Here is a 57,671-nt window from a genome sequence, read left to right as displayed (position 1 = left end):
AATCCATTTTCCGATAAAATGCTGCGAAATCTTGTGGCCATGGTTGACATCCAAGCATCACACATTCCTCCCTATTGATCTATTAAGCTTTCTTTTTTAACTCCCATCGCCTGGAGCATCGTCTGGAGCTTAGCAGATGTCTCTGCCAATTCATCCTCCGCTTTCGATCCAGCTACAACGCCTGCACCTGCATAAAGACGAAGTGAACGCGCTTTAACCTCTGCGCAACGAATCGTAACAATCCATTCACCATCCCCATTCGCATCGCACCATCCAACCATTCCAGTAAAAAATCCGCGATCAAATGGTTCAATTTTATATATTTCCTCTCTTGCCAATGCTGTCGGATGTCCACACACGGCCGGTGTCGGATGCAATGCAATAGCAAGTTCCAGTGAAGAGGTTGCAACATCCCTGAGCTTCCCCTTAATTTCTGTAGAGAGGTGCCACATTGCCTCCGTTTTAACAAGGGATGGTTGCTCCGGTACCTCGATTCCATCACAGAATGGTGCCAGTCCCTCCTTCACCATATCTACTACAACTGCATGTTCATGCAGATCTTTGGCAGAATCCAGTAGTTCCAATGCTCGTCTTTGATCTTCAGCTGCGTCATCACTTCGCGGACGAGAACCTGCGAGTGGGTTTGCTAGTAAAGTATCCCCTGATTTGGATACAAGCAATTCAGGACTTGCGCCCACCAATGTGCGCTTTTCCGGAACTTCGCTTCGTCCCTTCGTTTCTTCAGGTAAATCAACAGCGAAAGTGTAACCTTGTGTATTGTGCAGTGCTAGATTTTTTAACAGCTGCTGAACATCCACTTTTTCCCTTGCTGTAATGTCCAATGATCTGGATAACACAATCTTGCTGATCGGGCCTTCCTTGATCGTTTTCAATCCTTGATTAACGCCATTAATAAACTCCTCTGGCTGTGGAATAGATTCCATTTCATACGATGACATCGATGACAGCGCCGCTTGGTCATCAGGGTCCATATGTATGCGTCCAGATATACTGACATCCGCAGGTATAACAAGTTGTGAAGGTTCAAAGTGATCAAAAGGAACTGCCCCTACAGCGACAGGATTTACTTGCCCAGCTAGTTTCGCCCGGTTAAGCGCCACCTTGACACGTTCTGGCAAATTTTCTAATTGGTTTGCTTGTCCCTCCTCCTCCTCTACTTTGGAATAAATGCCTTTTCCAATTAATGCTTGATTTGGCGAAGACAAGAAAAAATCACCCGTTTGATAGTCATCTAACAACACTTTTTGTTTAGATGCACTCGTCTCACTCATTTTTATTTCCTCCTATTTTTTACCATTCCTCTATATCAAATGCTTTAAAATACTTAAACTCCTAAAGTAGCTCCACCGTCCACACACACATCCTGCATCGTGATATGTGCAGCCTGATCAGAAGCAAAAAAAAGTACTGCTTCAGCAACATCCGTTGGTTTAGCGATTTTTTGTAATGGGATTCCAACCCGGTACGTGTTAGATAAACCTTCTATCGTCTCCCGCTCACCATGCTCATCCTTCCAAAGCATTTTCAGCATTTCCGTTTCCGTTGAACCCGGGGAAACGATATTACAACGTATGTTATATTGTGCAAGCTCCAGTCCCATGCATTTCGTAAACATGGTTGCTGCCGCTTTTGAAGCTGCATAAGCAGCCATCGACATTCTTGGTATATTGGCGGCATTCGAACTTACTGTAACGATCGTTCCTTTTCTACGCGGGATCATTCGTCCACTCACTGATTGTGAGACATGGAACACGCCCGTCGTGTTAACGGCAAACGTGGCATCCCAATCCGCTTTTTTAAGCGATTCAACTGAATCTAAGTGCAGCACACCTGCTACATTAATTAAAATCTCTATTGGCCCAATATCGCGTTCAATAGCAGCTATGATCTCATCAACTGCAACATGATCACTTATATCTACAGGAAAAGCCGAAGCCTGAAGTCCTTTTTCATTCATTGTATTTACGAATCGCGCTAAGGCAACAGCATCCTTATCAACTGCTGCAACGATCACACCGTTTTCTGCCAGTTTCTCTACAACAGTTTGACCAATCCCACCAGCTGCACCTGTTACAACAGCGACTTTATCTTTCATTTTATTTATGTCCATACCATCATTCCCTTCCATACATCAAATAACTACATAATTGAGAACGATTATCATTATCAACTTGTGTCCAAAATGATAACCATTCTCAATTAAAAAAGCAAGGGCTTTCCTGTTTTCTTCAAAAATTGGTATTTAATGCCTGAATATAAAGCATTACTATTGATTGAGAAATGATTACAAATAACCAAAATGAAGCACCCTTCTATCTAATACAAAAATAATAGATCATTCCCACGCAAATGAAAGAAAAAAGACGTTTCAACATTCGAATATGGAATGTAAAACGTCTTTTGTTACATGTTTTGTAGTTTAGAAACTTTATTTATATCATTTTTAATAGGGACAGACCCCCTATGGGGACTGTCCCTACAATCATATCTCATTCGTTTCAATCAGTTCATAAACCATATACACATCATCGACTTTTTTCACAATAACTTTTGTTTTAAATTCTTTGTCTGATGAGGAATCTGATTTATAAATGGTGAACGACTCAATCACAGTGACTTCCCATGTGTTATCTCCAGTTTCTTCAACAGATTGAATCTCTAAATCTAGCAAGTCCTCCGTAATATCTTTGGACTCAAGGTAATCAATATAATCTTTTGCTTCACTCCATCTCGGACTATCTGGGACAATATGATCCTCAACATAAGAAAAGTCACTATAATTGATTGCATTGACACTATCCTGTGTATAGGCCTCCATGAAATAGGTAATATCTTCTTTCACTGCATCACTTTTCGCCTTAGCAACAGCCTCTTTACCTGGACTATAAAGTTCCTTAGAACCTTCTGCCGTATCTGTTGCGACAAAATCTCCCCAGTAGTCTGACTCTCCTACAGACAGTATTTTCCATGCTTTCTTATCTTCGTCATAAGAAAGATCTAAAGACAAACGTGGAACCTCTTCATAAAAGTCTGGATCCGCGTCAAGATCATGATACGCCTCGTTGAACGTATACGCTGTTAATATTTCAATCTGCGGTTGCTTTGCACTGTTGTCCACTTGAACGGAATTACGGTCAATTTCCACTTTTTCAAACTTTCCAGAGTAATAATAATCTTCGTCCATCATTTCCTCTACCACCGTTTTCACGTCATCTGTGACTGCTTTAAGTGGTTTCGTACTTTTACTCGCCATGGATTCAACATATTGTTCTCCAAAGTTCTTTAAAGTTTCCTCCAATCCCGTAAATTGCTTCTTAGACAACAGATCCGCATGAAGTGTCATTTCCGACCCATCAATATCAATTGGCTTGGATTCCACCTCACCCCATGGCATCGTAACAACGGTCTGCACCTGCTCTGAACCATCAAGTATGAATGGTCCAATCGATTTCGTTTTTCCCTCTTTATCAATCGAAACTTTCTCATCACCCAATTTGATAAACGACTTTTTCGCATCAAATTCATCATGATTATCAACATGAAAAACAACCTTTGATACATTCACGTCCATATCAAGCCACGTTTCATCTCCATATGAATCGAAAAGCGCTATCGTACCTTCTTTCTTTGTCTTTCCATATTCGCCTTCAAATACCGCTTCTACCTGATAGTCGCCCGGAACAAGTGGACCATAGACAACTTCTCCTTTGTCCGCATGATATTCTGGTATGGCTTTACCGTTAAATAAAAAGGATAATCCTTCCACAGAACCTTCATATGCAGCAAACTGGTCAACTGCTTCCACTTTATGTGCAGTGAAAAGGAAAATAAATTTTCCATGAACATCTACAGAAAACAAATCATCCACAACCGATGTTCCTTCTTCATCCACTAGCGTTAGAAGTGCTGTCACTTCTCCTTTTGTAACGGAGGAACCATCTTCATGCACCAATAGTGTTTGCACTTTCGAGGCATCTTTTTCCGAAATAGCCTTTGCAAACCGTTTCTGTACAGCATCCGGAGACTGATAAGACTGTGCCCACATTGAAAACGCAATGACAAGTACCACAACAGCTCCAATTACACTAAAAAGAATCTTCTTTTTCTTTGGCATCGGTGGACCTTTTTTGACCTTTTTATTTTCCAATACTTTTTCTTCGATATCCTCACTAGGTAACATGGTTCCACAATGAATACACACCTTGTTACCTGGGTTAGCTTCTTTACCACACGCTGTACAAAATCGTTTCATCCCGATTCACCTCAATAATAACCAATCTGGTCCAGTATTCGACCGAATGTTGAATCTACCAAAATAAGTGCAAATATGATAAATGCAATTGCTGTTAACACGATATAAATCAAATAACCATATAAAGGATCAATGTTTCTCGTACGACGTGATAATAAACTACTAATCAAGTAAAGTGGAAACAGCCAGACTACAAGACCAAATCCAGTGAACAGCAAATAACTGCCAAATGTATTAGATTTTAGTAAAATAAGAATAAATGCAACGCCTGTTACAGTAATAGCCGGAACAAGGTGTGCGCCATATACACTGCTCATTTCTTTAAATGTGTATGCTGTACCGAAAAATTGATTCACCACATATATCAAAAAAACAATGATAGCCATACAGATAACTAAAAAGACCAAAGCATAACCAAACATGGCGAAGAAAGAAGGCCCAACGTTATAAGAGGAATCGGAAAACATCCCACCAAATCCTTCATACGGTTGCATGAAGTTGCGAATGAGTAAAGCAACTGATAATGCCATTAAAATCACTATAATCGCCATGCTGATCAAACCATGTTTAAAATCTACTTTCTCGGAAAAAATCCGCGAAGGGCGCTTCAAATACTTAACATAATAGGTACCATATGTTTTCGTAACTTGTTTCACCTTATCTAGCACTTCATTATCTTTCACATCACTAACCGGTGCACTTTGCGATGCTTCTGCTCCAGCCGCTTGTTCACCGTGACCCTGACTAGTGCTTTCATTTGTTGCATCGACCTTTACAGCTTCTTGATCTCCCACAGAAAGCGGTGCCCCACATTGACCGCAAAATTTCCCTTCTTGCTGTTCAAACCCACAATTTGTACACTTCACATAAACGCCCCCAATATGTTATTTATAAGTAAATTTTACCAAAATAGGTAATTTGACTTATAGAATTATAGCATAACAACCAAAGAAATAGGTGAATTTTAGGAAAACTTGTAGCAATATTATTTATAAGTGATGAAACTGTATTTGTAATTGAAAATACAATAATGCGTTCCTTTATATACACTAAGTTCAAAAATAGGCTTTAAATCATAGGAATTATTACAGCATAATTTTTTAATTATAGAATAAAGATGGTGTTGCGTAACGAGGGACGAGAGGATTAAAGCTTGAGAGGGTGATATACGGTGGAAAAAGAGAGGGAATAACTGCTGTTTGGGAAGAGAAAATCCATGTGGTAATAGATACCCCCTTTTTTCGTCCCTAAATATTCTATTCAATAAGGACTATAATCAATTTTCCCCATACAAAAACAGCGATTTCTCAATAAAAAACCGCTGTTTTAAATCATATTTTAGTCCCCTGAACATAGGAACTAATGATCGATTGTGTTATGATGTTACTATCAATAGATCGGCTTCACATGAGGGATAAGGCACACGTTTCACTCGTACGGGACATGTTCCGTGGAGGGAGGTGTTGCCTATGGATATAGTAGATGTATTAATGCTGATGATTTCTTTCGGTATGTTAATCGCATTTGTTATGTCCAACATGAATGAAAAATAACCCCTCATGTGCTGTCCAGGCCTTTTGAGGGGTAATTCCTTAAACTGTGCCTTACCCTTTTGATGGGGCTGGTCTGTTGTAAACCGTTCCATGTTGTAGCATGTTGCGGTTTTTATATTGTATTTCACTCTAGTTTTATTATACCATGAATTGCGACTTTGTACACTACATCCTCCTATTTAAACTGAGAAGGTATTTCATATAAATCAATACCCCACACAACTGGCAGGTAGAAATACACCGCTAAAACGATCAGAATGATGCCAATTATATTTAACCAAAAACCATTTTTGACCATTTCCATGATTGTAATTTTTCCTGTACCAAATATAATGGCATTCGGTGGTGTTCCTACAGGAAGCATAAATGCACAGTTTGCCGCAATCGCACACGGAACCATGAGCGCATAGGGATGCACATTTAAAGCAATAGCAAGCGATGCTACAACAGGTAAAATCATCGTGGCTGTCGCTGTATTTGACGTAATTTCAGTCAAAAGGAGTACAACAGCAGTTGATACCGTTATAATAATGATTAAATTCATGCCATCCAGGAATGTCAATTGCTCCCCAATCCAGTTGGAAAGCCCAGTCTCCGTAAAGCCTGTAGCGATGGCAAGCCCTCCTCCAAATAAGATCAAAATACCCCATGGAATATCTTTGGAATCTTCCCAGTTCATTAACTTTGATTCCCCCTCTTTTTTTGAAGGAATCAAGAAAAGAATAATAACCGCCATCATTGCGATCATACCGTCACTAATATTGGGAATCTGAAGCATATCTTCCCAAATAAATGTCCTTGTAATCCACATAAATGCAGCGAATACAAAAACAACTGAAACAGCTTTTTCTTCATAAGACATGCTGCCAAGTGCTTTTCTTTGTTGATTAATTTGGTCTTTCCCGCCAGGTAGTTCGGTAAAACTCACTTTATAAACTACTTTGGTCAGATAAAGCCACAAGATAGGAATAAAGACAACGATAAGGGGCACGCCAAACGCCATCCATCCACCAAAGGATATGGATGTGCCAAATAATTTACCGACAGTAGCCGCAAGTATACTAAGTGGAGGCGTTCCAATCAAGGTTCCAAGTCCACCAATTGTTGCTGCATAACCGATACTAAATATGATTGCCTTTTCAAACTTTGGTAATTCTGAAGCGTATTTTCCACCCTTTAGAGAAATCGCTGCCTGATGCACAATCGCTAAACCCATTGGGATCAACATCATTGTGGCCGCTGTGTTTGACACCCACATGGATAGGAAAGCTGTTGCTACCATAAATCCTAATACAATTTGTTGTGGACTTGTTCCTATTAAAGCAATAATCGACAATGCTATCCGTTGATGAAGATTCCATTTTTCCATTGCCATCGCGATAAAAAAACCACCTAGAAATAGAAAAATAATATCATCGCCATAAGAAGAAACAACCGCATTTCCATCCAATGCTCCCGTAATCGGCAGTAAAATAATCGGTAAGAGCGATGTGATCGGTATTGGGATTGCCTCTGTAATCCACCATGTGGCAATCCACAGTGTTGCAGCAAGCACCGCCTTTGCTTCCGGATTCAAGCCTTCTGGATTAAAAAATAATAGCGTTAGTAGAAATAGTAAAGGACCTAAGATCAATCCAACCAGCTTTACAGTTGTATATGCTGGCTTTTTATCGTTCCCAGGAGAATTTCTTGTTGCTGACGAATGATTACCTTTATCTTTTTTTGAATCAGTTGATTTTCCCGCATTCCTAATATGTGCGAATGTTAACAACTGCTTTGTTTCGGTATGTGATGCCCAAAGGCCCCTCCATAAAGTTGCGATCGATCTATGTTCCATTTTAATGCCTCCCCTTGCTGTTAGCGCTTTCAGATTAGTTTAGAGGATAAGCATATTCTTGAATACCTTATGTAACTATTCAAACCCTTTTGTAAGTAAAATAAGTAAGTGGCGAAGCATTTAATGATCTTCCTCCGCCACCAATGTTTGAATCATATTAATGTTTTCTGGTCTTAACTGATAACGATGTAATGGCCTTCCTGTTCCTTGATAATTTGCTTCAACCTTCAAAACATCCAGACCTACCAAGTATTTTAAATACTTACTGATCGATACACGTGATATACCAGTCTCATCAGCTATTTCAGCAGCAGAAAACGTATCCTTTTCCCAATTGATAATTTGCTTGGCAATGCGTGCCAACGTTAGTGTCGTAAGCCCCTTTGGAAGGTCGAGTGGATTTAAATCGGAACGACGTTTATCCAACAGAAAGGCATCCAATTCCTTCTGCTGAATACGCATTCCATCACGCATTACGTCAAACCTTTGTTGATACTTCACAAGTGCTTCTTTAAACCGCCCAAAATCAAACGGTTTAATTAAATAATCAATTGCGCCATGATGTAAAGCCCTTTGTATCGATGGTTGATCATTCGCAGCTGTAATGACAATAGCATCCACTGCCAGACCGGCATTCCTTATCTCTACAAGTAAATCAAGACCATTTGTATTTGCCATATAAATATCTAGTAAAATAAGATCGACATCATTGTTTTTTAAAAAGGTGAGAGCCGCGGAAGTATCATGAACCACACTCACAACAGTAAAGCCTGCGATCTTTTCCAGATAAATACGGTTAAATTTTGCCACCATTGGATCATCTTCCACAATTAATACATGTATCATACGTTATCACTGCCTTCATCAGGAATAATTACATCAAAAACAGTTCCTTCCCCTTTTTCCGATGTAACTTCCAGCACTCCGCCTAGTTCATCCAATATTTTTTTAGTCAAAAATAGTCCGAAACCTCGGTTGTTTCCCTTTGTAGAAGTCCCTTTTTGAAACATGGCTTCCTTTTCAGACGACGTTAAACCAGGCCCATTGTCTTGAATCGAAAAATGAATCTGTCCATCTATATAATTTATCGTAATAAGGACATATTTATCTGTTTGATCAGCTACCGCTTCCATCGCATTATCACTTAAGTTACCTATCATTGTAATCAATGATTCCAGTTTCTGGGTATGCTTTACTACCGGTAAAGGGTGTTCACCTCTCAGATCTATCGTTATACCATTGTTTCTAAATTGATTTAACTTGTTAAGAAGATAGCTGGCTAATACCGGATCTTCTACAAGGCGGGAAACAGACCCAATTTCCTTTTGATAGTTTTCAGAGATATAACCAATATACGTCTGAAGTTCCTCGTAGGATTCTGTATGCACCATTGCTGATATCACATGCAGTCTGTTCATAAATTCATGCGTTTGTTCCCGCAATGTATCGGCATACGTTTTCGCATTGGTCAATTGTTCCGCTAATGAAGTAAGTTCCGTTTTATCTCGAAAGGTTGCAATCGAGCCTACTGTTTGATAGTTGGATACAACTGGTGTGATATTGACAACAATATTAATGCCATGTAGCTGTTGTTCCTGATCATAATCTTCCGCTTGATTTAATAATGCCTGTTGTAGTGCTGACTTTGGTAAATAGGATGCTACATGCTGCCCAATAGGATGTTCGGAAAGCCCCGCCCTTCGAAACAGCTCTATCGCAGCATGATTCGCGATTACGATGATGCCCGCTTCATTGATGGCAATAATGCCTTCCCTCACGGAGGATAGCATCACGTCCCGCTCTTGAAATAATTGGGCAATCTCCCTTGGTTCCAGACCATATAATGTTTGTTTCACACGACGCGCTAGTAGAATAGCGCCAATTCCTCCAACGATAAGTCCTGCGGCAATACCTATATAAACAATGTACTGGCTGGAAGAAACCGCATCTTCCACTCTATCCAGTAAAATACCGACCGCGACTACCCCAACTTGTTTATCCCCATTCCAAATAGGGACGAACGCACGCATAGAATCACCCAATGTACCTTCAGCGACTGAGGTATACTGTTCTCCTTCAAACGCCTTATCCTCATCATTACCAACAAAGTATTGACCAATATTCTCCTCTACAGGATGTGATCGGCGAATGTGGTCATTATCCATGACGACAATATAATCAACATTCGTATCTTCCTGGACCATTTCTGTATATGTTTGAATTTTATTCGATTCAACGTCTCTAGTCACTCCTTCAATAACCACTTGGGAGCGACTAACTGCACGTGCAATATCCTGCGTTTTCTCTGCCTGATTTTCCCGAGCTTTTTTAGCTGTTTCATTAACGATTAACATGCCAGTTACAGCTAATGCGATAATTAATACAAGCAATACAAGTAACATCATCCATGTTTGTAGCCGGATTGGCTTTCTTTTCTTTTGTTTCATCGGATGCTCCTGGACATAGGTGGATTTTTGGTGGATTTACTTATCATTACGCTTATACGAAGCAACTCCACACCTACCATAAGTATATCATAATGTGATTTCAGAAAATATAAGACTGATGTCGGTCTGCTGAGTCGTCTAATGAGGCAATATAGAACGTTTTTAATGTCGTATTATATCATTTATGATACTTTTCACACGGATGAGGCGTCAGATTAGATTGACTTACTATATTAACTATACTATACTAAAAAAAGCGAAAATTAAATACTGTTCTTATCAAGAGTGGCAGAGGGACTGGCCCTATGACGCCCGGCAACCATCTAATTCTTTAGAGGGTGCTAAATCCTACAAACAATAAAGTGTTTGATAGATAAGAGAAACGAAAATACGATTTCAATGATTAACTTTCTCTGTCCCAAACGACAGGGAATTTTTTTATTCAATTAGAGTAGTTATCTTGCTGGGAGGAAGAAAGTTATGATTCATTTTGAAAATATCACCAAAGTATTTGATGCGAAATCAAAGGAAACAAAGGCACTTGATGACGTCTCGCTTCATGTTAAAAAAGGAACTATTTTCGGTGTAATTGGTTATAGTGGCGCAGGTAAAAGTACATTAGTTCGTATGGCAAATTTATTAGAAAAGCCGACGACAGGTAAAGTTTATTTCAAAGGTACTGACCTTACCACGCTTTCCATGTCAAAATTGCAAGAGGCAAGAAGAAATATGGGAATGATTTTTCAATCTTTTAATCTCTTAAAAACTGGGACAGTCTATGAAAATATTGCAAACCCACTAAAATTAACCGGTGTTCCTAAAAAGGAAATTCAAGCAAGAGTAGCCAAATACTTGGAGATCGTAGGTTTGCAGGATAAAGCTAATGCCTATCCTGCAAAACTTTCTGGAGGACAAAAACAACGCGTGGCCATCGCCCGAGCACTTGCACATGAACCAGAAGTGTTGTTATGTGATGAAGCAACAAGTGCACTCGATCCAGATACAACAGATGCGATTTTATCGTTACTAGATCGAATTAATCAAGAATTAGGTATTACTATTTTATTAATTACGCATGAAATGAACGTTGTCCAAAATATTTGTCATGAAGTAGCGGTAATGGATAATGGCCGTATCATTGAACAAGGGAAAGTTATTGATGTATTCGCACAGCCGAAAACAAAAACAGCGAAACGCTTTGTTCAATCTTTATTCAACGATTCGGTTCCTGAACAATTAGTAAACAGTCTGGAAGGATCCGGCCAAATTGTCACATTATCATTTGTTGGCGAATCTTCAGGGAAACCTGCACTCGCAATGGTAACCAAACAATTTGATGTTTATCCTTCTATTTTAAGCGGTAATATTGCACAGCTAAAAGACCAACCATTTGGACGCTTAGTTGTCCATTTACAAGGCAATGCAACAGAGACGCAGAAGGCGATTAGCTATCTGATAGAACTGGGTGTCATTGTGGAAGGGTATAAAAAAGGAGGTAAACAACATGTCAGCTAGTATATCGGATTTTTTTGAAAACTGGGGACCAGATATATGGGAAGCCTTAATTCAAACATTTCAGATGGTAGGGATCGCTTTAGCAATATCCATACTTATTGGTCTTCCACTTGGGGTTTTATTAACCCTTAGCGGTTCCGGAAAAGCACTTGAAAATAAATTTTTACATCAAATTCTTAATCTAGTCATTAATATGATTCGTTCGATCCCGTTTATTATTTTGTTATTCTTTATTTTACCTTTCACCAAATTTATTGCTGGAACAACGATTGGTGTCAGCGGCGTGATTGCCCCCCTTGTTATCTATACGGCACCATATATCGCCAGATTAATGGAATCAAGTCTTTTAGAAGTTGACCGTGGTGTAATCGAAGCATATGAAGCTATGGGAATTAAAACGCGACATATCATTTGGCATGTACTAATCCGTGAATCCAGATCGTCCATTATCCTTGGTTTAACGATTGCAACAATTGGGCTGATTGGGGCTACAGCAATGGCTGGATTAGTAGGTGCTGGTGGGCTTGGCGATCTTGCCTATCGTTTTGGTCATTTACGCTATCAAGCAGACGTGATGTATGTAACAGTGTTCATTTTAATTATTCTCGTACAAGGTATCCAGACATTCGGTAATCTTATTTCAGCAAAATTGAAAAAAGACTAAGGAGATGAATCAACGTGAGTAAAGTTGAAGTAAATGAACATACCAGATCAATCCCGATCCGTTTTAAAGATTTAGAATATCAGGCTAAGCAGCTTTTAGAGGAAAAGGTTTTTGTTTATGCGGAAAGTGGCGCTGGAAATGAAGAAACGCTAAATGATAATCGAAAGGCATTTAACCGCTGGAAAATTACACCGCGTTTTTTAAAAGACGTTTCAGAAGTTACCTTAAATACAATGATAAATGGGCAAGCTATTGCTGCACCCATCTTTCTCGCTCCCGTTGGCATGCAAGGCATTGCACATCCGGATGGGGAATTAGCCAGTGCCAAAGCAGCTGCTAGTCAGGGAATACCTTTTGTTTCAAGTACGGTATCCTCTTACAGCCTAGAGGATATTGCAAATGCAAGTGATAACGGTAATCGTTGGTTTCAACTTTATTATCCAAATGACGTAAAGTTAGCAACCAGTTTTGTTAAAAGGGCAGAAGCGGCGGGCTACGGGGCTATTGTGATAACGGTCGATATGCCTTTCATTGGAAATCGGGAGCGCGATCGTTCAAACGATTATTCCCCATTTTTACAAGGCAGTGGTATTGCAAATTATGCTGTTGATCCGGTATTCCAACAATATATGCAGGCTAAACAAAACCCAAATATTGTAGAAGAAATGCTTCCGTACTTCTATCGACCTGCTTTACAATGGGAAGATATCGATCATATAAGAAAAGCGGTAGACCTGCCTATTTATTTAAAAGGTATTTTACACCCGGACGATGCAGAGCAAGCAGTAAATCATGGCATTGATGGGATCGTTGTATCTAACCATGGTGGAAGGCAGTTAGATGGCTGTATTGCTTCACTGGATGCCCTTCCTTTCATCAAAGATAGAGTGAAGGACAAGCTTCCTATCCTTTTAGATAGTGGTGTCAGAAGCGGTCCCGATATAGTAAAAGCACTGGCACTTGGTGCTGATGCAATTCTATTAGGCAGACCATATCTTTATGGATTAACGATAGCTGGCGAGGCTGGCGTAGAACAGGTATTACATAATATTATCCATGATTTGAAAACAACACTTGCCCTATCGGGAATTACATCGATTCAAGAAGTTAATGGTTCTTTAGTCCAAAAGATAGATAAATAACACTTAAAATAAGAATGATGGAAGAGGGATAACAACATGAGAAACATGAAGAAATGGTTTATAATTAGTTTGTTTATTTTAGTTATAGGTACGCTTACAGCTTGCGGCAACGAGAAATCAAGTAATGAATCGGATGATCTATTAGAGGATGGCAAGTTAACAGTTGGTGTTACATCCGGACCTCACGAAGAACTTCTAGAAAAGATACAGGAATTGGGTAAAGAGCAAGGCCTAGATATTGAATTAAAGGTTTTTAACGACTATGTCATGCCAAATGTTGCTTTATCTGAAGGCGAAATTGATATGAACAGTTTCCAAACCGAACCCTTCTTTGATCAAGCGAATGAAGAGCGTCAACTAGGACTTGTTAAAGTAGCAGATACCATTACTTTTCCAATGGGAATTTATTCATTGGATATAGAAGATGTAAAAGAACTAAAAGATGGTGCTAAAATTGGGCTTCCAAGTGATCCAACAAATAGTGGACGGGCACTTGCACTATTTGAACAAGCTGGATTAATTAAGGTAAATGAAGGTGCTGGTATAGATGCAACAATAAAAGATATTGAAGTAAACAACAATAACTATGAATTTATTGAACTCGATCCTGCACAAATTGGTCGACAGCTTGATGAGCTTGACGCTGCAGCTATTAATACAAACTTTGCGATGGATGCTGGGTTTGTACCTTCTAAAGATGCTATATTTATAGAACCAAAAGATTCTCCGTTCGCAAATCTAATTGCTGTTAGAGAGGAGTCCAAAGATCAAGAAGCTGTGCAACAATTTATAGACCTTTATCATTCTGACGAAGTAAAAGCATTCGTTGATGAAAAATTCGATGGCTCTGTCATTCCCTCTTGGTAAGCGGAAATTGCAATTTGCCATGGACAGCTTGTCTTAAGCTAACTATACCGCCTGCTCGTTCGAGATTTAACCCTAAAGCATTCACGCATGATCGGCACACAAACCAAAACAGCGATCCCCGTCAAGAAGGGTCGCTGTTTTTATCATTCTACAAAACGCGATCAATCTCTTTCTTCATTTTCTCATCCGCTGATTTGGCGCCATATTTTTTGATAGTTATCTTATAAAATACGAAACCAAGTACAGCCCATACCCCAACAATAAGCCACTCATACGGCCAAATAAGTGCTGACGGCATGCCTGGCATATACAATACACCTATTCCAACAGACATGATAATGGCCGCCCAGCCAATCAGTTTTCCATTTCGCAAATAAAACGGCCGTTTCAAATCAGGTTCCTTCTTCCGTAACACAACAAACGAGACGGCTACCATTAACCATGCAACAACAAGTCCTAATCCGCCAGCATCCACCAACCATTCCAAAGCCGGCCGTCCTAATAATGGCGCAAGTGTGGAAATGACACCAATTAAAAGAATGGCTTTATGTGGTGTCTGATATTTCGGATGGAGTTCACCGAGAAACTTTGGTAGCATACCGCCTCTGGCAAGTGCGTAAATGGCACGACTTCCTCCAATAAAAAATCCAATCCAGCTGGTCAATATACCACCAATACCTCCCAGCACAAGTACATTACCCATCAGCTGACTGCCGCCAAAGGCTTTTGCCATGGCATCAGCTGTGACCAGGTTAGATCCCGCAATTTCTGAAGGATTCAACACACGAGAAACCCCGAATATAATCGCAACATACCAGACAACTGCCATCAATACGGATATAATCAACAATTGCCCGATTCTCCTCCGCGGCAAGTTGATTTCTTCTGCCGCTTGCGGGATCACGTCAAACCCAACAAACATGAATGGGGTCATAATGACAACCGTCAATAAACCAGCGGTCCCTTTTTCAAAAAACGGCTCCATATTCTGCATATTTCCAGCGGCAGTACTTCCGGTAATTAACAGGACACCGGCCAACAAAATTAATAAGGTGAGAATAACGTTAACGGAAGTGGAAAGCTTGACTCCTCGATAATTAATCCAAGTAATGAGAATGGAACCGACCATCCCAACACCTGCCCATGTAGCCGTGACATCCCAATCTGCTACCGTATATAAATAACCCTGACTATAATTCGGAACCAAATATTCAAACACGGTAGGAAGCGCAACAGCTTCAAAGGCTACAACCGAAACATAGCCGAGGATCACCGCCCATGTCGTAACGAAGGAAGCAACCCTCCCCATCGCCTTGTAGCTGAACACTAACTCCCCGCCAGCAAGCGGAAGCGCGGCAGTCAGTTCTGCATAGGTCAGTCCGACCAGAACGACAAGCAGCCCACCAATTAAAAAGGCAAGAATTGCGCCAAGTGATCCTGCTTCCGTTATCCATAGTCCAGCGGTTACAACCCAGCCCCAGCCAATCATCGCGCCGAATGCCAGGGCAAGTACATCTTTGTTACCGAGAATTCTCTTTAACTGTGGATCGCTCATTCTTCTAACCTCCAATGAAAGACCATGATACTTTACACATCAGGAAAGTTGCGAATGTATGATTTCCAACTAATGCTTATCACCAAGTTGTTGCTGAACGGATCGTACTGCATCATGTAATTTTTCAATGATCGTATGAACTTGGGTTTCATTAATAATCAGTGGTGGGGCAAAACAAATGATGTCTGTATTTTCATAAGTAACCGGCCGGCAAATAACCCCGCGCTCGTGAAGGGCTTCAATTACTTTCGAAGCCACCTGTAGTTCTGCTGGAAAGCGCTCATTTGTTTCCGGATTTTGCACAAGTTCCACTGCCCCGATCAAACCAGTTGTCCTCACATCCCCAATAATATCCAGTTCTTTCTTAATGAAATGAAATCCTTCCAGTAATTTCTCCCCCATTTCCCTGGAATTTTCGACAAGCCCTTCCTTCTCGAGGATTTCTATGTTCTTTAAGGCAACGGCGGCAGCGGTCGGGTGGCCACTGTACGTAAATCCATGAAATAAAGTACCTTTCGATTTTTCTTTTAATACGTTATGAATGTGATCTGATATAACGACACCGCCAAGCGGCATGTAACCACTCGTCACACCTTTTGCAAAAGTCATCATATCTGGAATGACGCCCCAATTTTCCATCCCGAACATCTTCCCTGTTCGACCGAATCCAGTAATCACCTCATCCGCGATAAATAAAATGTCGTACGCTTCACACACTTCTCGCACCTTTTTAAAATAATCAGCTGGAGGAATTAATACACCACCTGAACCTTGTATTGGCTCAGCAAGAAAAGCTGCAATCGTTTCAGCACCCTTTTCGTCAATCACCTGTCTGAGTGAGTCAATGGCCTGTTCTGTCCCAATTCCATAAGGTGATTTCGCATGGATAGATCCCGATACCATATGTCCCGCCATATCCCAGAACTCAGGGATGCCTGTTGCGCTGGTGGAAGCAGCTGCAACCCCATGATACCCACGTCTTAACGAAATAATGTTTCTTCGCTCCGGCTTACCTTGTATTTTCCAGTAATGACGAACCAATTTGATTGCAGAGTCATTCGATTCCGATCCACCAGAAGTGAAAAATACTGCATTCAAACCATCCGGTGTCATCTGAGCGATCTTCTCAGCTAACTTGATTGCAGGTTCATGGCTAAACGTCGAAAAAGCGGAACTGTAAGCCATCTTTTCCATCTGTTTTGCTGCCGCTTTAGCAAGTTCTTTCCTACCATGACCAATATTCACATTCCATAAGGAAGACATCGCATCAATGTATACGTTTTTATCCTTATCTGTTAAATAAATCCCATCTCCCTTGTCCATGATTACTTTAGCACCCTTTTCTTGTTGTTGCTGAATCGAAGAAGTTGGGTGAATGAAATGCTTTTTGTCTAAACCAATTAGGTTACTCAATCGTATATTCCTCCTCTCAAAATATACATATGTAGCTAGCGTTACGTATAGAACAAGCTGTGGTTATCACTAAATAGTAAAAAAATAAACACCCGCCAAGATCGATCGCTTGACGGGTGTTTATCGATTAAGTGCTATAAATTATTATAGCCTGTGAATACTCATTTAATTGTTCGAAATATTTGGAGCGGCCATCAATCCTTCATTATTTCTGTTAAGAAATGATATACCTGCCCTCTATTTTTAATATTAATTCTTTTATACGCCATACTTACATAATCCCGAATCGTCTTTTCCGTTAAATCAAGCATTTCCGCAATTTCTTTGTTGTTTTTCTCTTTAAATATTAAATATAAAACATCCAGATCACGTTTTGTTGCGTTTATGTTTCTCTCTTCTAATCTTTGCTGCAGAATTTCCTTCTCATCATAATGTCTTATCTGTATTTCGTCCATCATTACTTTTGCTATCTCGCCAGACATGACATATTGATTGCGATATACATTCCGAATGATATCGATAAAGGAATCTGGCTCATGCCCATTTAATATAAACCCATCTACACCTGAATCTATCCCTTTAATAATCCTACTTTTATCAACAAATGGTAATACATATATTACTTTACCATCTGGGAATGTTTTGATTAAAGTGGAAGTTATTTCATCTATACTTTCACTTTCAATCTGCGTATTGACAAGCATGATGTCTGGTTTCACTATTACTTTCTTTATCCCCATTACATTCATAGCCGTCCCAATAACATTCATATCTTTTTCTTGGTTTAATATTAAACTTAAACCTTGACTGAAAATCCGGCTCTCATCAACAAGTAGAATATTTATCATAAATAGCACTTCCATAGATTGGTCTTAAAATTTAACATTATTTTACTCCTAATAATCTTATTATGCTCTAATCGTACAAATTTATTCTGTTTTTATTGTCATGGGTTATCTACCAACTTCCAAGTAATCCTTCACGCTCTTTCCTTTCACCCACTCGGGACCCTTAATTATATTATCGACAGGCTTAGGGCTATCTTTAATAATAAATGCCTGGAAACAAACTTATTTAGTTACTATAGAGACTTCGTTCTCTAACCACTCAACTAGTCGGGTAATATGAACACTGTGTTAGCTGAACTGAACAATATATATAAACAGGCGTGACAGGTTCCAAAAAAAGGATTAAGATAAGTACATATTCACATACACTGCGAATAACATTCATAGCATGCCATTCTTTAAAAATTAAGGAGTTAAGAACGATGAAAGCAATATTGAGTAACGTATTTACCCGTTATTGGAATCCATATGTCGCGCTTATTTTAGCAGGAATTCTCAGTGCTATTTATTTTGGCATTACCGGTACTGTTTGGGCAGTAACAGGTGAATTCACCCGTTTGGGAGGTCATGTTCTCCAGTTTTTGGGTGTAGATATATCAGACTGGGCTTATTTTGACCTGGTACATATGCAAGGTTCTTCCTTTTCAAGATCCGATGGCTGGATTGTTTGGGGAATGTTTATAGGCGCTTTAATGATGGTTCTTTTCAGCAACAGTTTTAAGATTCGTATCCCCAAACAAAAACGTCGTCTGGTGCAGGGATTAGTTGGTGGAATCATCGCCGGCTTTGGTGCACGTCTCGCATTGGGCTGTAACCTTGCTGCGTTTTTCACAGGCGTTCCACAATTCTCCTTCCATTCGTGGATTTTCATCATTGCCACAGGGATTGGAACCTATTTAGGTGCACAAGTTACAAAAACAAGATGGTGGAAAGGCAAACCTTCTTTAACAAAAGGAAATAAAAAGCCTTCTGTTGAAAAAAGGAGAAAAATCCAGCCTTACATTGGCGGTATGATTGCACTGGTATATACAGGACTCATTTTATTTTTCTTTACAACAGGCAAGCCATTGCTCGGTATCGCAGCCATTTTTGGGGCGCTTTTTGGTATATTAATTGAAAGAGGCCAAATTTGTTTCACCTCTGCCTTCCGTGATTTATGGTTAACCGGCAGAGGCTTGATGGCAAAAGCAATTATTATCGCTATGGCAGTTAGCTCTGTGATTACGTTGTTTGTCATTATCATCTACGGCATGGAACCAATTACACAAATTGCTGCACCAAGCACCTTTATTGGTGGTTTTTTGTTTGGCCTTGGCATCGTTTTAGCAAGTAGCTGTGAAACGGGTATGATGTATCGATTAATGGAGGGCCAAGTCCTTTATCTGACCGTATTCGCAGGAAATATCATCGGTGTTACTGCACTCGCCTATGCTTGGGATCATCTTGGTATCTACAATGTACTCGTTGCCAGTGGAAAACCAATTAATCTCATTTCTACAATGGGTCCAGTTGGTGCAATCCTAGCAACCCTTGTGATGCTTGGCATTTTATATTTACTTACCGTCTACCGGCAAAAGACTTACCGCTTTGTCGGTATGGGATTCAAGAAAGGGGAAAAGAAACATGTCAGTTGATTTCACATTGGATTTGCGGGGAGAATCTTGTCCCTATCCAGTCATCTATACATTAGAAGCATTGGAAGGAATGACTGCGGGAGAACTCCTCCAGGTTATCACGGACTGTCCTTCTTCATTCAGAAATGTTCCAGAAGAAGTATTAAAACATGGCTATCAATTCGCCAAAGATCCGGTAAAAAACGGACAAGAATATTTATTTTATGTTGTTGCTTGAACAGATATTTGATTGAAGCAGAAAAACAGATACGTCCTCTTTTGGATATATCTGTTTCTTTGTTTGGTTCAAGTTTAAATTTTCGTTGTTATTATAATAGAAGGTTTCGGATGATTATTTCTTAATAACCACTTGAATGACATGTCCTAAACCTGAATGCCTTTTCCCTTCGTTCCGCTCCGCTTCACCGTAATAAAAATGAATACACTTATACGCTTTAATCCAGTTTAAGATATCTACTGGATTATATAGCATATCAACTGATCCCGGTCCACCTGTTTTATAAGCCATTTGCGCTTCTGAGTAAACTTCGAAGATGACATATCCACCAGATTTCACTGACCCAATCATACTTTCCATTAAGAATTGCTGATCTTGTTTTGGCACATGTCCAAACACCATAATCGCGACATCATATTGATTTATTTCAACCTTTTCTTTGGTTAAATCAATCTCTACTGTTTCTATATCAACATTATTTTGACTAGCCAAGTCCTTCGTTTTCTCAAGGCCAATCACCGATTGATCATAAGTTGTTATATCGTGACCCAATTTTGCTAAATAAACCGCATTCCGACCTTCACCTTCAGCAAAACAGCCCACTTTAGAATGTGGCGGGATCATATCACTTTTATTGTTTATAAACACATTTTCATTTTCACCATAAACAAAGACTTTATCTGAAAAACTGTTATCCCAATGTTCTTTTGACATATTATATTGCTCCTTTATTACGTAGCATTAACATCTTCAACGCCAATGTATCATAACAGTAGTATAAATGCATGTGAATGAACCTATATTTTTAATTTTAGATTTACCTCATGAAGGCTCTAAACGCCCTGCTTTCAACCTAATAACTAGCTAACCCCTGCTATAATTGGGAGAACTAAATCCTTCTAAAAGACTTCATCACTTCTGCTATTAAATATGCCGCCAACCTGGTCGTTTTATCGTCCTCATCTAATAACGGATTAACCTCTGAAATATCGAAACTTGTTACATTTTCCTTTGCAACAATATAGCCTAACAGTGAGCGTACTAATTTTGGATCCAATCCAAATGGTGATGGAGCACTAACTCCAGGTGCCGCTGATGAATTGATGGAATCGGTACACAACGTTAATAAAACATAATCATACTTGTCTGCAAATTCATCAATTACTTTTTTAGTAGCATACTCAAACGTCAAGCTCTCCTCCATAATATATTGACAACCATATGTCTCAGCTATATTAAATAAAGCTTTTGTATTACCGAATTGCTGGATTCCCAAACATAAATATCCGGCTTGTTGATCCTCGTCTAATATTTGCTTAAACATGGTACCCGAGGATGAGATTTCGCTTTCCCGCATATCAAAATGTGCATCGATGTTAATAATACCCAGTGATGCACCGGAGCCAATAAATTTTCTTACTCCCAAATAGTGGCCATATAACGTTTCATGCCCACCACCAATAATGATCGGAGTACAGGAATGGTGAAGCAGTTTAGCTACTTGTTCCCCTAACTCTTGTTGCGCTTTTTCTAACTTATCGTGTTCACAGGCAACGTTCCCGATATCTATGATCCTTGTATCTCTGTCCAAATTATATGGGATTTTCGCTAACTGTTTTCTGACCTCATTAGGAGCTGAAGCTGCCCCGATCCTGCCATTATTTCTTTTAACCCCTTCATCTGACTCAAAACCTATCAAGCTGAAAACGCGCTCATTTTTCATTAACTCCTCCTTACTTTTTAAGGTAACCATCTGGTGGAAGCGAAAATTATCCTCATCATCCTCACTATCAATTCTTCCGCACCAAAATTGTTTATCCGGTAGTTTATAGATAATATAACCTCCTATTCCATTTTAAATTAAGCTACATCTAAATTTTAGAGTATCAGGTATGCAATTGGCGTAACGATAATTATCGTTAGAATCGTACGTTCAATCCAAAGCACAATCAATTTAGGAATACTAATTGGGATCTCTGTTGCTAAAATACATGGAATTAAAGCTGAAAAGAACAAAATGGCAGAGACCGATAATGTGGCAATAATAAACTTAGTGATTAACGGAGCATCCACAACTAGTAATGCAGGCAAAAACATTTCAGCTATTTCTGTTGCAGCTGCTTTTGCAACAAGTAACGGCTCTGGCACTTGCATAATCCATGTAAATGGATAAAAAATATACCCAATTATATCAAATACACTGGTATACTCAGCCAAAATCAATCCTAGTAACCCTACCGACATAATCGTTGGAAGGACTGCCATCGTCATCACAAATCCATCTTTAAAATTATGCCATATATTTTTAGGAAGCGAAACAGCTTCATCTGCAGTTTGCATTGCTTGTGACCAAGCAGCCTTTAATCGATCTTTTTTAATGATTTTTTCCGGCTGTCCTTTTCCATCATAGTACGCATTACTTAGTTTACTTAATGGCCAAATTCTGGTGGTAATTGCAGTCACAAGAAACGTAACAATTAATGTAACCCAAAAATAGCTGTTCCATATGTCCATGATGTCTAGCGTCTTTGCAATGATAATCATAAAAGTTACCGAAACTGTAGAGAAACCTGTCGCAATAATGGTTGCTTCTTTAATCGTATACTTCCCTTCTTTAAACACCCTGTTGGTAATTAATAGTCCAATACCATAGCTTCCGACAAATGATGCTACTGCATCAACAGCGGAGCGCCCTGGTGTTTTCCATATAGGTCGCATTACGGGCTGTAAAAACACACCGATAAATTCCAACAACCCATAGCCTACAAGCAAAGCGAGAAATATCGCACCAATAGGAATAATTAATCCTACTGATATTACCAGGTTCTCGAACAAGTATGGTCCCATATTAGGATCAAATAACCAAGGTGGTCCAAAATCAAAAACCAACAATATTGTAACTACTGCACCAATAATTTTAAACAGAGACAAAGTTATTTCAACTATACTTTTATTCCATGACTTGCTATAAAAAGGGTACACTGCGCCCAATACGATAACAATTAATATATAATAAGGAACCAGGACGGTGAATGTATCTTGGACAAAAGTAACAATATGATCCAAAGAGATTGTTTTCACTTCATTGATCGTAATTGGTACAAAAAAAGTAAAAATTCCAATAAAACTAAGCACAAAAAATTTAATTATATTAGATTTCTTATAAAAAACTGTATTTTGGTTGGTCATCACGTCCGACTCAGCACTTTTCATTACCTACACCTCTCCCTCTTAAGAAACGTTGTATGAACTACATATAACTCCATCTGAACCTTAGTCACACTTATTTCGTAGCTTGGCGGCACTTATCACCCACCTGAAGAGGTGGGTGTATTAGTATTGCCGTGAAGATAATCGCACCGAATATCATTGTTCCTGTATGAAGGAGATCACTGTCTATTACTGCCATCACCCCAAGTCAGACAAATACCTCACCTTAGTTGCCCACCAACGACAAGCTGTTTACCTGCCTTAATAACTGTATCTACATGATTCATGCCATATTGATAAGATAAGAATAAATAGTTTGGAACATCCCAAATCGTTATGTCTGCCTTTTTACCGGCTTCCAAACTGCCTGCTTCGTTTGCACACCCGATAGCATGCGCAGCATTAATCGTTGTGGCTGTTAGTACTTCCTCTGGTGTCATGCCCATATTCAAGCAACCTAAATTCATAATAAAAGGAAGCGAAATGGTTGGGGAAGAGCCAGGATTAGCATCAGTAGACAGTGCAACAGCTACCCCGGCATCAATCATTCTTCTTGCTTGTGCGTACTCTGCCATTAGAAAGAAGGCTGTTCCTGGTAATAAAACACCAATAACACCGGCTTCTGCCATACTTCTAATACCTTCATCGGAAGCTTTTAGAAGGTGTTCAGCGGATATAGCACCTACTTCTGCAGCCAATTCTGCTCCTGCATAAGATTCAATCTCATCTGCATGAATTTTCGGTGTCAATCCATATGCTTTTCCAGCTTCCAAAATTCGCTTCGATTGTTCTGGTGTGAAGACCCCACGCTCACAAAAGACATCATTAAATGTAGCCAATTTCCTTCGAGCTACTTCCGGAAGCATTTCTTCAATGACACGGTCAACAAACTTATCCGGATTATTCTTTTCATCTAATGGGACAGCATGTGCACCCATAAAGGTTGAAACAAGATCGACCGGATGTTCTTTGTTAAGCTGTTCAGTCACTTCAAGCTGTTTTAATTCATCCTCCAGTGTTAAACCGTAACCGCTTTTGGCTTCAACAGTTGTTACGCCATGTTGCAGAAATTGATTCAGTCGTTTTGTTGATTGCTCATATAATTCCTCATGTGTCGCCTGTTGTGTGGCACGCGTTGTTGCATGGATTCCGCCACCAGCATTCATAATTTCCATGTACGTTTTCCCTTTAAGTCGCATGGCATATTCGTTTTCTCTCGTCCCCGCATGAACGAGATGTGTATGAGGATCAATCAGTCCAGGCGTAACTATTTTTCCTGTTGCATCAATTTGTTCAGCAGTATTGATATGATCCTTGTATTTTGCCCGGATGTTTTCATCTGTATCGACTGCTACGATCTTTCCCTCTTCTATCCATACACCTCCATTTTCGATAACATTTATATCAGACATTGCTTCTTTTTTCGCTGGCTTATTTGTATGCCCTGCCATTGTGATCACTTCTGCAGCATTGGATATAAAAACTGTTTGTGACATATGATTTATTCCTCCTCTTACCATTTTGTTGCTGATCTGACATTATTTTTTCAGCATGGGAATTTTTACACCTTTTTCGCGTGCTGTCTTCTCGGCAATTTCATATCCTGCATCGACATGTCGCGCAATACCCATCCCAGGGTCAGTGGTCAATACGCGTTCTAAACGTTTCTCAGCATCTTTCGTTCCATCCGCTACAATCACCATCCCGGCATGAATGGAGTAGCCCATTCCTACACCGCCCCCCTGATGGACACTTACCCAGCTGGCCCCTCCAACACTGTTGATTAGTGCATTCAAGATAGGCCAGTCCGCCACAGCATCACTTCCGTCCTTCATCGATTCCGTCTCACGATTTGGAGATGCGACGGACCCAGAGTCGAGGTGATCACGTCCAATGACAATGGGAGCGGACAATTCACCACTTGCAACCATATCATTGATGATTTTGCCGAAGCGGGCTCTCTCACCATATCCGAACCAGCAGATTCGAGATGGCAGTCCTTGGAAGGCTATTTTCTCCTTAGCCATCCGGATCCAATTACATAAATGCTCATTATCACTAAATTCCTTTAAGATTACCTCATCTAATTTATAAATATCTTCCGGGTCACCTGATAATGCTACCCAGCGGAATGGTCCTTTCCCTTCACAGAATTGCGGGCGAATATAGGCAGGTACAAAGCCTGGGAAGTCAAACGCATTTTCAACTCCTTCATCCTTTGCTACTTGCCGTATATTGTTACCATAATCAAATGTTACGGCACCTTTTTCCATCAATTCAAGCATTGCACTTACATGTTTAGCCATAGAAGCCTTTGATAATTTTACATATTTATCCGGATCTGTAGCCCGAAGTGCTGCTGCTTCTACGACAGACATTTTAGAAGGTGTATAACCATTTAATGGGTCATGTGCTGAAGTCTGATCTGTCAGTACTTCTGGAATAAAGTTACGTGCAATCATTTCTGGCAATATGTCCGAAGCATTTCCAAGTAAAGCAATAGATAATGCCTCTCCTTCCCTTTTCGCTTCTTCAGCTAAACGAATTGCTTCATCAAGTGAATCCGTTTTCAAATCTACGTATCTTGTTTCAATTCTACGATTAATTCTTGTTTCATCAACCTCGATTGCAATACAAACACCGCCAGTCATTGTTACAGCGAGTGGCTGTGCACCACCCATTCCACCAAGTCCAGCTGTTACAGTAATCGTACCTTGCAGTGAACCGTTGTAGTGCTGCTTTGCTAATTCGGCAAAGCTCTCATATGTTCCTTGCACGATCCCTTGACTTCCGATATAAATCCAACTTCCTGCTGTCATTTGCCCATACATCATTAAACCTTTTTTATCCAGTTCATTAAAATGATCCCAATTAGCCCATTTAGGGACAAGATTTGAATTTGCAATCAACACTTTCGGTGCGTCCTGATGAGAGCGGAATACCGCTACTGGTTTTCCGGATTGAACTAATAACGTTTCGTTCGCTTCTAATTCCTTTAAAGATGAAACAATTGCTTCATAACTCTCCCAATTTCGAGCAGCTTTTCCGATTCCACCATAAACAACAAGCTCATCTGGATTTTCAGCTACGTCAGGATGCAAGTTATTGTTTAACATCCTCAAAGCAGCTTCCTGAATCCATCCCTTTGTATTTAATTTTGTTCCTCTATATTGTTCCACTTGGTTTTCTTTCGTTTTTGCCATTAAAATCATTCCTTCCCAACACTAAGTTCTGATAATTCAATAATAACAAGGAAAGGAATCAGAATATAGATAATAATTTTTTGAATTTCTATAAATATATACGTAATGATACTTTCATCTGTTAAAACGCTTTCAAATAATAGCATTATTTTTTGTAAATGATAAAATAATTTGATTTAATTTGTTCTCCAATCACGGGGAGTGCTTCCAGTGGATGATTTAAAAACCCGACTGAAATAATTTGGGTTACTAAAACCAACTGATTCCGCAATATTTTGTATCGAATCATCTGTCGTTTCAAGTAACTCCTTAGCCTTCTCAAGCCGAATGTAAAGCAATATTTCACTAAAGGACTGCTTATGTTTTTTTGATAATAAATGACTAAAGTAAGAGGGACTTCTGCCCACTTTTGAGGCTACTTCCGTCAATGAAAGATTTGCATGATTATAATGCTTTTCCATATAAGCGAATGCAGCCTCCGTGACATCTATCTTTGTATTCTGTTCGTTTATTAGCAGGAATAAATCATTTAAAAATAGAATGATATCCTGCACAATTCGATAAAGTACTGGCCCATGTAAAATACTATGGAACAGCTGCTTATAACCATCTTCACTATCCGTCATTCCTTTTCGGTTCATAAACCGTCTTACTTGCGCCAATATACTCGTTAATCGCGTCCGAAGCACGCCAGGTTCCGGGTATGGCGATCTGATATCAAAAAAATCTTCATACATCCATTTTTTAATTGCTTCGCCTTTTCCTTCATCTAACATAAAAACCCAATTTCGCTGTTCTTCCATCGTTAAAAATGGATCGGTACCCTTCCATTTTTGTACATTATTCGTATTCAATACTTGCTTATAACCTGTGAAAAATGTTGTTTCCATCACTTTAAGCAGTTTCATATACGTATGGTGAAGCGATTCCTCCCCATGATCATGAATGACGATTGCCATAGGCCCACCTGTCATATTTTCCCACTGTCGCAAAAAGCGTTGAGCTTGTTTAAACGGATCAGGAAACGCGTGATTAAACACAAGTACAATCTGGTCACTTGTAGATAGCACAATAGGCTCGTAATAAAAATCAAATTGCTCAATAAACTTCCTTAGGTAATCTAAGTCTTTCCTATACTCTGTTTCCAATAAATACACTGGGTTCGGAAACGGAATTTGGTCGTCAACAAAAAGCGCTTCATAATGGCTCCCGTGATTTATCTTTGGCTCCGAATTTTCATCTGTTAATAGTGTTAGTTCTCTTACTGATTGTTGCAAGGCATATTTAACCTGGGAAGGTTCCAGCGGTTTCATCCATAGATCCACTGCCTTGACAGACATCGCCTGCATTACCCGCTCAAACGTGGCTTCTGCGGTAATCGCAATAACTTGTCCAGCATACTGATTGATAAAAGACTTCACCATTTCCCACTGATCTGTCGGAATCATGTCCAACTCAAAACACAAGATATCAGGGTGCTCATTCTCTAATTCATCCACCAATTCCGCTACCTGCCCCGCAAGCTTGATGCTAGATATTGGAAATGAGTATTTTGATATAAGCCATTCTATTCCTAGAAGTTCCTGTTTATCCCGGTCTGAAATTAATAGTTTATACATGGATTACACGCCCTTTTATTAGTACGATAATGATCCTAGAATATTCTCAATTCAATCACTTCATTTCCTAAGGACAGTGTACCATTTTCCCGGTTTTGTTAAGCCGCATTATACATTGTTTTCTATAAATCTTTCATATATATACACTTTGCTTTGGTACTGGTGACTACCTCCATCAAAATAGACATCAAAGAATCTTCCTTAAAAAACTTTTCAATATTTATTTTTAGCCTTTTGCAAAAGAATGGAAAAAATCTTCCCATTGTATAGACTTTTTAGATTATAAGCGATATAATATGGAACACTTTACATTTTAAAATTTTTAAATTTCACCATACAAAAAAGGAGTATCATAACATCATGAAAACAGTCAATGCTATCAGTAATTTTGCCAATAAGTATTTCGCCTTAATAACAATCATCATTGCTATCCTAGCTTTTAATTTGCCAAACCAGTTTGTCTGGCTAAATTCCCACATTAATATTCTACTGGGAATTGTCATGTTTGGAATGGGGCTGACAATGAAACCAGTTGATTTCAAACTTGTCCTAACAAAGCCATTGCCGGTCATTATTGGTGTTCTTATACAGTTTACCGTCATGCCGCTTTCTGCATTCTGCATTGCGAAGTTATTGAATCTTCCGCCGACACTTGCTGCGGGGATCATATTAGTAGGTTGTGTTCCAGGTGGTACAGCATCAAATGTTATGGTTTATCTTGCGAAGGGAAACGTTGCCTTGTCGGTTGCCATGACGTCCCTATCGACCATGCTCGCGCCGTTACTAACACCGACACTCCTATATTTGCTTGCAGGTCAGTGGATGCCTGTTAATCCTTTTGCCATGTTTTTTTCCATTATTCAAGTTATTATCATTCCAATTGTCTTAGGATTAATTGTTAAAAGACTCTTTCCAAAAGCTGTGGAAAAAAGTGTACAGGCAATGCCTTTTGTCTCTGTTATTGCCATTTCAGGTGTTGTGGCAGCAGTTGTCTCCGGTAATACCGAGAATATCGCTTCAGCCGGAATTCTTGTTTTTGTAACAGTCATCTTACATAATCTTTCCGGATTATTTCTCGGCTATTTGATTGCCGCGCTATTACGACTAGACGTACAAACTAGAAGGGCAATTTCCATCGAAGTTGGTATTCAGAATGCTGGATTAGGTGTATCACTCGCCAATACTCATTTCGCCGCTTTACCGCTAACAGCATTGCCTGGTGCAGTAGCGGTCGTAACCCATGTGATCAATGGGTCCATTCTTGCTACTATTTGGTCCCGAAAACCAATCGTAAAAAAAGAATCTAATTTGGAGCAGGATACACGAGTTAGAAAATCTGTATAACATAGAATCCATCAACTATCATAAAAACAAAAATTCCGTGGGGATAAGATAACCCTCACGGAATTTTTTTATATTATAAAGTATGACGTAGAACCTCTTTTGCCTCAAATCCTATTTTATGAATTTGGTCGAAAATGTCAGCAATGGTTATCAGGTTTGAATCAAATGTTACACACCCTTTACCGCTTTCCCAATTCACATCGATTTCAATCACACCATCTTTTTTTGCAAAGGTATTTTCTGTTTTTATCTGGCAATTTATACAATGCATTCCCTTAATATCCAAGTAGGCTGTTTCGATCATGTTCACACTCACCACCTTCAGCTGATAGTAATATATTTTATGTTTAGGTTTGAGTGGTTAGAACGAGTTAGGAACAGGAGTAGCTTTAGAAATTACGTAAATACACAAATACAAGGCTTAGCGAGTGACACCAATAATGTCAGTATAGGTTTCTGGAATAATCTCGAGCAATGTTCCTGCACCAGTAATCAATCTGGATGAAATATATTTATTAATCCCATTATAAAAATGGAGATAGATATAAGAAAACTGAATATAGTCTATACGTTTTCTAAATAATTGTCTTCTTAAATATAAGGAATATATTTTTTGTTTTCTTGTACAATTATTTAGAAGGTAATTTTAGCGTACGTACAAATAAGTAAGATTTAGGAGGGAATTAATGATGCTCATAAGTACATTTGATCTTCTTTTATTAATAATTTACTTTCTCGTTGTTTTATGGATTGGATATTATACAATGAAAAAAATATCTACTTTTAGTGATTATTCGGTGGCTGGTAGGACAATGCCATTTGCGCTAATTTTCGCAACGATTGGAGCTACATTAGCAGGTGGCGGAGCAACCGTTGGTAGAGTTTCATTTGTCTATGATACAGGTATTGTCGTTTTCCTTGCACTTTTAGGTGTTGTGATAAGCCAGGTTCTTATTGGATTTTTTATTGCACCGCGTATACGCAAAATGAAAGATGTTCACACTATCGGAGATATTATGGAGTTTTATTTTGGACGTTCTGGTCAACTTGTTTCAAGCATTTTTTCCTTTCTGTTTATGATAGGTATATTTGGAGTTCAAGTACTAGCATTAGGACGTATTTTAGAACCTATTATTGGATTGCCCTTTCTTACATTAACCATTATAGGTGCGGTGGTAACCATTGCATATACATGGGCTGGAGGAATGCTAGCAGTAGTCTATACAGATGCAGTACAATTTATCTTGCTTGTTAGTGGTATTGCAACTGCAACAATTATTGGTGTAAATAATATGGGGGGCATGACTGAGATAATAGATAAAGTAGCAGCAATTGACACAGATCATTTAGTGTTTTTCGGTGGCCCTTGGACCATAGGTGTCTTCATTTCAACCTTTCTTAGTTTTCTCCTTGGAGAAGCACTTGCTCCTCATTATATACAAAGATATGCGGCCTCAAAGTCTTCCAGTATAACTAAATGGAGCACAGTATCGTTTGCTGTAATGTATATTTTTCTTACTATTGTCATCATGGTTATCGGATTAATTGGGTTCGTTGTATTCCCTTCAATGGAAGGTGATATGGTATTTGTTAATTTTGTAATAGAATACTTGCCTATTGGTGTGATTGGATTGGTTTTCGGAGCATTACTTGCTGCAGTAATGTCAACAGGTAGCTCTATCTTAAATGCCGCGGCCGTGATCTTTACTAAAGATATTTATCGTGTACTTATTAACAAAAATGCGAGTGACAAGCGGATGTTGCAATGGACGCAGTACACTACTTTAATCGTCGGTATTGGTGGCGTTATTGTATCTCTATTTATACCTAACGTAATGGAATTAATGCTTTATGCCTTTCAATTGTGGGCGCCTTCAATCCTCCCACCCCTTGCTATCGCTTTGCTTTGGGGCGGCCCTTTAGAACGGAAAGTATCTCCATATGCTGGAGCCCCCGCAATAATTTCAGGGTTGATCATTACTATTGTTTGGCTGAACTTTCTTGGTGAACCATTTGGTATACCAGCCATTATAGTAGGTATATTAACTAATCTTATTGTTTTTGGAATCATTCACATGAAGACATCCAATAAAATATCAAATACTATTATTTAAGGGGGGATTATAAATGAGCGGATGGGATCTTCTAGTTTATTTTTCGGCAGGTGTTTGTTATCTCTCAGCTTTAGTTGTTATAGTTGGCTGGATAAAGCATGCGAAAAAGAAGTAATTCCCCATTAATAATTGATTGACTTTTATAAGGAGTGGTTAAATATATGAATAAAAACGTGATAATTATTGGTGGTGGCATTATCGGGCTTTCTTCTGGCTATTATCTTTATCAAAACGGTTACAACGTAACAATTTTAGAGAAAGGTGATTTCGCTAATGCTTGTTCGAAAGGAAATCAAGGTTGGGTTTGTCCCGCTTTGCATACTCCTGTTCCTGAACCTGGTCTAGTGGGATCTTCAATAAAATGGCTTATGAAAAAAGATAGCCCTTTATATATTAAGCCTTCTGCTGTACCGCGCTTATCTGGCTGGGTTAGTCAATTTTTGAAACACTGCAACGAGAAAGATTTTAAAGCAGGAAAAGATGCCCTGCATAGTCTAAGCAATTCTACTTTTAAACTTTATGATTCTTTGAAGGCAGATGGCCTTAATTTTGAAATGCATCGTGAAGGCATGCTTTTTGTTTTCTTAAATAATAATGAACTTAAACAGGGTATTAATAAGTTCATTCAAGGTTCTAAATTATATGGGCACGAACCCCCTACTATTCTTTCAGGTGATGAAGTACGTAAACTAGAACCAAATATTTCAAATAAAGTAGTCGGTGGATTATTACTAAAAGAACAACGTCATGTTAACCCTGAAAGTGTATCAAAAGCATTTGTGGAAATATTGAAGTCTCGAGGGGTATGTTTACGATCAAATACAGAAGTAACAGAAATTGAACGTCAAGATAATAAAATAATGGCTATAATGTCTGATGAAGAAAGATTTGAAGCAGATACTTTTCTTTTAACTGCTGGCGCATGGTCTGGCTATCTAGCAAAAAAGTTCGATTACAACCTTCCAATTCAAGCTGGAAAGGGTTATAGCATCACAATAAATAATCCTACTTTAAAATTCAAACATCCTATATACCTGGGTGATACGAAGGCTGGAATTAGTCCCTATAAAGGATCAGCTAGAATTGGTGGAACAATGGAATTATCCGGAATAAATTTAAGTATGGATAAGAATCGCATTCAAGGTGTAAGAAACTCGGTATCTAAATATCTTAATGAAGAATTGCGTGGAGATAGTGAAATAGAATGGACTGGAATGCGCCCTATGACACCAGATGGACTTCCCGTACTTGGCTTAATTCCTAATTTCAAGAATGCTTTTGTAGCAACCGGACATGGCATGGTAGGAGTATCAATGGCACCTACAACAGGAAAAATAATGGCGGATCTAATAAACTCCGGTACAACTGATTTTGATATTGAACCATTTGACCCTAATCGATTTACAAAATAAATTATCATATTCTTAATTTGAAAGGAGCATTTTTTATGAAAGAACATTATAGTGTGATAGTTGTAGGTGCTGGTTCAATTGGTATGGCTACAGGGTACTACTTGGGAAAAAAAGGAGTTGATACTTTACTAATTGATGCATTTAATCCTCCCCATGGCAAAGGGAGCCATCATGGCGAAACTAGGCTGATTCGCCATGCTGCTGGAGAAGGTAGACAGTATGTGCCTCTTGCTTTAAGAGCACAAGATCTCTGGTATCAATTGGAAAAGGAAATAGGAAAAACATTATTTTATCCTACTGGCACTTTGATGGTCGGCGAGGAGGGTGCACCCTTTATAAATGAAACTATTAAAAGCGCCAACGAATTCTCCTTGCCATTGGAAAAATTGACAGCCAAAGAGATTCAAAAAAGATGGCCTCGCTTTTCAGTTCCAGATTACTTTACTGGTTATTTTGAACCGTCCTCAGGTGCATTACTTAATGAGGAATGTATAAAAGCTTATAGACAATTAAGTGAAAGTTACCCCGTTACCCTACAGACAAATGCAAATGTTATTTCTATAAATTCCTTTAATGATGTTGCAATTGTAAAAACCAAGAACAAAACTTATTATGCGGATAAAGTTATTGTATCTGCAGGAGCGTGGACAGGAGAATTGCTCCGTTCGTTAGACTTACCTTTGCAAACTGTACGGAAGACCTTTGGTTGGTTTGAAACAAATGATACTTCCTTTCAACCTCCTATGTTACCTTGTTTCTATTTCAACTTAGACGATCAAAAATATTACGGTTTTCCAGATATTAATAAAAATGGTATAAAGATTGGACGAAATGACTCTGAAAGAGATATAGATCCTCATTATATGAAACAGGATTTTGGAAAGTATACTAGTGACAAAGATGATTTAAAATATTTCGTAGAAAAGTTCATTCCTAAAGCCACTAAAAAATTTAAATGTGGAAAGGCATGCATGATTACAAATACACCTGATAAGAATTTCATTATAGACATCCATCCTAAACTAACTAACGTTATAATTGCTGCAGGATTTTCTGGGCATGGTTTTAAATATAGTAGTGTTATTGGAGAAATATTAAGTCAGCTTGTTATCGATGGGCATACTACACATGATATTTCTGAATTTTCAATTACAAGAAAGGAACTAACATCTTTTTTAGGTTAATACAAGGACAATGTAATATAAAGAAAGAAAAAAAGCCAATTATATAGATGGTAAACATAAAAAATGTACTTCATCAATATAACTGGCTTTCTTTAATATCTTAAGTCATTTTTAAAATATAAAGATCGGAGTAGCTAGTATTTAGTTTAAAAGTGCATCGATATGATCTGTAGCAAAAGCTATTGCGGATTCAAATAAAAGCTGTTAGTCACAACAGTATATTACTAGATACCTTTAATAATTCCATTCCAACAAACTTTACTTAGTCCCGTCAATTTTCTATCGTTAATTTCCCTTTATGCCACGAATCTTCTCTTGAACTACTAACAGATATACCTATTTCACCTACAATTATTTCCTTTTTTCATTTAATGTATTTTTAGTTTAACTAACTTCTACTTCCAATGACTCCTCCGACAATACTTCATTCATACTACCCGTGCGATAACCGCGTAAGTCTAAGCTGACATAGGTAAAACCAAGTGAAGTAAGCTTCATTTGAACTTTATCATGTTGTTTCAATAATTCCGGCATGTCCTCAGGGGTAACTTCCACACGTGCCACTTCCCCATGATGCCGAACACGCACCATCTTAAATCCAAGGTTCATGATGAAGCGTTCTGCCTGATCTACTTGTTCAATTTTATACTTATCCAATTTGGTTCCATAAGGAATTCTGGAAGCCAAGCTACATGACGCAGGTTTATCCCAGACCGGAACGCCAAGTTCTTTGGTAAGAGCACGAACTTCTTGTTTGTATAATCCAGCTTCCTGGAGCACACTACGGGCACCTTCTTCTGTTCTTGCTTGGAGACCTGGTCTGAAATCATCTAGATCGTCCATAATCATGCCATCCAGCACGTAATCATATCCCAGCTCTTTTGCCAATTGATTCAAATGAGAATAGAGCAGTTTCTTACTGTAGTACCAGCTATCCGGGTTATTCGCTGCAATCCCGGCATCTTCCAATTCTTTAATCTCTGTTTTCAGAACACGAACGCCCATTTCTTCCGCAAGTTTTACTGCCTTGTCAAACTCTTCTTGACGAAATAATTCTGATGCAACAACAACTGCCAACACCTGGTCTCCCAATTCCTGTTGCGCACGCTTCAATACCAGTGTACTATCAACACCACCGGAAAAGGCAACCATCACGCGACCCATATCGGAAAGAATCTCTCCTAGTTGATGATCTTTTTCAAGCCTTGTTTTGCTCATGCCTCTCGCCTCACTTTATATTATTTTTTCCTAGTCTGTTATTCTTCAACATACGGTATTGTTAAAGGACCTAAAGGTAAAACAGCAATAGACATGTCTTCTCCATAGGTTTGCTTTAATTTATCCAATGTGTCCTCAATATCATGGGAAACTTTAAGCATCGCTCCCGTTACCTGATCTTCTGTTAATTTGGAATAAACATAGACATCCGCCCATACTTGAATAACCGCTTGCTTTTGCACCTGCCATTGATCAAACATTTTAAATTCAGGATTATTAATCATATCTAGTAAATCCTGAGGTGTCTTTGCCAATTCAAAGATTTTAGAATAGTTTCCATGATCCGGTAAACCATCAGAACACTCAGACGCAATAATGATCGATCCACCTTCTTTAACAATTTTATGGGCAGCACTCATTCCTTTAACAGCTTGATAAAGATTTTGATCTAATGGATAACCTGAGTTCGAGGCGATCACAACATCAAAACGTTCCTCACAGCGAAACATCGTATGCTCTTTGGCAAATGCACAACCCTCATCATGTGCCTGATAAAGCTCTCCCGCAAAAACCGCTGTAATTTCTTTTTCTCGATTCAGTGTGACATTTAACATAAAATCCGGCTTGCACATCCCGTTAATTTCACGGGTCATATCTTGCACTGGGTTATTTGCCATATTTCCCCATGTAGAGAGCGGATCCCCAATCATTCTAGCATTATGGAAGGTCATAATTGTTTCGATGCCAGCAATTCCCGGCATAATTCCCTTTGGTCCACCGGAAAATCCAGCAAAGAAATGTGGTTCGATAAAGCCAGTTACGATACGGAAGTCTGATTCAACATAATCCTTATTTAGATATACATCACATCCAAACTTACTTTTACCAAGATTTACGAGTGTATCTTTATTATGACAATCATTATTTATGATACGAATATTATCCACTACCCAAGGCCCAAGCATTTGTACAAACTCTTCTCTTGTTTGGTCCCGGTGTGTACCCGTCCCATTTATAATCACAAAGTTCTCAAGTGGGACATGATCTAATTCCTCTATTAATAAAGGAACTAAAATATGATTTGGTGTAGGTCGAGTAATGTCACTAATTACAATTGATACGGTATCTGTTGATTTAACCGAATTTTTTAAGGAACGTGTACCTATTGCATTTCTTAATGCACTTTGAATGGATGCTTTCTCATCCTTCAATTTCGGCAAATTGTTCGGTTCAATCATAAATGAATGATCCGGTAAATCTAGTAAAAGACCTTTTTCACCATACAGTAATTCTGTTTTCATAGTGCTTACCCATCCTTTCTATGGAATAATATTTATCTTCTCAACGCAAAACTAATTATTTACCGATTGTTTTAATTCTGTTCTATTTTCATTATGCTTACGACCAATATCTTCCTTTGTACCATCAATGCCTCTTTTTCTTTGATACCTATCCATCAGAATGACCCCTAATGGACATAATAAGGATGTTGCAATGGTTGCAATGGATATTTGCGCCGTTGCAATTGGTACGATATTCTGTATCGCTTCGAATTCAGCTGCAGTCATTGCACCGGAACCAACTGCTACAGAGGCTGCAGCTGCTACTGCTGCTGGTGTAGCAGCTGCATTTCCAGCTGTAGAAGCTTCAGCAATCGGTGCTATATAACTTCTTTCCTTGAATAACTTAAATACAAGGATCGACACCCCACCAGTAAGAACAAAAGTAAGTATAGCAATTGTTAACCCTCCAGCCAGTACAGATGGGTTTAAGAAGTTCGCCAGATCCATTCCAGCACCTAGTGCAAAGGCAAAGAACGGTATGGTCAATGTTTCACCTGGCTTCAAGAATTCTCGGATTTTTGGATCCAAGTTACCCAAGATCATCCCAATACCAATTGGTAACAATACAGCAATAAATGCAATCATAGGTAAAGCGGTTCCAAGAATCCCCAATGACAAAAGTGTCAGAAAAGGACCATCATTAATGGCAAGAATAGATAAACCGCCAACATCAGATCGATTACCGTATTGACCAGTCAGCGCAGCATACATTCCACTATTACTGTTCGTCATTCCTGCAATAATGGCCAAAGTGGATAGCCCTAATATACCATTCCATGGATCAAAGATCATACCGAAGGCCATTCCGACAGCGAGGCCAGTCAAATATTTGGAACTTGTCAGCAGAACTCCTTTTTTCAAAGCAAGACCGCCAACTTTTAAGTTCATTTGACTCCCTACACAGAACAAAAATAATGCTATAAGTACAAGTGCACTATCCTTAAACAGTTCTTGTGAAAATCCGCCAATCCTCAAGAACTCGTAAAATCCTTCTTCAGTTTGTGGCGCTCCAAGAAACTCGAGTGACTTCATTACCATTGGAATATGCATTTGATCAATTGTATTCAATGTGGCACCTAATAAAAGCGGCACAACCATTAATCCACCGGGAATTTTCTCAACTGTTTCTTTAATTCTCAAATTAATGCGCCTCCCTTTATTCCATTTATACTGCGGTAAAAGTATGAACGTACAATTTGTTCAGCACTCTTTTCCAATAATTGCGATGCGTGATTAATAGATTCATTTAGTGTCATAGGCTTATCGATAATACTATTAACGCTTACAACACCAAATTCATAAAGTACTTCTACATCTTCACCGACAGCACCTGCTAAGATAATTGTTGGAACCCTTTTCCTTTTTGCAGCCTGAGCAACTCCGAGTGGCGTCTTTCCAGAGGCAGTTTGATGATCCACTTGCCCTTCACCTGTGATTACCAAATCTGCATTCGACAAATAATCATCAAGTTTAATATAATCAAGAACTACATCTATGCCTCGTTTCATCTCTACCGGAAAAAACGCCTGAAATGCGCCACCTATTCCGCCTGCCGCACCTGCACCAGGGAGATCATGAAGATAAACTCCTGTTACATCAGCAACCTTATTCGCCCAATGGGAGATATTTTTGTCTAGCAATTTAACAGTTTCTGGTACAGCACCTTTTTGTGGTCCAAAAATATAAGATGCACCATTCAAGCCAATTAACGGGTTTTGTACATCGGATGCAATTATAAATTTGCTATCTTTTATTCTTTTATCAAAATAATTCATATCAATCCTAGCAATATTTTCTAGTTTGCCTCCGCCATAGCCTATTTCTTTTTCTTCTTTATCAAGGATATTTAGCCCCAACGCTTGAAGCATTCCAGCGCCTCCATCGTTTGTCGCCGATCCTCCCAAGGCAATAATGAAAGTTGAAAAACCATCGTCCAATGCTTGCTTAATCAATTGTCCCGTTCCAAAAGTTGTTGCATTTAAAGGTGATAGTTTCCCTTCAGGAACAAGTGCTAATCCTGAAGCACTTGCCATTTCAATAATACAAGTTTTACCATCTCCTAAAATTCCATAGGCTGCTTTTACTTTATTTCCTAATGGTCCAACAACAGATACTTCTCTTATTTCACCATTCGTTGCAGAAACCAATGTTTCTAGCGTTCCTTCCCCACCATCAGCTACGGGAAGTGAAATTGTTTCCGCATCGGGAAAAGCATTTATAACACCTTTTTTTATTGATTTTGTCACTTCAACAGCAGTCAGACTCCCTTTAAATGAATCTGGAGCAATTATAACTTTCATATTAACCTCCTGAGAAAACGCTTTCAATGTATTGGTTTAATTATACGAATCTTGACTATACTTGTCTATGGCTATAATATATAAAAATAAGACTAAGATAAGTTTATTTTTTGTTTGTTTTAACTAACTGATAGGGAGAATTCATGAATATGTTAACAAAAAAAATTGCACATGAGATCGTGAAAGAAACTTCATTACGCCTGCATCGAAATGTTAACATTATGGATGTCAATGGTGTAATTATAGCTACACAAGATAGGTCTAGGATAGGATTAACCCACGAGGGAGCACTAGAAGTACTTAGGACTGGCAAAACACTCATTATTCATTCTGAACAAAGCAAAAACTGGAAAGGGGCTCAACCTGGAGTTAATCTTCCAATTGTTTTCCAAGAAGATATTATTGGCGTCATAGGTGTTACAGGTGATCCACATCAGATGGAGGATATTGGAGAGCTTGTAAAGATGACCACTGAACTTATGGTTAAACAGGAATTCATCGCTTCACAGATGGAATGGAGGCAGCGGACGAAGGATATGATTACCGAAGAGCTGTTAAAGGATGATCCTTCCTATATCAATATCGATCGCGGTTTAGGTTTACTTAATTTCGACCTAAATCCGCCTTTTATGACGATTATCATTCAAATAGCAGAGCGATCTATTTCAAACCAGCAATTAATTCAAAAGTTGGAAGAAAAGATTGGCGAAAATAATGGGATTGTTAGTTTTATAAATGTTAATCGGATACTTGTCACTATCTGTGGTCTTGATGAGAAAGATGCAAGTTTTAAGATAGACAGTATTTTTTACACAATGAAAAAAACAAATATCTTATTTAAAATGGCTTATAGTATCCCCTTCAGTAAACTTGAAAAATTTAATCAGTCTTATTTGGATTGTGATCTTAGCCTAAAAATAAGTGAAGATAGTGAAGAACTGGTTTCTTTTGCCCATATTGAAGTCAAGTCATTAATTTATCAGCTTAATGAGACACTATCAAATCGGTTTTCAGGGCGGATATTAAAAGACTGTAATAAAGTCAGGTCCCAAACACTAAAGGCATTTTTCGCCAATGATCTGAACATCCAAAAGGCAGCTGACAAATTATTTGTGCACAGAAATACATTGATATATCGCTTGAACAAAATTACCGCGGAGACCGGATATGATCCAAGGAAGTTTGAGGATGCTTTGAATTTACAGGTCGCTTTGTGGATTGCTGAGAAAGCAAAGATACAATAAAGTGTATGTTTGAAGGTTATTCTAAGCAGCTTCATATTGCATCTAAAATTTGACTACTATATCTCTAAGGTTAATAATTTGTCTGTCGAATCCTCTGAAGAGTTTAACGATCTTTTTTTATTCAGTAGTCTAGTTTAAAGTTAATATAACACAAAAACCCACCTTTGATATAATTAGACTGCCATGCAGTAACTAGTAAAAGGGGGTTTTTAATATTAACTCTATATTTTCCTCAGCAATAAATACCATTTATATTAATTCCTAAATCTTCACTTAAACATCTTAACCAATTGACACAATACCAAGTAGGAATGCAACAAGAAGAAGGACAAGGCTAAATCCCCACATCCAAAAAAACGAATAACGTAAATGACTTCCTATTGAAATACCAGCTAAGCCAATTCCTAGCCATGTAGCTGGAGCAAGAGGGCTAATCATGGCACCAAAGTTATTACCAATAGCTAAGGAATAAACAACTGTTGACGAATCTACCCCATAGGGCGCTACAATTTGTTCAACCAGTGGTAAAAGTGCAAAATAATATGCATCAGTGCTTGTAACAAGATCCAAAGGTAAACCGAAGAAACCGACTACAAGATGAAGCACTGGTATAACCGTTTCTGGTAGGACAACAACTACACTTTTCGCAATTGAATCTAACATTCCTGTTCCATCTAATATCCCTAAAAACATTCCAGCTCCGAGTATGATCGCAGCCATAGTTATTGCACTCGGCGCATGCATTTTTATTTGATTCATTTGCTCGCTGGTTTTTCTGAAATTCAAGGGTAAAGCTACAACAAGTCCGATCATGAAGGCAAATGCCGGATCCAAGAAGCCTCCCATCATTAAAACCAATACTCCTATGAATATTGCCCAATTAATGTAGATTAACTTTTTATGATAGTTACTACATTCTAATTCTTCTGAATAAATTCCTTCTTCAATTATTGCTGCTTCTTGACTGAAACTAGTGTTTATATTACTATCAGTATTTTTAGAAATCCTTTTTTTCTCACGCCATCCTAAAAAGCCAGCGAAAATTAACAATAGGACAAGCCCTACAATTTGAAATGGAATGAGGGGCTTCCAAAGTTCCGTTACTCCTATACCTGTTACCGCAGCGGATCTAGCAATTGGCCCGCCCCATGGCAAAAAATTCACAATACCAATACTACAGGCAACCAGCATGACGAGTAAATTAGGACTCATGCCCATCTTTTTGTAGATGGCCAAAAAAGCTGGAACCGTAACTAGAAAAGTTGTAGCTCCAGAACCATCTAAATGTGCAATAGAACCCACAATAACAGTCCCAATAGCGATTAAAATTATATTACCATTTGTTAACTTGATAACACTCTTTACTAATGGATCAAATAAACCTGCATCACTCATTACACCAAAAAATAGGATTGCGAATATGAACATAACAGCAACAGGAATAACTGTGTCCAATCCCTCTTTAAAGAAACCATTGAGTTCATTTAAATTATAACCAAGTATGAACGCACCAATAATTGGTATCGCTACCATCCCAACCAAAGGACTAGTCTTTCCTGTAAGTAAAAGTATAACTACAATGCCAATAACCAATAACCCAACTAAACTAAGCATAAAAACATCCCCCATAATCAAGTTACATTTAGAAACTGATCTCTTTTTATTTTATATAGTACGCTCAGTAATAAAGTACAGCGCTTTCATATCAAGCTTTAAAATACTACTTAAAGGCAATTAAATTTCGATATAAAATATTTAGGTTTTAAAATATATTTTACATCTGAACATCCTCCTAAATCGGTCAATTTATATTTTTGTTATATTACTATTACTCTAATATGAATATAGGCATTTATAAAGTATATATAATTGATGACTACCCATAGAATTTTTCTATATCAAAACTTAAATAAGTATAGAAGTGATAATCAAAATATGGAAATACTGTTAGAAGAAGTGGGCAAGACCTGTTCCTGATAATCGCAATAATAAAGACTTTCAACGTAATATTTCAGTCATGTTTGCTACTGATTATTGCAACCAAAACACTTCAGAAGTTCTGGGAAGCTGCTGGTGAAGGAGCTACGATGGACTTGTTTTGTGGTAGTTGGTTTTGGAGATGTTGCAAAAGTACCCCCTGTTTTTAATACAGCTGTCGACTTTATGACAGGTATCCATCCTTTACGTATATTCAACAAGCTAAGAAACACCTCTTTTTATGAGGTCAGTAACTTGTCTCGAAATCATTAGATAAAATGAGCAAATTTAAAACTACTTGACTGTTTTAATACATCTTTTTCAAATCCTACATTTGCATGATGTCGACACCATAATATTACAAATGCTGAATCCGCATAAGACTACATCTTCCAGCAATCATTATTAGATTCAATGTATACGTTCACAATGAATTAACAAAAGCCAGCAGTTGCTGCCTTTTAGCTAAAATTACAGGATTGCCAATTTAGCCTGTCTACCTTTTTAATGTTAGTTGAACGAACCGGACTTTAACAAGAATTAACTGCCCTATCCTTACTCCCTATTTCGACATATTTCCCGGGTAATATTTTTCATTACTTCTCTACAATATGTTATTTGTTAAGTTACCTAATACTCTATTCGATTCATCTTTTTTCCTGATCCACTTTACTTTTTAAACATTGTATCTATGGAATTCAATAAACGTGCGAACGGTGAACTCAGTATCGATATTCTAAAACAAGTAAAAGAAGAATTTTAAAATTAACTCAGCTTACAGGTTTAATATTCATTCAAAATAGGGTATACTTTAATTAGAAAAGCAATACAATAATAAAAGACTGAACGGTGCATTAATACTGTTCAGTCAAAGTGTAATTGCCCTTCAAAGGGGCGACTCACATATAGTTTGGAAAGATAACCGCTCTAAATGCTGTCGAGGCTATTATAGGTGGTTATTTTTCTTTGTTTATATATGTCAGCAAAGCAATAATTAACGCACTAAAATTCAGCATTAAAAATATTGCTTCGAAAGTAAACATAGGCATCACCCCCTCTGGGGAATGAGCCACCACCATGAAAGCCTAATTACATATTCAACTATAGAAGATAAGCAATTATATTAAACTGTTTTTTGAATATTAAGTAAAATAACTTCTGCAAAGAAAAATTGCACCCTCGCTGAACTCGGTGCATTCCCCTTCTATATAAAATTCAACCATCCACCAACAAATCTATGATAAACTATTTCCTAGTTCTATTAAAATGGAGATGTTATCAGTGGGTTTGTTTCTTAGTGTTATTTTACCAATTATGGCTGTCTTTGCTTCAGGATTTATTTTGCAACGAATTAGAGCACTTGATGTAAAATCTGTATCTGCTGTATCGTTATACATATTGTCGCCAGCGTTAGTGTTTGTTACTTTATATGAGGCTGAATATGATCGTGGATTTATGGTCATTTTGATTTATATGTTTGTCCTATTCTATATCATGGTGGGATTAAATAAAATACTGGCAAGAGTTTTCAAATGGGAGCCTAATACAGAAAGTGCATCCATTCTTGCTTCAGGGTTTATGAATTCGGGGAATTATGGATTACCGGTTGTCCTTTTCAGCGTGGGAAGTGCTGCAGTACCCTATGCCGTTTTCATCATGATTGTACAGACGCTGCAGAATAATTTCTTTGGGATCTATTATGCGTCAAGAAGCACCAGTGGGATGAAGCGGGCACTTGGCAATGTGATGAAAATGCCAACTACCTACGCTGCAATGCTAGCATTTATATTACATTATTTTTCAGTTGGTGTTCCCGAAGCAATCCATTCTACCTTATCGATGGTCGGAAATGCAGCTATACCTGTCATGATGATTATGCTCGGCATGCAACTTGGATCGATAACCGGATTAAAGCTCAATTGGCAGGTTGTTGCATCTTCCGTTACACTAAAAATGATTGTAGCACCTGTTATTGCATTTTTATTCGTGTTAGTTGTTGAGATGGATCCAGTCATCGCATCGGTGCTCATTATTATTTCAGCAATGCCAACTGCTGCTACTACAACAATGTATGCAATTGAGTTTGATACCGAGCCAGAGTTAGTATCCAGTATTACATTGATATCCACTTTGCTCAGTATTGTGACACTGACTATTCTATTAAACATTGTTATTTAAAAACATCTAGGATTGATTTCCAAAATCCAGTGTTTACCTTTGCATCCAGTTTTCATTAGCATATCAGCACGATTCAGATGAAATGATGGTATTTTTCATAACTAAAGCCAAAAGCCTTATTCAACTTTATGTGAATAAGGCTTTTGGCTTTAATTTAAGAATTTATCAAACTCAAATAGTCTCTACAAACACCTGTATAAATTCCTCCCTAAATGCTTCTACATCTGCATCCACACAAACAAAAACATTACCATCATCGCTATCATTCACCACTGTATGTCCGGCTGCTTCCCCTTCTGTTACGACATTTACTTTTGCCCGCTTCGTTTGAAAGAGATCAGGATGTGTTAAATAAAGGATCGTACATAAATCATGGATAGTAATTGCGTCATCAGAATAGGTCTGCTTATAATATGCCAGCATTTCAGCAATCATTTCTCCGACTGTTCCTTGTTCCTTCACTTTCGCAACATCGCCTGCTGTCACACTCGTTAGGCGCGTTACATCTAAGCCACACATAAAAATTTTAATAGCTGAATCGAAGACAATCTTGGCTGCATGTGGGTCTGCGAATATATTAAATTCTGCTACTGGTGTGGCATTACCACCTTCGATAGCACCACCCATTAACACAATTTCTTTTATGTTCTCTTTTGTTTCTGGGAACATTTTGAACAGAAGTGCAATATTCGTTAGTGGTCCTATTGCTACAAGCGTTATTGGCACCGCGGCATCTATTATATTATTCCTCAACTCTATAACCGCGTGTTCCTTAGAAAGTAAAGCAGTGTTTCCTTCGGCTTCAAATTGATAGGTTCCCACACCGCTACTGCCATGTACCTGTGATGCCGTTTTTGGTTTATTAACTAATGGCTCATCGACCCCTTTTGCTATCGGTGTATTTCTCCCTAAAAAAGTAACCAAATCAACCGCATTTCTTGTCGTATGCGTAATTCCTACATTCCCACCAACAGTAGTAATAAGTTTAACGTCTAGCTTGTCTGAAAATAATGCTGCTGTTATCGCAACAATGTCATCAATTCCCGGATCGGTATCAATAATAATCGGCCGTTTCATGGTAATCCCCCTTATCGTTCGTACTATACACAGCGGCAATTAATCAAATACCTTAACCCCACATCTTGTGGAGGATACTTAATTTTTCAAGCGCCATTCAATTTTTATCGTAAAACATATTTGCTGCAACCGCCGGATCAATCGTCCCGACTTTTGAGTTCATCCATTTTCGATTTGGCATCTTCTAGATTCGAACGGAATGTATCAATTTCCTTTTTATACGCTTTGTATTTCTCATCTGATTTTTTGATAAGGTCTTTATCGTTCTTATCGATTCCTTCTTTTCGCATTTCCAGTGCATCCAAATTTTCCTTGGTTGCCTTTTTTAATTGATCCAGCGAGTCACCCAGTTGTTCCCGGTTCATTTCCTTGTCTTCATTTTCATCTAAAATGGAATCCAATTGCGGGAAGAGATGTTTCTTCCATTTTTCTATCCGTTCACGATCCGGATTCGAACGATCCTCTACCAAATCATGCAGGGCATTCACTGCTTCTTGCTGGAATGCAACCAATTGCTTTAAATTTTCACTGGAAACATGAAGTAAATTCGCTATTTCGAGCGTTCGTTCAATTTGCTCTTTCAATACCTTCAAATTATCCAAATCGATATTCAGATCATATTTCTTGCCAATTGCCTCAAGTTTGTCATAGTAAGCCTTGAGTTCTTCCACATACTTCTTCCCAAGCTCCTCAAACTTTTCCTCCAATTGTTTTTTCTCCTGCTCGGTTTTAGCCTTCATGGCGTCTACCTTATATTCCAGCATATTTACAAAGGTATCTAATGGTTTAATCAGCTTATCTTCTAATTGATCAAGATCTTTCGGATCGGCGCTGCCCTTAAGTGCTTTTGCTGCCTCTAATGCCTTTTTGGCCTCTGGCATTGTCTCATTAATAAAAACCTCATACTGCTCTTTATCGCTGTCCATGTTTTCGGCTTTTTCGAATGATTCCATTGCCTTATTCTGATGCGCGATGGCCTCATTCATATCACTATCCATATACTGTTTAATTTTATCTCGCTCTTTTTTCATTTTCTTATCTATATTTTGTTGTATATCTTTCGATTTATCATTAACTGTTTCCGTTTGATCATCCGATGTCTCCATCCGCATGTTATCCTTACAACCAGATAATATCAACGTAACAGCCACTAGCGCTATCCAAACATAACGTAATTTCACTTTATATGTTGCTCCTTCCCTATTTTCGTCGGTGTAATAGCTATATTACCTCCGCTCAAACATCCCATGTATCGTTTGATCCACAAAACTACCTTGCAACAGTATACTAAGGATTCGGCGGATTGGAAAGGAATCTCCTTAGTCCTAGTGTGAGTTATCATTAAATCAAAATAGTCGCGCAGGTACGATCCCTCGCGCGACTACTTTGATAGTAATTTTAAGCTCAATTGTAGCTTATACGAAATACAGCCCATTCCTTCTTAATATCCCGAAAATTCCTCAGCTCGAATATTGTCTTCATTCGCGCCAGCCTCAATAAGCATCTTTTGCATTGCTTGGACCATGTCAGCTGGACCAGACAAATAATAAATTGGTTTACTTACATCCGAGATATGACGTTTAAGCATATCTGCATCAATATGGCCACTTTCACCGTCCCAATCTTCAGTCCTTGTCATCACAGGTACAAACGTGAAATTGCCATTTTCATCTGCCATATCCTCGAAATCCGATAAAAATGGAGCATCATCAGGTGTTTTATTGGAATACAGCAATGTAAGATCATGATCTGTTTTTTTATTTGTAGCCTCTGCAATCATGCTTCGGATCGGCGTAATACCGATACCACCAATGATAAATACTGCTGGTGTTGATTCCGTTTTATGCAAGGTGAAATTTCCGTGCGGTGCGTCAAACTCGACTTCACTTCCCTCAGACAAATCTTTTAAAACTCGTTTAAATGCCGAATCTCGTAAGCGAGTCGTGGTGACCAATTCATTTTCACTTGGCGCATACACAAACGAAAATGGTCTGGTATTTCCTTCCTCATCGGTCTCACTTGGATCAATCAGCGTAAATTCGCCAAGCTGACCTGCTTTAAACTCGAATCCATTTGGCATTTCCCAATGAAAAGCCATTGTATCCTTCGCAACTAGTTCTTTTTTCTTTAATTTAATGGTATACGTTGCCATTACTATCCGCTCCTTTGCAAAGAGTTAAAATCCCTCATTTAATAAAGGTTACTTGTACATATCAAAGCATGTATATTTTATCTCTACCCGCGTTATTATGGATTCAAACGAGTGGTGAAGGATGGATCTAAGCATTTGTCAAAAAAATCCTATCCCAATAATTTACAATTGATCAAATTATTGTATAATAGTTAACATGCTTTTATAAACATCCTTAAACTGCGTGATGGCCCAAAATGATCTAATGGTCACCCTGTAATAGTCAATGACTTCGTCTACTCCTAGCAAAAAATCCTCATACAGGTGCTAAATTTGCTTATATGTTCTCTGGCATCAAGGTGAAAAATTTTGAAGAACATCTTTTCGGTACAGACTATTCACTGAAAAATGTTTATATAGAAGATTAAATTGGCAGCGTGAAATAAAAAGGGCAACTGGGGGATCAGTTACCCTTTTTGTAGGAACGGGGAAATACATGAGAAAAGTTGGTATCCAAAACATTTCTTAGCCAGTCCCTTCGTTGCACTTAAGCAGATAGGGAGGTTTAAATCTTTCCTATCTGCCAAGTAAGTTTTAAGAATTTAAAACTTCGGGGGGGGATTGTTAATAGGGAGTGTAACTATTTTTCTCTTTTTTTTTGCTTGATTATTATATCTGTAACTTGCCGGTTAGTAGCTGCGATGATTTCGACAAGTTGTGCAATGACTTTTTCATGCTGATTGATCTTTTCTATTAAATCTTTATATGCTATCGTTCTTTCCTCCTTCATTAGTTACACTCCCTAGGTCTAATGACTCATTTATATCACGCATCCATTTAAATGGCTAATTACTAATTTTCAATTTTGGCACTCCATTCGACATGAAAACCAGTATATTTTACAAATTTCGACAGAGTTTTAATTCTTTTTCTGGATTTTTTGCATATTCTTTAGATCCAAAATTGGATTTCACCCTTTCGAACGACATCTTTCGACAGGAAGTATCTCATACCCGTTAGCAAAATGTGAACTGTGATTTGATCTAAAGATACGCACACATCAATCTTTTCCCAAAAATAAAAAAGGCAATCGCTCCCGGAAATAGGACAGCAATTGCTTCTTATATTAGTCGCACCTTAAGATAGCCATTCTCCATATTTATCAAAACTATTACCTTCTTATCCACGCATTAGCTCATCCAATTCAAGCTATAAAAAGCCACTACCTCATCGTAGTGGCTTGAATGATACTATTTTCTATTTACTTTTGTCTACCACTTCATTTTCATGAATCGACGGACTTACCATTGTACCCGCTAATTGCTCTTTAGCAAGTTCCTTACAAACTTTGGGTGCGGTCCAAAATGTAGTCAACATCAGCAATGACACCGGAACTGCTGTAACTACAATAAAGGATTGTAACGAGTCTACACTATCTTCTCCGATCGTTAATAGAACCGTTGCCACAAGTCCCATAATTAATGCCCAGAATACACGCATTGTTTTCGATGGGTCGCCATTACCTGTAATGGCCATTGAAATCGTCAAGGACATGGAATCTGTCGTTGTCAGAACAAAGACGATAGTTGCCAATAGGAATAGAAACCCTAAAATCGTTCCAAGCGGTAGCTGATCCGCAATGGCCATCATCGCTGCTGGTGGACCATCGCTGTTAAGCGCGTTGGAAACAGAACCTGGTGTTTTTATTTCCTGGAAAATTCCTGCCCCACCAACTACCGTAAACCAGAACGTCGCTATAACAGGAGCAACGATGGCAACGGTCGTAACAAGCTCTCGAATGGTCCTTCCGCGGGAGATACGACTGACAAACATTGCCATCATCGGACCATAACCAATAAACCAGGCAAAGAAGAAGACGGTCCATCCTCCGAGCCATGCACTATCACTGCGATAAGTGCTCATACTGATGAAGTTTTGTACATACAAGCCAAATGATTCCAGATAGGAGTCGAAAATAAATAATCCGGGACCAAGTAAAAGTACGGCCACCATAAGCAATAGCGCCAGAATAACATTATAAGTGCTCAAAATCTGAATCCCTTTATGAATTCCAGTAGCGGCAGAAATCGCAGCGGCAATAACAATTACAATAATGATAATACATTGAATAAATATATTATCGGGAATTCCAAACAAAGAACTTATTCCGTAACCGGCTTGTAAACCAAGGAAACCGATTGGCCCAATAGTACCTGCCGCTACCGAGATAACTGAAAATGTATCTACAAATGTACCCAGCGCACTTTTTTTCATAATTTTATCTCCAAAAATCGGATAAAGCAATGCCCTTGGCTTTAACGGCGCTCCACGATGATAGTGTGCATACATCAATACAATTGTACCTAGTGTTCCTAGGAGTGCCCATGATAGAAAGCCCCAATCAACAAAGCTAGTAGCTAGTGCTGGTGCAACTGCCTCCGCAGTGCCTGCTTCTATACCGGAAAAGTATGGCGGTACTGTTAATAGGTGACTTAACGGCTCAGCAGCAGCCCAAAACACGCCTCCCGCGGCCAATAATGTACACATAATAACGGAAATCCATTTAAAATAGCTTAATTCTGGCTTATCCATCTTTCCCAAACGGATTTTTCCAAACTTCGAAAATCCCAAATACAATGCAATTAAAAAAGTTCCCATCATAAGAAATTGATAGATTGATCCAAAATATTTTACAGAAAAGCCAAACAAATAATCTACGACATTTGTTACCAATTCCTGGTTGATCAATGCGATGATCACAAAGGCAAGCAATGCTCCCCCACTTAAAAATAGAACCGGTTTATCTATCGTTTGACCATTCTTGCTTAAATTCTTCAAAAACTTGTTCCCCCTAGACTTTTTTAGCATATGTCTACAAAAATCCTTATACCCTCTCCATGATGCGTGACAAGCTAAACATGTAAAATTGGAGGATTAAAAGCACTTTAATTTAACATACAACGTGATACAATACAGTCTTTAAATAGACGTGTCAAGGATTGATGAGGGCAAGGAGATTAAATAAATACTCCCTGAAGGCGACGATAACCCAATTGAAACCGCATTATATGAAAGCAGAAATTTATATTTTAATATAAGTAATTTCAAGTATTTCCTGATAAACTTTTTTCGTTTTCTACATTTTTCCTTAAGGACGGGGATTGCCCCTTCCGAAGAGGAAACGATAGAATTAAATATGATACTAAAGGTTTGAGGAACATTACCATGGAGATTTAGACTTTCGAATGAAGTTCCCGATGTTTTTCCAGGAATTGATTCATAGAATTAAAGAAGCTACTAAAATGAATGTAATCACATTTATTTTAGTAGCCCTTTTTATGGAATTACTCGACCTGCTAATGCTATTATTATACAACCTAAACCCTGCTATTACTTAGTACCTTCCTTGTCTTTGTCTAAGGTAGCCATTCTCCATATTTATCAAGACTATTATCCTTTGTATATTCATCAACTTCTCTTATAGACTTCACAACACTTGGCATATCCAGCGCTTCGATAATGTTATGAATCGCTTCGATCCCAGACTTAGCATAATGCTCGCGATCTTCTGCAGTTTTTAATAATGGTGTGTATAAATGATCAGAAGCTTGATCGAAATAATACCCAATCGCTCCGGATTGAAATGCAAACTTTCCAAGTGGGCTTGCTGGATTATTCTTATTTGCAGCCACCACTTTCTCTACATCATAACTCACAGAATCAGACTCCGGTACATGAAGCGGAACATCCTCGAGTCTATCTAACACAGCATATGCACCAATCGCCATATCATTAAACTTATCCAAAACGTTAAACGACAGATTTTTTAGTGATTCTATTGCTACCATCATATCCATATAAAGAACCGGGGCTTTTGTTTTATCAAAAAAATCTCTGACCATGGGACTTACGGTTAAATAGGCAGGACCATGCAACGTAACATATACTTGACGTCTAAACCCCTGATTTAATAATGATTGCGCAATTTTATCCAAATAAGCTGTACCATCCCTGATGCTCATTTGTACCGTACCTCTACCAACAGGGGTTGCCCCAGCAAAGAAGTATGGTAAATTATGCAGGACCAATCCATCTGTAGCCTCGGCCATCTTTAATGCAAATGCCTCTGAAAGTACTGTTTCAGAATCAAGTGGTAAAGCACCATGCGTTTCCGTGACTCCTACTGGTACATAAATAATATCGTTTCGATTCAAGTATTCTTCCACTTCTCCATTTGTTAATTTTGTTAAAAACCTTGTTCGCATTTGTGAATTTCTCATGATTGCATCTCCTTGTAAACACCCATATTTGTTGCATTAATAAATCAGATCACACTAAATCTAAATTGAATAAGCGAATGGCATTTTCTCTACAAATTTTCCGATAGACAGTTGCCGAGATCTTTCCCTTTTCAACTGCTTCATCAAGAAAATCACCAAGCGGAAAATACATATCTGTATTGGTCATATCTGTCGCAAACATTAACCGATCTTGAAACTCCTCTAAGAAGGCATAGCCGAATTCAGGATCTCGCATAATGGCATTACCTGCGCTATTTGCGGAGAGATCACCATATAGATTGGGGTACTTACGGAACAATTCCGGCACCCTGCCCCCTGGTTTGACTGGTCCGGATGGATATTCATTTCTGGAATCATTATCCTGCGGCATATCGCCGCCGATTTCATACCAGAATGGCTGGGAATGCCCAACAATCTGGAGGTTTGGGAATTTAGCTAAAGCGCCTTCTAAACGCGGAAGGCCAATGTCATCAACAACACCATAATTAAAGTCTTTCCTAGGACTCATATGGAAAAGAAACGGCATCTCTAACTTTTCACTAATGCTTAAAACTGCTTCCAATCTGGGATCATCAAAATAACAATTTTTCGTAAATTCGCCTACACCTTTCGCTCCCAATGCTTTATACCGAATTAGTCTTTCTTCAACATCATCTAGATTTTCAATATCGATATTACACAACCAGGAAAACGTTTCCGGATATTGATGGGCAATTGCACAAACATCCATATTGCCCCCATAGATTTCATAAAACTCACCACCAGGTAAAATGATTCCATGTTCCACATGATGGGTGTCCATATAGTCTTTCATCACGTTTGCTTCCGCAATATGAAATGAATCTTTTTTAATTCCTAATCCATCATAGGTAATGTGTAAATGTGTATCAATCTTTTTCATCATATAAACCACTCCTTCTTATCCATTACTATTCAAAGACTTGATGCTCTCTACGTTGTTTCAATTCCTCCGTCACGTGCTCCGTTTTCTCCTTCGTCAAATTAAAGATAAAACCGATACCAATCAGCTGAATGGTGACGGATAGTAATGGGATTCCAGTCCCAATCCATCTGATATTCTCAATAACATCCGGTGATTGGGTGGCATTGCCTGCAATATAGCCAATCACGCCAAGCAAAAAACTTGCTCCCGATGCCGCGATAACTGTGCCAATTTTTCGGGAGAATGCGTAGATGGAGAATAGGGAACCATCATTTCTTTCACCAGTGATATATTCATGGTAATCTAAACAATCCGACACCAATGACCAAACAAGCACAAAATAGGGCGCCACTCCTACACTACCAATCGCATAAAGTAGAATAAATACATACTCATTTGAAATTGGTACTAAAAATTGAAACAGGAATACAAGAAAACTAAAGGATAAAGAGATTAATAGTATATTTCGTTTTCCAAATCTCTTTGCTAACCTTGGTACGACGATAAAGCCAAGAATACTTCCCGGAATAGCTGCAAGCATTACCAACTGTACGACTTGTGGGTTACCATAATATTCTCCAAATAAATAAGTGCTGAATTGGATGTATCCTGTAATGGTAATCAGTTGACCAACCGTCGCAACCATTAGTCCCATTAATGGTCTATTCTTTGGCAAGCTTTTTAACACCTTTTTATAGTTGAACTTTGCCTTCGTTTCAACGGGTTCTTTTACACGCTCAGGTACTAACTTTAATAAGGTTGTATAACCCAGTAAAGAAAGAATTCCAAAGATAACGGCTATATAAAAGAAAGCTTGCGGTACAACATCACCATTACTATTAAATATAAATAACGGCACAAAGGACATAAATACACCACCAACTAGCAAACCGCCGATTCCCCTTGCCCGTGAAAGCTTTGTACGTTCATCTGGATTTGGAGTAACGATGGACATCATCGAGCCAAATGGCATGGATGTTCCAGTATAAGACATACCCACTAATATATAAGTAACAACAACCCAGACATGCGTAAATCCACTTCCCAGTCCTGACACATTTGTATAAGCCAAAACACCTGATATTGCGAGTGGGAACATCGCTAGCTTGATATATGGTTTAAATTTATCGCCACTTTTCCCTAGTTTCCATCTGTCTGGAAACGATCCAATAAGTGGATCATTTATTGCATCCCATGTTCTTGCAATAAGAAACACTGCTGACATAAAAAACGGACTTAATCCAAGGACATACGTGCAAAATACAAGAAAAAATGAATCTACATATAGATTAACAAAGCTTCCTGCCGAATCACCTGCCGCGTAACCAATTTCGTCCCTAATACCAAATTTTCTTGGTTTAGTATTTTGTTGTAGAGCTTTTTCTTCCTCTATCTTTAATTCCATACAATCTCCCCCTCACGTTTTTGTATACGATTACTTGCCTGTACTAATCCGCTTACAAAAACGTTTTATTTTTTTGTTTAGTTTTTCTTGCCAACAAACTAAATAAAATTAGATAAGAATTCAGGATTACCAGTATCAATGCAGCGCTTTCACCACCACCATAAAACCTCCTTCTAGATTTAAGCCATATAGATGTCATAAAATATCAAACAAATTTTGAAAGCGTTTTATTAAGTATTACTTATATCTTACATGGTTTAAGCTATAATTAATTAACTTATACTAGCAATTTCTTATACTATAATTGCATTTTGTAATTCCAAATTAAAAACACCTACTTTTATATAGGTGTTTTACAAAATATAGAATGATTCATCCCGTCTGATAGGGGAACTTTTTTAATCCCTGATATGCATTTTTCTGTATTCTTTTGAGGTCATTCCTGTTTCTTCTTTGAATACCTTTGAAAAGTACGGTACATTGTTAAATCCTACCATCATACTTAGCTCTGTTATCGTAAGATTTGAATGGAGAAGGAGTTCCTTCGCTTCTTTTAATCTTTTTTGATTACGAAAATGACTGATGGTCATCCCTTTTTCCTTTTTAAACGTACGCATTAAGTGGGATGGATGTACATGTAATCTTTTGGCCATTTCATCTATGGTGTCGTCCTCTGCAAAATTCATTTCAACATAATTCTCGACCCTTTCAACAAGCGTAACACCCTTGCCTTTTTTGATTCTAAGTGATGGATCCGTATATGCATCAATCATGTTTTCATGAATCTGATCCAGCTGTGATGATTTACTTGAATGTTCAATCATAATAGCGTACTTTTCCGACATAAAATGGGACTGTGAAGCACTTAGTCCTCCTTTTTCGGCACTATAGCCATATAGTGTGTTATGAGATAAAAGGATATTTTTATAGGAACGTAATCTGTTACCAGGTACTCTATTAAAAATTTTTAATGGATCTTCTTTCATATGCTCGAACCGAAAAAGTTCTCTATGCTTATTTAATTGTGCTGTATTACAGGTTTGAATAGCATAAAGAAAAGCCTCCCGTTTTTTATGCGTTTCCTCGATGATCCCTTGTGTTGTAATTTCATCATTAAAATGCAATGCTTCCTGATCTGTACGATCGTATTTTTTCATTTCCCTTCACCCGCTTTATAATATCATCTGGATGCTTTAAAAAATGCGCGTGATTCTGTCTTGAACAAAGCCTACTTCATTTATGACATTGCAGCAACTACGCATGCACTCATTATAGCCTAATTTGCTGGGTTTAGGACGACACTATCCCGGTTATACTTTTAAAAATAAAAAATGACGCAAGAATAAAATGGGTATCTCCCGCTATTCTAAGCGTCCTCAGTCTAGCTGTAATATTAATTGACATTAAACGCCAGATCTTTAAAAGTAAAGACCTTTGCATCTTGATTTCAATGTGCTTTATATTATTTAACAAACAGTAGATATTCACCCGCTTGGAGTTTGATAAACACCACACATTTTGTTCTAGGAAGAGTACTGTTATATGAAAATTGAGTTATTTATCTTTAAAAGTTTAATACTTATTCAAAACAGAGTATACTTTAATTTGAAAATAATACAATAATAAAAGACTTAACGGTGCTACTAACACCATTCAGCCGAAGTGCAATTCCCATACAAAAGGCGACACACAAATAGTTTGGGATAAATAACCGTACTAAATGCTGTCAGACTTATATAGGGTGGGGTGGCTATTTTTCTTTGTTTATCTATGTCAGCATAAGCAATATTCAACGCACCAAAATTTAGCATTATAAATATTGTTTCGAAAGTAGACATAGGCGTCAGCCCCCTCCGTGGGAATGAGCCACCACCATGAAAGCCTAAATATATTCTCAATTATACAGATTATTATCTAGCTAATTACTTATCATAAATTGAACATTTTACTTCCTTTTTCATGTATGAAACATACACCCACTGCAATATCTACTTCAGAACCGGCACTTTCACATTTGGTGTTCCATATTTAAAGTACGAATCCGGTAGTGGTGCACCGTAATAAATAATCGCTCTTTCTGTTTCCTCCTGTGTCCAAGTTACTGGCTTCCAATCCGGATCAAAGATAAGGTATCCGGAATCACCGAATAATTCGATACGATTGCCGCCTGGCTCAATTACATACATACACAATGCCTGGGATACCCCGTGTTTTAAAGGTCCTGCTTCAATTTCAACACCATTTTCCGTCAATAGTTCTGCCAGGTCATCCAAATGTTGTGGGAAACCATACCAGAAGGCAACGTGGTGCAGCCTTCCTAATCCTTTTTCAGCAGTTCCCTGGTCACCCATCAATGCCAGTTCATGGACTAACGGACTCACACTTAACCATGCGCCGATTTCAGATCCATCATTCTTAACCACATGTTCTCTTAAATTAAATCCAAGCGCATCCATCATATAATTTTTATTTAACGTCACATCACTGGACAACAAATTAACATGATCAATACGACGAACTGGAATACCTTTATTCGGTCTTTTTTGTGGACGGTTTTTCAATAACGTTATTTCGCTTTCTGGCGCCTTATAATATTCCACATCATACAGTATTTCCATCGCATGATTATCAGGCGTTGTAAATTGATAAGCTGCACCGTGTCCAAGATCCCCTTCTATCCAGCCTTTTCCTGCACCGGATCGCTCCAGATCTTTTACCCGCCGCTCTAATGCATTCTTTGAACGTGCTCTCCAACTTACATGTCCTAAGCCTGGTTCATTTCTTTCGGTTACTTTCAGTGAATGATGGTAAAAATCCTCATAGGAACGCAGATAAACCGATTGCCCTTCTCTCTCTACTTCTGTCATGCCTAATAATTCCTTAAAAAACCAGAGTGTTTTATCTGGAACCGGTGTGAAGATTTCCACATGAGCTAATTGCGCGACATCAAATCTTTTTAATTCATTTTCCATTCTTTTTAATTCATTTTCCATTTGTAATTCCCCCTGTTTTTTAATTCCCTCTGATAGCGCTTCCACTATTATATAAAATAGATTAATAGAAGCGTATGAGATAATGATTTCTCATTGTAACTGTTTTCCAATTGAATGATGCAGTAAAATCATCCCTTTTCTATCTACTTACTATTCAGGCTGATAAAACTTACGATTTAATTCAATATATTCACTTTCCTCCTCTGGTATCTCATCTTCAATAAATATTGCCTCAACTGGACATACATCTTCGCATGCTCCACACTCAATACATAACTCAGGATCAATGAAGAACATATCTTTGCCTTCTTTTATGCAATCTACGGGACATACTTGCACACATTCTCCTGACTTTTCACCATTGCAAGGTGAGGTAATAACAAAAGCCAATTCAAACTCCTCCTTCTTATTTTTTGGACTTAGGATAATTAACTACTTCGTTTAGATGGATATAGTTTCAGGTTTGTTTTTAGGGTCACCTATTAAACTTGTACTATGTTTTGGTTGTAC

At 38.3% G+C, this 57,671-nt stretch carries 49 protein-coding genes and 1 riboswitch (2 of these 50 only partly in view); of the genes, 13 read left to right on the top strand and 36 right to left on the bottom strand.

All coding sequences use genetic code 11. The features are described 5' to 3' along the window. The 5 genes from JOC34_RS07935 to JOC34_RS07915 all read right to left on the bottom strand — a co-directional run. A protein-coding gene (locus JOC34_RS07935) for a (2,3-dihydroxybenzoyl)adenylate synthase (protein ID WP_205136216.1) crosses the window boundary here: on the bottom strand, positions 1 to 61 show its 5' portion. The gene continues 1,553 nt to the left of window position 1, outside the view; the window shows 61 of its 1,614 coding nt (coding positions 1-61); it begins with the start codon at positions 59 to 61; the stop codon falls past the left edge of the window. Between the two features lie 10 nt (positions 62 to 71). Continuing rightward, on the bottom strand, positions 72 to 1,292 hold the full coding sequence (dhbC, locus tag JOC34_RS07930) for an isochorismate synthase DhbC (protein WP_205136215.1): 1,221 nt from the start codon (positions 1,290 to 1,292) through the stop codon (positions 72 to 74). Positions 1,293 to 1,345: 53 nt separating this feature from the next. Beyond that, positions 1,346 to 2,131, bottom strand: coding sequence for a 2,3-dihydro-2,3-dihydroxybenzoate dehydrogenase (locus tag JOC34_RS07925; protein ID WP_205136214.1), 786 nt, complete (start codon positions 2,129 to 2,131; stop codon positions 1,346 to 1,348). A 372-nt stretch (positions 2,132 to 2,503) separates the two neighbouring features. Further along, entirely contained in the window at positions 2,504 to 4,273 is a 1,770-nt protein-coding gene (locus tag JOC34_RS07920; RefSeq protein WP_205136213.1) for a TcaA NTF2-like domain-containing protein, read from the bottom strand. Between the two features lie 11 nt (positions 4,274 to 4,284). Continuing rightward, on the bottom strand, positions 4,285 to 5,139 hold the full coding sequence (locus tag JOC34_RS07915) for a DUF6574 domain-containing protein (RefSeq protein WP_205136212.1): 855 nt from the start codon (positions 5,137 to 5,139) through the stop codon (positions 4,285 to 4,287). A gap of 603 nt (positions 5,140 to 5,742) precedes the next feature. Here JOC34_RS07915 and JOC34_RS21720 point away from each other — a divergent pair. Next, positions 5,743 to 5,826: a putative holin-like toxin gene (locus JOC34_RS21720; protein WP_338062656.1), complete on the top strand. Its 84-nt coding sequence runs from the start codon at positions 5,743 to 5,745 to the stop codon at positions 5,824 to 5,826. A 175-nt stretch (positions 5,827 to 6,001) separates the two neighbouring features. Here JOC34_RS21720 and JOC34_RS07910 read toward each other — a convergent pair whose 3' ends face one another. From JOC34_RS07910 to dcuS, 3 genes are all read right to left on the bottom strand, one after another. Further along, positions 6,002 to 7,663, bottom strand: a complete 1,662-nt coding sequence (locus JOC34_RS07910) for an SLC13 family permease (protein ID WP_205136211.1) — start codon at positions 7,661 to 7,663, stop codon at positions 6,002 to 6,004. Between the two features lie 120 nt (positions 7,664 to 7,783). Next, positions 7,784 to 8,509, bottom strand: coding sequence for a response regulator (locus JOC34_RS07905; RefSeq protein ID WP_205136210.1), 726 nt, complete (start codon positions 8,507 to 8,509; stop codon positions 7,784 to 7,786). Continuing rightward, the gene (gene dcuS / locus JOC34_RS07900) at positions 8,506 to 10,110 is read right to left on the bottom strand and encodes a DcuS/MalK family sensor histidine kinase (protein WP_205136209.1); all 1,605 of its coding nucleotides are present in this window, start codon (positions 10,108 to 10,110) and stop codon (positions 8,506 to 8,508) included. The genes JOC34_RS07905 and dcuS overlap by 4 nt, the downstream gene beginning before the upstream one ends. A gap of 273 nt (positions 10,111 to 10,383) precedes the next feature. Next, positions 10,384 to 10,490, top strand: a riboswitch (SAM riboswitch). A 100-nt stretch (positions 10,491 to 10,590) separates the two neighbouring features. Here dcuS and JOC34_RS07895 point away from each other — a divergent pair. From JOC34_RS07895 to JOC34_RS07880, 4 genes are read left to right on the top strand one after another with little or no spacing between them, the layout of a single operon-like run. Continuing rightward, the gene (locus tag JOC34_RS07895) at positions 10,591 to 11,625 is read left to right on the top strand and encodes a methionine ABC transporter ATP-binding protein (RefSeq protein ID WP_205136208.1); all 1,035 of its coding nucleotides are present in this window, start codon (positions 10,591 to 10,593) and stop codon (positions 11,623 to 11,625) included. After that, positions 11,615 to 12,289, top strand: a complete 675-nt coding sequence (locus JOC34_RS07890; RefSeq protein WP_205136207.1) for a methionine ABC transporter permease — start codon at positions 11,615 to 11,617, stop codon at positions 12,287 to 12,289. The genes JOC34_RS07895 and JOC34_RS07890 overlap by 11 nt, the downstream gene beginning before the upstream one ends. A 14-nt stretch (positions 12,290 to 12,303) precedes the next feature. Beyond that, positions 12,304 to 13,431, top strand: a complete 1,128-nt coding sequence (locus tag JOC34_RS07885) for an alpha-hydroxy-acid oxidizing protein (protein ID WP_205136206.1) — start codon at positions 12,304 to 12,306, stop codon at positions 13,429 to 13,431. A 36-nt stretch (positions 13,432 to 13,467) separates the two neighbouring features. Beyond that, positions 13,468 to 14,298 carry a MetQ/NlpA family ABC transporter substrate-binding protein gene (locus JOC34_RS07880; RefSeq protein ID WP_338062650.1) on the top strand — a complete coding sequence of 277 codons (831 nt, stop codon included), beginning with the start codon at positions 13,468 to 13,470 and terminating at the stop codon, positions 14,296 to 14,298. A gap of 148 nt (positions 14,299 to 14,446) precedes the next feature. Here JOC34_RS07880 and JOC34_RS07875 read toward each other — a convergent pair whose 3' ends face one another. From JOC34_RS07875 to JOC34_RS07865, 3 genes are all read right to left on the bottom strand, one after another. Further along, a complete protein-coding gene (locus JOC34_RS07875) occupies positions 14,447 to 15,853 on the bottom strand; it encodes an APC family permease (RefSeq protein WP_205136205.1) in 1,407 nt (468 codons plus the stop codon). 69 nt (positions 15,854 to 15,922) lie between these two features. Continuing rightward, entirely contained in the window at positions 15,923 to 17,266 is a 1,344-nt protein-coding gene (locus JOC34_RS07870; RefSeq protein WP_205136204.1) for an aminotransferase family protein, read from the bottom strand. Positions 17,267 to 17,460: 194 nt separating this feature from the next. After that, complete coding sequence (locus JOC34_RS07865) at positions 17,461 to 18,114, bottom strand: LuxR C-terminal-related transcriptional regulator (protein WP_205136203.1); 654 nt, start codon at positions 18,112 to 18,114, stop codon at positions 17,461 to 17,463. Between the two features lie 422 nt (positions 18,115 to 18,536). Between JOC34_RS07865 and yedE the strand changes: the two genes are divergently transcribed. Together yedE and yedF are read left to right on the top strand one after the other, a co-directional pair. Next, positions 18,537 to 19,748: a selenium metabolism membrane protein YedE/FdhT gene (gene yedE / locus JOC34_RS07860; RefSeq protein ID WP_205136202.1), complete on the top strand. Its 1,212-nt coding sequence runs from the start codon at positions 18,537 to 18,539 to the stop codon at positions 19,746 to 19,748. Beyond that, positions 19,738 to 19,965 carry a sulfurtransferase-like selenium metabolism protein YedF gene (gene yedF, locus JOC34_RS07855; RefSeq protein ID WP_205136201.1) on the top strand — a complete coding sequence of 76 codons (228 nt, stop codon included), beginning with the start codon at positions 19,738 to 19,740 and terminating at the stop codon, positions 19,963 to 19,965. The genes yedE and yedF overlap by 11 nt, the downstream gene beginning before the upstream one ends. 114 nt (positions 19,966 to 20,079) lie before the next feature. Here yedF and JOC34_RS07850 read toward each other — a convergent pair whose 3' ends face one another. From JOC34_RS07850 to JOC34_RS07825, 6 genes are all read right to left on the bottom strand, one after another. Then, positions 20,080 to 20,679, bottom strand: a complete 600-nt coding sequence (locus tag JOC34_RS07850) for a class I SAM-dependent methyltransferase (protein WP_205136200.1) — start codon at positions 20,677 to 20,679, stop codon at positions 20,080 to 20,082. 175 nt (positions 20,680 to 20,854) lie between these two features. Beyond that, positions 20,855 to 21,799, bottom strand: coding sequence for a formimidoylglutamase (hutG, locus tag JOC34_RS07845; RefSeq protein WP_205136369.1), 945 nt, complete (start codon positions 21,797 to 21,799; stop codon positions 20,855 to 20,857). Between the two features lie 44 nt (positions 21,800 to 21,843). Next, on the bottom strand, positions 21,844 to 23,154 hold the full coding sequence (locus tag JOC34_RS07840) for a YjiH family protein (protein ID WP_205136368.1): 1,311 nt from the start codon (positions 23,152 to 23,154) through the stop codon (positions 21,844 to 21,846). Between the two features lie 242 nt (positions 23,155 to 23,396). After that, complete coding sequence (gene hutI, locus JOC34_RS07835; protein WP_205136199.1) at positions 23,397 to 24,671, bottom strand: imidazolonepropionase; 1,275 nt, start codon at positions 24,669 to 24,671, stop codon at positions 23,397 to 23,399. Positions 24,672 to 24,713: 42 nt separating this feature from the next. Next, positions 24,714 to 26,378: a urocanate hydratase gene (gene hutU / locus JOC34_RS07830; protein WP_420856118.1), complete on the bottom strand. Its 1,665-nt coding sequence runs from the start codon at positions 26,376 to 26,378 to the stop codon at positions 24,714 to 24,716. Positions 26,379 to 26,554: 176 nt separating this feature from the next. Further along, complete coding sequence (locus tag JOC34_RS07825) at positions 26,555 to 27,997, bottom strand: helix-turn-helix domain-containing protein (RefSeq protein ID WP_205136197.1); 1,443 nt, start codon at positions 27,995 to 27,997, stop codon at positions 26,555 to 26,557. Positions 27,998 to 28,357: 360 nt separating this feature from the next. Here JOC34_RS07825 and JOC34_RS07820 point away from each other — a divergent pair, with 360 nt between their 5' ends. Beyond that, on the top strand, positions 28,358 to 29,341 hold the full coding sequence (locus JOC34_RS07820) for a bile acid:sodium symporter family protein (RefSeq protein WP_205136196.1): 984 nt from the start codon (positions 28,358 to 28,360) through the stop codon (positions 29,339 to 29,341). A gap of 73 nt (positions 29,342 to 29,414) precedes the next feature. Here JOC34_RS07820 and JOC34_RS07815 read toward each other — a convergent pair whose 3' ends face one another. After that, positions 29,415 to 29,645 (bottom strand): heavy-metal-associated domain-containing protein, encoded by a 231-nt coding sequence (locus tag JOC34_RS07815; protein ID WP_205136195.1) that lies wholly within the window; start codon positions 29,643 to 29,645, stop codon positions 29,415 to 29,417. A 382-nt stretch (positions 29,646 to 30,027) separates the two neighbouring features. On the opposite strand from JOC34_RS07815, the gene JOC34_RS07810 reads away from it, so the two are divergent. The 3 genes from JOC34_RS07810 to solA all read left to right on the top strand — a co-directional run bounded on the left by JOC34_RS07810 (position 30,028) and on the right by solA (position 34,051). Beyond that, a complete protein-coding gene (locus tag JOC34_RS07810) occupies positions 30,028 to 31,455 on the top strand; it encodes a sodium:solute symporter family protein (RefSeq protein WP_239544174.1) in 1,428 nt (475 codons plus the stop codon). Positions 31,456 to 31,616: 161 nt separating this feature from the next. Continuing rightward, on the top strand, positions 31,617 to 32,867 hold the full coding sequence (locus JOC34_RS07805) for an NAD(P)/FAD-dependent oxidoreductase (protein ID WP_205136194.1): 1,251 nt from the start codon (positions 31,617 to 31,619) through the stop codon (positions 32,865 to 32,867). Positions 32,868 to 32,902: 35 nt separating this feature from the next. After that, the gene (gene solA / locus JOC34_RS07800; protein WP_205136193.1) at positions 32,903 to 34,051 is read left to right on the top strand and encodes an N-methyl-L-tryptophan oxidase; all 1,149 of its coding nucleotides are present in this window, start codon (positions 32,903 to 32,905) and stop codon (positions 34,049 to 34,051) included. A 384-nt stretch (positions 34,052 to 34,435) separates the two neighbouring features. On the opposite strand, the gene larE is transcribed toward solA, so the two are convergent. The 4 genes from larE to JOC34_RS07780 are packed head-to-tail and all read right to left on the bottom strand — an operon-like array spanning position 34,436 to position 38,912. Further along, positions 34,436 to 35,269: an ATP-dependent sacrificial sulfur transferase LarE gene (larE, locus tag JOC34_RS07795; protein ID WP_205136192.1), complete on the bottom strand. Its 834-nt coding sequence runs from the start codon at positions 35,267 to 35,269 to the stop codon at positions 34,436 to 34,438. Between the two features lie 38 nt (positions 35,270 to 35,307). Further along, positions 35,308 to 36,570 carry a nickel-dependent lactate racemase gene (gene larA / locus JOC34_RS07790; RefSeq protein WP_205136191.1) on the bottom strand — a complete coding sequence of 421 codons (1,263 nt, stop codon included), beginning with the start codon at positions 36,568 to 36,570 and terminating at the stop codon, positions 35,308 to 35,310. Between the two features lie 51 nt (positions 36,571 to 36,621). Beyond that, complete coding sequence (locus tag JOC34_RS07785; protein ID WP_205136190.1) at positions 36,622 to 37,752, bottom strand: 2-keto-3-deoxygluconate permease; 1,131 nt, start codon at positions 37,750 to 37,752, stop codon at positions 36,622 to 36,624. Further along, positions 37,749 to 38,912, bottom strand: coding sequence for a glycerate kinase (locus JOC34_RS07780; protein WP_205136189.1), 1,164 nt, complete (start codon positions 38,910 to 38,912; stop codon positions 37,749 to 37,751). Before JOC34_RS07780 ends, JOC34_RS07785 begins: the two co-directional genes overlap by 4 nt. A 149-nt stretch (positions 38,913 to 39,061) precedes the next feature. Here JOC34_RS07780 and JOC34_RS07775 point away from each other — a divergent pair, with 149 nt between their 5' ends. Next, a complete protein-coding gene (locus JOC34_RS07775; protein ID WP_205136188.1) occupies positions 39,062 to 40,156 on the top strand; it encodes a CdaR family transcriptional regulator in 1,095 nt (364 codons plus the stop codon). Positions 40,157 to 40,438: 282 nt separating this feature from the next. On the opposite strand, the gene JOC34_RS07770 is transcribed toward JOC34_RS07775, so the two are convergent. Together JOC34_RS07770 and JOC34_RS22220 are read right to left on the bottom strand one after the other, a co-directional pair. Beyond that, the gene (locus tag JOC34_RS07770; RefSeq protein ID WP_205136187.1) at positions 40,439 to 41,770 is read right to left on the bottom strand and encodes a CitMHS family transporter; all 1,332 of its coding nucleotides are present in this window, start codon (positions 41,768 to 41,770) and stop codon (positions 40,439 to 40,441) included. A 1,319-nt stretch (positions 41,771 to 43,089) separates the two neighbouring features. Further along, a complete protein-coding gene (locus JOC34_RS22220; RefSeq protein WP_420856120.1) occupies positions 43,090 to 43,176 on the bottom strand; it encodes a putative holin-like toxin in 87 nt (28 codons plus the stop codon). Between the two features lie 238 nt (positions 43,177 to 43,414). Here JOC34_RS22220 and JOC34_RS07765 point away from each other — a divergent pair, with 238 nt between their 5' ends. Next, complete coding sequence (locus tag JOC34_RS07765) at positions 43,415 to 44,311, top strand: AEC family transporter (protein ID WP_205136186.1); 897 nt, start codon at positions 43,415 to 43,417, stop codon at positions 44,309 to 44,311. Between the two features lie 171 nt (positions 44,312 to 44,482). Here the strand turns inward: JOC34_RS07765 and JOC34_RS07760 are convergent, their stop codons facing one another. From JOC34_RS07760 to JOC34_RS07705, 12 genes are all read right to left on the bottom strand, one after another. Beyond that, entirely contained in the window at positions 44,483 to 45,388 is a 906-nt protein-coding gene (locus tag JOC34_RS07760; RefSeq protein WP_205136185.1) for a nucleoside hydrolase, read from the bottom strand. Positions 45,389 to 45,525: 137 nt separating this feature from the next. Then, positions 45,526 to 46,569: a hypothetical protein gene (locus JOC34_RS07755; RefSeq protein WP_205136184.1), complete on the bottom strand. Its 1,044-nt coding sequence runs from the start codon at positions 46,567 to 46,569 to the stop codon at positions 45,526 to 45,528. A 260-nt stretch (positions 46,570 to 46,829) separates the two neighbouring features. Beyond that, complete coding sequence (locus JOC34_RS07750; RefSeq protein ID WP_205136183.1) at positions 46,830 to 47,540, bottom strand: FAD-dependent oxidoreductase; 711 nt, start codon at positions 47,538 to 47,540, stop codon at positions 46,830 to 46,832. A gap of 619 nt (positions 47,541 to 48,159) precedes the next feature. Continuing rightward, positions 48,160 to 48,309 (bottom strand): hypothetical protein, encoded by a 150-nt coding sequence (locus JOC34_RS07745; protein WP_205136182.1) that lies wholly within the window; start codon positions 48,307 to 48,309, stop codon positions 48,160 to 48,162. Positions 48,310 to 48,776: 467 nt separating this feature from the next. Beyond that, complete coding sequence (locus JOC34_RS07740; protein WP_239544171.1) at positions 48,777 to 50,357, bottom strand: BCCT family transporter; 1,581 nt, start codon at positions 50,355 to 50,357, stop codon at positions 48,777 to 48,779. A 578-nt stretch (positions 50,358 to 50,935) separates the two neighbouring features. Beyond that, a complete protein-coding gene (locus JOC34_RS07735) occupies positions 50,936 to 51,799 on the bottom strand; it encodes a creatininase family protein (RefSeq protein ID WP_205136180.1) in 864 nt (287 codons plus the stop codon). 49 nt (positions 51,800 to 51,848) lie between these two features. Continuing rightward, on the bottom strand, positions 51,849 to 52,724 hold the full coding sequence (locus tag JOC34_RS07730) for an amidohydrolase family protein (protein WP_205136179.1): 876 nt from the start codon (positions 52,722 to 52,724) through the stop codon (positions 51,849 to 51,851). 25 nt (positions 52,725 to 52,749) lie between these two features. Next, complete coding sequence (locus tag JOC34_RS07725) at positions 52,750 to 54,168, bottom strand: MFS transporter (RefSeq protein ID WP_205136178.1); 1,419 nt, start codon at positions 54,166 to 54,168, stop codon at positions 52,750 to 52,752. A 398-nt stretch (positions 54,169 to 54,566) separates the two neighbouring features. Then, positions 54,567 to 55,325 carry a helix-turn-helix transcriptional regulator gene (locus tag JOC34_RS07720; protein ID WP_205136177.1) on the bottom strand — a complete coding sequence of 253 codons (759 nt, stop codon included), beginning with the start codon at positions 55,323 to 55,325 and terminating at the stop codon, positions 54,567 to 54,569. A gap of 831 nt (positions 55,326 to 56,156) precedes the next feature. Further along, a complete protein-coding gene (locus tag JOC34_RS07715; RefSeq protein ID WP_239544170.1) occupies positions 56,157 to 57,161 on the bottom strand; it encodes a catechol 2,3-dioxygenase in 1,005 nt (334 codons plus the stop codon). Positions 57,162 to 57,311: 150 nt separating this feature from the next. Further along, the gene (locus JOC34_RS07710) at positions 57,312 to 57,551 is read right to left on the bottom strand and encodes an indolepyruvate ferredoxin oxidoreductase subunit alpha (RefSeq protein ID WP_205136176.1); all 240 of its coding nucleotides are present in this window, start codon (positions 57,549 to 57,551) and stop codon (positions 57,312 to 57,314) included. Positions 57,552 to 57,602: 51 nt separating this feature from the next. After that, positions 57,603 to 57,671 carry the end of an NAD(P)/FAD-dependent oxidoreductase gene (locus JOC34_RS07705; protein WP_205136175.1) on the bottom strand. The gene runs 987 nt beyond the window's last position, so only the last 69 of its 1,056 coding nucleotides appear in the window; its start codon lies off the right edge, out of view — the gene reads right to left on this strand; the stop codon is at positions 57,603 to 57,605.

The sequence above is a fragment of the Virgibacillus halotolerans genome, assembly GCF_016908515.1.
Taxonomy (GTDB): domain Bacteria; phylum Bacillota; class Bacilli; order Bacillales; family Amphibacillaceae; genus Virgibacillus_M; species Virgibacillus_M halotolerans.
This window is presented reverse-complemented; position numbering and strand designations above follow the sequence as displayed.

Excerpts from the sequence above, each read along its gene's own strand:
- JOC34_RS07840 (WP_205136368.1), bottom strand. The coding sequence starts at position 23,154 with ATGACCAACCAAAATACAGTTTTTTATAAGAAATCTAATATAATTAAA.
- larE (WP_205136192.1), bottom strand. The coding sequence starts at position 35,269 with ATGAGCAAAACAAGGCTTGAAAAAGATCATCAACTAGGAGAGATTCTT.
- JOC34_RS07720 (WP_205136177.1), bottom strand. The coding sequence starts at position 55,325 with ATGAAAAAATACGATCGTACAGATCAGGAAGCATTGCATTTTAATGAT.
- yedF (WP_205136201.1), top strand. The coding sequence starts at position 19,738 with ATGTCAGTTGATTTCACATTGGATTTGCGGGGAGAATCTTGTCCCTAT.
- JOC34_RS07760 (WP_205136185.1), bottom strand. The coding sequence starts at position 45,388 with ATGAAACGGCCGATTATTATTGATACCGATCCGGGAATTGATGACATT.
- JOC34_RS07820 (WP_205136196.1), top strand. The coding sequence starts at position 28,358 with ATGAAAACAGTCAATGCTATCAGTAATTTTGCCAATAAGTATTTCGCC.
- JOC34_RS07880 (WP_338062650.1), top strand. The coding sequence starts at position 13,468 with ATGAGAAACATGAAGAAATGGTTTATAATTAGTTTGTTTATTTTAGTT.
- JOC34_RS07895 (WP_205136208.1), top strand. The coding sequence starts at position 10,591 with ATGATTCATTTTGAAAATATCACCAAAGTATTTGATGCGAAATCAAAG.
- JOC34_RS07770 (WP_205136187.1), bottom strand. The coding sequence starts at position 41,770 with ATGCTTAGTTTAGTTGGGTTATTGGTTATTGGCATTGTAGTTATACTT.
- JOC34_RS07725 (WP_205136178.1), bottom strand. The coding sequence starts at position 54,168 with ATGGAATTAAAGATAGAGGAAGAAAAAGCTCTACAACAAAATACTAAA.
- hutI (WP_205136199.1), bottom strand. The coding sequence starts at position 24,671 with ATGTCACAAACAGTTTTTATATCCAATGCTGCAGAAGTGATCACAATG.
- yedE (WP_205136202.1), top strand. The coding sequence starts at position 18,537 with ATGAAAGCAATATTGAGTAACGTATTTACCCGTTATTGGAATCCATAT.
- JOC34_RS07925 (WP_205136214.1), bottom strand. The coding sequence starts at position 2,131 with ATGGACATAAATAAAATGAAAGATAAAGTCGCTGTTGTAACAGGTGCA.
- JOC34_RS07775 (WP_205136188.1), top strand. The coding sequence starts at position 39,062 with ATGTTAACAAAAAAAATTGCACATGAGATCGTGAAAGAAACTTCATTA.
- JOC34_RS07810 (WP_239544174.1), top strand. The coding sequence starts at position 30,028 with ATGATGCTCATAAGTACATTTGATCTTCTTTTATTAATAATTTACTTT.
- JOC34_RS07730 (WP_205136179.1), bottom strand. The coding sequence starts at position 52,724 with ATGATGAAAAAGATTGATACACATTTACACATTACCTATGATGGATTA.
- JOC34_RS07920 (WP_205136213.1), bottom strand. The coding sequence starts at position 4,273 with ATGAAACGATTTTGTACAGCGTGTGGTAAAGAAGCTAACCCAGGTAAC.
- hutU (WP_420856118.1), bottom strand. The coding sequence starts at position 26,378 with ATGGCAAAAACGAAAGAAAACCAAGTGGAACAATATAGAGGAACAAAA.
- JOC34_RS07905 (WP_205136210.1), bottom strand. The coding sequence starts at position 8,509 with ATGATACATGTATTAATTGTGGAAGATGATCCAATGGTGGCAAAATTT.
- JOC34_RS07875 (WP_205136205.1), bottom strand. The coding sequence starts at position 15,853 with ATGAGCGATCCACAGTTAAAGAGAATTCTCGGTAACAAAGATGTACTT.
- JOC34_RS07745 (WP_205136182.1), bottom strand. The coding sequence starts at position 48,309 with ATGAAGGAGGAAAGAACGATAGCATATAAAGATTTAATAGAAAAGATC.
- solA (WP_205136193.1), top strand. The coding sequence starts at position 32,903 with ATGAAAGAACATTATAGTGTGATAGTTGTAGGTGCTGGTTCAATTGGT.
- JOC34_RS07750 (WP_205136183.1), bottom strand. The coding sequence starts at position 47,540 with ATGGCAACGTATACCATTAAATTAAAGAAAAAAGAACTAGTTGCGAAG.
- JOC34_RS07890 (WP_205136207.1), top strand. The coding sequence starts at position 11,615 with ATGTCAGCTAGTATATCGGATTTTTTTGAAAACTGGGGACCAGATATA.
- JOC34_RS07735 (WP_205136180.1), bottom strand. The coding sequence starts at position 51,799 with ATGAGAAATTCACAAATGCGAACAAGGTTTTTAACAAAATTAACAAAT.
- JOC34_RS07780 (WP_205136189.1), bottom strand. The coding sequence starts at position 38,912 with ATGAAAGTTATAATTGCTCCAGATTCATTTAAAGGGAGTCTGACTGCT.
- JOC34_RS07815 (WP_205136195.1), bottom strand. The coding sequence starts at position 29,645 with ATGATCGAAACAGCCTACTTGGATATTAAGGGAATGCATTGTATAAAT.
- JOC34_RS07715 (WP_239544170.1), bottom strand. The coding sequence starts at position 57,161 with ATGGAAAATGAATTAAAAAGAATGGAAAATGAATTAAAAAGATTTGAT.
- dhbC (WP_205136215.1), bottom strand. The coding sequence starts at position 1,292 with ATGAGTGAGACGAGTGCATCTAAACAAAAAGTGTTGTTAGATGACTAT.
- dcuS (WP_205136209.1), bottom strand. The coding sequence starts at position 10,110 with ATGAAACAAAAGAAAAGAAAGCCAATCCGGCTACAAACATGGATGATG.
- JOC34_RS07850 (WP_205136200.1), bottom strand. The coding sequence starts at position 20,679 with ATGTCAAAAGAACATTGGGATAACAGTTTTTCAGATAAAGTCTTTGTT.
- JOC34_RS07865 (WP_205136203.1), bottom strand. The coding sequence starts at position 18,114 with ATGATAAATATTCTACTTGTTGATGAGAGCCGGATTTTCAGTCAAGGT.
- larA (WP_205136191.1), bottom strand. The coding sequence starts at position 36,570 with ATGAAAACAGAATTACTGTATGGTGAAAAAGGTCTTTTACTAGATTTA.
- JOC34_RS21720 (WP_338062656.1), top strand. The coding sequence starts at position 5,743 with ATGGATATAGTAGATGTATTAATGCTGATGATTTCTTTCGGTATGTTA.
- JOC34_RS22220 (WP_420856120.1), bottom strand. The coding sequence starts at position 43,176 with ATGTTTACTTTCGAAGCAATATTTTTAATGCTGAATTTTAGTGCGTTA.
- JOC34_RS07910 (WP_205136211.1), bottom strand. The coding sequence starts at position 7,663 with ATGGAACATAGATCGATCGCAACTTTATGGAGGGGCCTTTGGGCATCA.
- JOC34_RS07805 (WP_205136194.1), top strand. The coding sequence starts at position 31,617 with ATGAATAAAAACGTGATAATTATTGGTGGTGGCATTATCGGGCTTTCT.
- JOC34_RS07825 (WP_205136197.1), bottom strand. The coding sequence starts at position 27,997 with ATGTATAAACTATTAATTTCAGACCGGGATAAACAGGAACTTCTAGGA.